The following is a 55,982-nucleotide window of genomic DNA, read 5'->3' as shown; positions in this document are numbered from 1 at the left end:
CGTCAGCCCACCACCCTGCGGATACCTCATACACCCGGCATACCGCGACAATCACACTCCGTCAGCCCCCAACGACATCACGCTTCCAAAGTCAGTAACCTGCTGCTCAGCTACGCGAAGTGGGGCAGCCTGATCGCCTGTGCCGTGGCGGCCGTGGTCTCCGGCGGCCTCATGGGCATAGGTCACCTCAGCAACCGGCCCGACTCGGCCGACAAGGGCAAGAGGGCGCTGATCTGGTCGCTCGGTGGCGTCATCGTCACCGCGTGCGCCATCCCCATGATCAACACCGTCTTCGGCGCTTCGGCGTAAGCGGCAGGGACTCCACCGTGGCTAACCCGTTCCTTGCGCCCAAGCGGCGACGGATCTTCCCGCGTCTGCTGGCGGCCGTCGTGGCGCTCCTGGCCGCCGTAGCGGTAGGCGTCGCGGTCGAGTCCCAGCTCGGCCCCCGCGCCCCGAAGACATACACCCCGCCGGCAGCGATCCCGCTCCCCGGCGCATCGACCTCGCAGAGCCCGACGCCGACTCCGTCGCCCAGCGCATCGGCCGCCCTCACCGGCGCCCTGCAACTGGTGGAGGGGACCGAGTTGGTCAACGGAGTCAGGCTGGGCTACCCGCACTCCACCGTGGGCGCGGTGTCGGCGAGCGTCGAGTACATGCGGCAGATCGGCTCCACCCTCGACCCCGACCGGGCCGCCGCCGTGGGCCGCCTGGTGGCCGACGCATCCTGGTCCGACGCCCCGCAGCAGCTTGCGCAGGGGCCGACCGCCACCCGCAAGCAGCTTGGCCTCCCCACCAGCGGGCAGGTCCCGGCCAGCGCCTCCGTCGTGCTGGCCCCGGTCGAGTACCAGGTCCGATCTACAACCGCGGACGACGCCACGGTGCTGCTCCTGGCGACCTACACCACGAGCTCGCCGGGCCAGGGCATCTCCACGCGCATGGGGGTGTACCCCCTCGACATGCACTGGTCCGCCGGTGACTGGCACGTCCTCGCCCCGAGCGACAACACGAACTACAGCAACCTGACCGCCCAGCCCGACTCCCCGGACGCATCGGCAAAGGGCTGGCAGGAGCTCAAGCACTGATGAACCACCGAACCACCACCGCGGGGGAATGAGAGATGTCCTGCCTCACCGACCCCATCAGCTGCGTCGCCGGCCCGATCGTCGGCGACGGCGTGGACAGCATCGTCTCCAGCGCCTGGGACAGCATCTGCAAGAGCTTCGCGGACGCCGCAACCTCCGTGCTGACCAGCTTCGCCAAGGCGTTCGTGGCGATCCCGAACGTGGACCTCACCTCCACCGGACTGCGCAACGTCTACGCCATCTCGCTGGGCCTGGCCAGCTTCGTCGCGGTCCTCCTGCTGCTCGGCCAGGTGATCCGCACCGCCGTCACGCACGACGGCTCCGCCCTGGCGACCGGCATTGTCGGGGTCGGCAAGGCAGCACTCGCCTTCATGCTCACCCTGTCCATCGCCTCCACCTGCCTGCTAGCCAGCGACGAGCTCACGAAGTGGATCGTGGACAACAGCCTCGGCGGAACAAAGGCATTCAGCGACAAGATCGCAAAGCTCGTCGCCTGGGACCCCCAGACCAGCGGCAGCCTGCTCCTGATCTTCGGCATCCTCGGCATCCTGCTGACCGTCGTGCTCTGGTTCGAGATGCTGCTCCGCAACGCCGCCATCGCCGTGCTGATCGCCACCTCGCCGATCTCGGCCGCAGGCATGATCTCCGAAGGCACCAAGGGGTGGTGGTCCAAGCTGGTCACCTCCACGGTGCAGCTGATCATCCTCAAGCCCATCGTGGCCCTGGTCTTCGCGCTCGGCTTCAACCTCGCAGGCGACTCCCAGGACCTGGAGACCACCCTCGCCGGGATGCTCGTGCTGCTGCTCGCCGCACTCGCCTGGCCCTCCATTGCCCGGTTCTTCTCCTTCGCCAACATCCAGGCTGGCGGGGGGGCGGGCCTCGGTGCCCTGCTCGGCTTCGCGGGAGGCCGCCTCAGCGCACAAGGCGCTGGCGGCCCCTCCGGCGTTTCCCCGGAGGAGTTCGGCTCCTCCGCCGCGGACCGCACCATGAGCAGCTTCGCCAGCAAGGGCGGCGGCCAGGTCGCCGGGGCGGTATCGGGTGGTGGGCAGGCAGCTGGTGCTGCTTCCGGGGCAACCGGTGCTGCTGCCGCAGCCGGCCCCGCCGGACTGATCGCCGCGGCAGGCGTCCGTCTGGCCCAGCAAGCGGTCAACTCGCTTGCAGGCGGCATGGACAAGATGGCCGGTCACGCCGGAATGCAGGCCGCCCCCGGAGCCCAGCCGGCGGGCTACGTCTCCCGGTACGGCAACCAGGCACCCCTGCCCAGTACCAGCGGCGGCGGTGACGGTTCCGCCACACAGGGACCGACCGGCGGAACACCGCCCCAGCCGCCCGCGGAGGCACCTGGCCAGGAGAACCAGCAGGCCCGCACCGAGGGCACCCCGGAACTGCCGGTCACCGGGACGCCGCAACCAGACGCCATGGGGAGCGAGTCGGCGGCACCGTCCGACCCGCCCACCATCGAGATGCCGGTCGTCCCCTCCGACGTGGAATCGACGTCCGGCCCCAGCCCCGCCGAAGTGCAGGAGGCACAGCCTCCTGCACCAGCCGCTAACCCGGGCTCCACCCCGGGAGGGTCGGCACCAGCCGGGGCACCGCCCGCGGCCTCCCCGGTGACACCGCCGCCCGCGCCCGGAGCACCCCCGACTGGCCCCAGTTCCAGCAGCACCGCGCCGCCACCTGGCCCGAGGCCCAGCGGACCTGACACCAACTCACCCAAGGGAGGAGGAACGAAGTGAGCGACACCCAGAGCACATCGACCTCGCGCACGTACTTCGGCTGGCAGCAGGAGAAGGTGGCGTTCATGTTCGGCATGTCCGCCCAGCGGGCGGCCATGCTCGGCGGCGGCGTCCTCCTCGCCATCTGGCCACTCGCAGCATCCCGCCTTCAAGCCGGGCTCGTGACCTGGCCCCTCTCCCTCCTCCTGGTCGCTCTGGCCTACGTCCGGATCGCCGGACGCACCGTAGATGAATGGGCGGTCGCCTACGTGAGTTTCAGCTTGCTCCGCAACCGGCAGCAGAATCGTTTCCTCTCCGGCCCGTTCAACCCCGCCACCAAGGCCGGGGGCGACGCCAGCCCGAGCATGGACCTGCCGGGCATCCTCGCCCCGCTCACCATCCTCGAAGCCGACACCGGCAACGGCCAGACCATGGCCGTGATCCACAACCGGGCCGACCGCACGTTCAGCGCGGTTGCCCGCATCCGCTTCCCCGGCATCGGTCTGGTGGACTCCAGCCGCCGCGACCAGCGCGTGGCTGGCTGGGGGCAGCTGCTCTCCGGCCTGTGCTCCGAGGGCAGTCCGATCATCCGCGTCCAGGCCCTCCAGCGGCTGGTGCCCGAGTCCGGGGCCGCGCTGCACCGTTGGCACGAGGACCACCTCGCCGACTCCGCCCCGGCCGCGGCAGTCGAGATCACCTCGTCACTGCTGGGCACCGCCACCCTGGCCACCTCCCAGCGCGAGGCGTACCTCGTGTTCACGATGGACTCCGCCCGCGCAGCCGGCCCGATCAAGAACGCGGGCGGCGGCACCGTCGGCGCCGCCGCCGTCCTCGTCCGCCACCTGCGGGCGCTGACCACCTCGATCGGCTCCGCCGACCTCCAGGTGGAGGGCTGGCTCGCCCCCCGCGACCTGGCCGAGGTGCTGCGTACCGCCTTCGACCCGCACAGCGCGCGGATGCTCGCCGAACGCCGGGCCAAGGCCAACGCGGCGGCGGTCCGCGGACTTGAGCCGACCGCCGAGCCCGGAGTCTCCGTCGGCGTCGCCGGTCCGGTCGCCGCCGAGAGCGCACGCGCCTACTACTCCCACGACGGCGCGCAGTCGGTGACCTACTGGGTCGCCGAGTGGCCCCGCAACAAGGTCTACAGCACCGCGCTCGCCCCGCTGCTCGGGGAGGGCGAGCACCGCCGCGCGTTCTCGCTCCACGTCGAACCCCTGACGCCCCGCGCCGCCGAGCGCGAGGTCATGCGGGAACGCACGGCCCGGCACGTGGCCGTCAGCATGCGCCACAAGAGCGGCCAGATCGTTCCCGAGCACGAAAAGGCGGCGCTGCACCGCGCCGAGGCACAGGACGCCGAACGGGCCGCTGGCCACGGGCTGGTGCGGTTCAGCGCCTACGTCACCGTCACCGTCACCGACCCGGCCGACCTCGAAGACGCCTGCTCGGCGCTTGAGGCCGACGCCTCCGGCGCCCGCATCGAACTCCAGCGCCTGTGGTTCGCCCAGGACGTCGGCTTCGCCTGCGGTGCCCTGCCGGTCGGCATGGGCCTGCCGAAGAAGCGGTGGTGACCATGAGCATCCTTACCCGCAAGAAGGCCGCAGACCTCCCTGCCTTCGATCTCGGTCAGGTCCTCGGCACCCCCGCAGCGCCAGCTGCCGCATCGGACACTGCGAAGCAGGCCAAGGAACGGCGTCAGCCGGTCGCGCCGCGGCGCGGATGGGCTCGCCCCTACGGAGGCCGTGCCCCGGTCATGCCGGCCGTTCCGGTGTTCCGCGGCAGCACCGGCCAGGTCCAGGGGCTCTACCCCTGGCTGTACGGTGCGTCGATCCCGCCGGTCGGCGTCTACATGGGCGTTGACTGCCTGGCCGGCGGCGCGTTCTCCTGCCATCCGATCGAGTGGCTGCACCGTGGACTGATCACCAACCCCAACATCTTGGTGACCGGAGTCCCCGGCGCGGGCAAATCCGCGACCCTCAAGGCGCTGTCCACGCGCCTGGCCGCGTACGGCGTCCGCACCTTCGTCCTCGGCGACATCAAGAACGAGTACGCCCCGCTGGCACGGGCCTTCGGCGTCTCCCCGGTGGAGCTCGGCCCCGGCCTCCGCGCCCGCTTGAACCCGCTGGACGCCGGCCCCCTCGGCACCAACCTGCCCACGGACAAGGAGGAGCTGCGCGAGCGCCTGGACGAGATCCACCGCCGCCGCATCACCCTGCTCTCCTCGCTGCTAGTCATGCGCCTGGGCCGGGACCTCACCCCCACCGAGGAGGCCGCGCTCAGCCTCGCCATCCAGCACGCCTCCGGCCAAGCGGTCGGAAACAGCGAGCTGGTGGACCCCACCATCCCCGACGTCTGGGCGCTGCTGCGCGACCCGCTGCCGGAAATGGCGGAGGAGTTGCGTGTCCGCGACGCCAACGTGAGCGAACTGCGCGAGATGATCCGGCCAGCAGCAGACGCCCTGGGCAACATGGTCCGCGGCAGCCTCAGCGGCCTGTTCGACCGGCCCACCACCGTCCGCCCCGACTTCAACGCGCCGATCCAGACAGTGGACCTCAGCCGCATCGACGGCCGCGGCGACGAAACCGTGGCCATGACCCTGGCCTGCGTCAGCAGCTGGGGCCAGGCCGCCATTGACGAGCCGGGCGGTCCGGTCCGCCTGGTCGTCCGCGACGAGCTCTGGCGGGCGATGCGCGTCCCGGCGATGATTCGCAAGCTGGACTCGGACCTCCGACTCTCCCGCGCCCAGGGGACGATCCAGGTCCTCAGCACCCACCGCCTCGCCGACTTCGAGGCCGTCGGCGCGCAGGGCAGTGAAGAGGTCAGCATCGCCAAGAACCTCATCGCCAGCTGCGACGTCCGGATCTGCCTGCGCCAGGACACCGCCCCCTTGGCCATGACCCGCGACGCCATCGGACTGACCGACACCGAGTGCGCGCACATCGCCTCCTGGAGCGGCGAGCAGATCGGCCGCGCCATCTGGAAGATCGGCCGGACCTCCAGCCACGTCGTGCAGACGGTGCTCAGCCCGCTGGAGCGTCAGCTGTACTACACCAACGAGCGCATGGCCGTCTGATGGCGGCTTCCACCAGCAACAGCACGGTCGCCCGGCGCCCGATCCTGGACGGCCCGGCGGACTACCTCATCGTGGTCCTGGTCCTCGTGGTGGTCGCCGTGACGATGGGTACGTGGGCCACCGGCCAGCTCGCCGGGCTGCTGACCCGCGCGGCTTGGCCGCCGGTCAGCTTCGGCTCGGCCTTCGCCATCGCGCGGCAGCTGCCGCACCACCTGGCCGACCCCAAGCAGGCGTGGCCGGTCGCAGCACGCGGTGACCTGCCCGGACAGGTCGGCTTCGCCGTCTCCGCGGTCCTGGTGCTGGCGCTGATGGCGACGGCCGCCGCCTGGGTGATCAGGAACAGCCGCCGGAGCAGGTCGGTGCGCGGCTTCGCCTCGCACAACCAGCTGGCCCGAACGCTCTCCGCGAAGGCCGTCGTGCGGCGAGGCCCGACCGTGCGGCCCTCCCTCCGCGGCACAAAGATGAAGGTCACCGACGTCGCGGTGAGCCTGGGGCGGACGTTGGCCGGCCTGGCCTTGTGGGCGATCGTGGAGAGCAGCGTCCTAGTGCTCGCGGCACCGCGCCAGGGCAAGACCAGCCAGATCATCATCCCCTGGCTACACGCCTGGATGGGGCCGGCACTCGTCACCAGCCTCCGCGGCGACGTCCTGGACGCCACCGCTCTGAGCCGCCGGGCTGCCGGTCCGGTAGCGGTCATGGTGCCCACGGGAATGGTGGACTGGCCGGACATCGCCCAGTGGTCTCCGACCTCCGGTTGCGAGGACTTCGGCAAGGCCATGCAGCGGGCCGACCTCATGGTGCAGATCGGGAAGTCCGAGACGTCCGACAGCAGCGGAGCGGGCTTCTTCGGCGCGACCGCGACCAGCCTCCTTGCTGGCTGGCTGCACGCGGCGGCCCTCACTGGCCGCACGATGGACGACGTCCTGACCTGGGGTTTCAACCCCAGCATTGAGGAACCCATCAAGCTGCTGGCCAACTCGGACCGGGCCGAGCACGGGGTTGCCGCCATGATGGACAGCCTCTACCGGAACCCCGGCGACACCAGGGCGAACCTCTTTGCCACGGTGCAGACGGCGCTGACGCCACTGTTCGCACCGATGGCCCGCGCCACCTTCGCCCCGGCCGTTGGCCAGGGACTGGATATCGAGACGTTCCTCAAGGACAACGGCACCCTCTACCTTCTCGTGGGTGAGCAGGAGTCGCGCTCGCTGGCGCCGCTGATCACCGCCTTCATCGACGAGTTCACCGAGACTGCGAAGCGGCTGGCCGACCGCTCACCCGGCGGTCGTCTCGACCCGCCGCTCGGCATGATCCTCGATGAGGTGGCGAACGTGTCGCCGCTTCCGCATCTCCCTGAACTGCTCTCCTTCGCGGGCGGTTCCGGCATCTTCATCACCGCCATCGCCCAGAACATGGCCCAGCTCCGGAAGCGCTGGGGCCAGGAGGGCGCGGACATGATCTGGGGAGCTTCCACCGTGAAGATCGCCCTCGGCGGCCTAGCCGGTAAGGAGTTGGAGGACTTCAGCCAGCTCGCCGGCATCTACCGCGAGGCACTGACGACCTACCAGTCCGGCAGCCACGGAACAACCATGCAGACCACGCTCCAGGACCGGAAGACGGTTACCGCCGACGAGATCCGCACTCTCAACGAGGAGCGGCGCGAAGCACTGATCATCCACGCCACGACCCCGGCGACGAAGGTCGTCATGCAGCGCCACTACGAAGGCAAGGACGCTGCCGACTTCACCAAGTCAGTCGAGTGGGCCAGGGCCTATCGCCAGCAGGCGGCAGCTGAGGAGGCCGCAGCATGACCGATACCGACTACCAGCCCATCGGCCGGATCAAGGGACACCCCCGAGTCCGCCGCCCCAAGCTGCCCCGCACCCGCACCCAGTTGTCGGCCGGTCGAGGCAAGATCGCAGCCGGCGGCCTGGTCGAGTGGCACGACATGAGCCCCAGCGAGCGGGCTGCCAACTGGGCAAAGCTGTGCAACTGGGTGACCTGGCTCTACGACCGCTACGAGCTCTCCGTCGAGTCCCGCCTCCCCGATTGCTGGGCGGAACACCCCGGCATGATCGAGGAGCTGTGGGCGCTCATGGTGTGGCGCTTTGAGATATACGGCTCCGAGCTGCCCGCCGGGCAGGCAGCGAGGTACTGGCACACCGAACTGCGGGTGGTCACGGCCAACGCCGCTAGCTACTACGCATCCAACTGCCGCACCGGCCACCGCAAGGAGTACGCCAAGGCAGCGGACGACCAGGACCTCCAGAAGAGGTGGAACGAAGCCGACCCGACTCTCGGCATCCCGAAGGAGATGCTGCCCACCGAGAACGCCGCACTGGCAGGGGCACCCGGCACGATGGCCGCCGAAGCAATGCGAGCAGCACTCGCCTCCGGGGCGGCCAGCGTGCTCAGCCCCGCCATCCCCGAGTACGTCCGGCACGAAGGGGCCTGGTGGCTGGACGCGGGAGAGGACACCTGGGTTCTGGTGACGGACGCCGCCTTCGCGGAGAAGCTGGACGCTTCCGCAGCGGCAATGGAGGCAGCGACCGCAGCAACGCAACGCCGCAGGGCAGCCAAGGGGCTTTTCGGGGACGCCCGAGCAGACCATGATCGTGACGCAAGGAACTGACGATGACCCACCCCACCCCTTCCCTGAGCGAGCGGGCTGAGCAGGCTCTCGTCGTCGCCCTCCTTCGAGACCCCACATGGTTCGAGGGCTACCGTCGCGTCCTTACTCCGGACCGCTTCACCAACCCCACCTACGCCGCCATCGTCAACGGCCTCGCCGAACAGGTCACGCAGACTGGCGCCGGCCGAGAAGCCGACTTCTCCTCCCGGCTCGCGGAACGGCTCAACCTGCCCGGAGTCGATGCCGCCTACCTGCGGGACCTGGCTGCGACCGGCCCTGACGCAGCCGACCTCGGGGTGTACGCCCGGATGGTGCAGGAGGCATTCGTCCGCCGGCAGCTGGCTGCGCAGGCCGAGCGGATAGCCGCCAGTGCGGGGCCGGTGCGTGGAGTCGATGACCACCTGGACCACCTGGACCGGCTGGCGAAGGCCGTTGCTCGGCTCGCACCCGCCGACGCCGAGGTGCGCGCGTCCGCAGCCGGTGCTGTAGCGGTGGAGGTTGCAGCGGCCCCCATCGTCGGCAGCCGGCAGTGGCGAGAGGACCAGGTCCTGGCGGACCTGCTGCAGAACGGAGAGCAGGTTGTAGAGGTCGAGGTCTGGTTGACGGCCGACACCTTCGAGGACGGTCCGCGGCGCGAAGTTTACGAGGCGATCGTCACCGTCTCCGATCAGGGCGAGCCGGTCACCGAGCTGACGGTCGCCTGGGAGTTGAGCCGGCAGTACAGCGCCGACGGAACCACCTACGACGCCACGATGGAGGGCTACCTCGCAAGCCTCCTGGCCACAGAGGTCGTTGTCGGCACAGCCGTCGAGATCGGCCGTGACCTGCTCGTGGACACGCTTCGAGCTGACCTGGCCGTGGATGCCGCCCGTGTCATCGCCGACGTGAAGCAGGGGGAGCAGGTCGGTCCTGTCACGGGCACGGCAGCCGAAGGCCCCCGGGCGCGTGCTGCTGAGCAGACGCTCCAAGAGCAGCCCATGCCCACGGCTGTGCAGGCGCCACCTGCACAGCCGACGGTCGAAGCCCAGCCCAAGATCCGGCCGTGAAAGGGGGCGCAAGCATGATCGACAGCACACCTTCCGCGACCACCGCCTCAAGGGGAAGGCAGGCATCCAGTATTAAAGAGGTGAAGGCCACGGTAATGGCTGAGGCTCTGCTCTACGGTCGAGCACAGTACCTCAGTGCGACCATCCGAGACTTCGCCCGATATAACGGTGCATGGTGGCTCTTGGATCGAGACGTATGGTTCTTGGCTGACGATGAGGAATTGATTTCAAGTCTTGATGCCGCCGCCGAGCTAATGAGGAACATGGATGCTGGGATTCGACGCTCGCCTATCGCTTAAATAGTGGCGGCAGCGGCGCAGCATGGTATTTCTTGTAGCAAATGAAGAAAAAGAAGCCAAGGCCAGAGATGAGCATGGCGCCAATGATGGGGGCCGCAAAGACTATATCGCCGGTGCTTCCAAATAGCATCATGCTGATTAGCATGACAAAGATACCGCCAAGGCCAAAACCCAAGCTGAGCGGCTGGCCCTTGGGGGGCATGTGGCCCGCGATGACCTTTACATCAGCCAGAGCTCGCTGGGGGTAGGTGATCTTGGGCTCCCCCTCAAGTAGGAAGGTGACGGAGAGATTTGTGTCTCGGGGATGAGGGTGGGCTCAAAGCTCACAGTCGATTCAGACCATTCGGCTTTCAGGGCCGGTTCATCTGCTGCCGAGGAGAGCTGATCGACGATTTTCGCCCCAAGATCGAAAGTGAGATGCTGCACGAAATCATCCTTCCGAATATCGGCCCGGCTGCGAACCTCGATGACCAAGGTGGCGGCGGTTGGGTCGATGACTGGGCAGTCGCCCCAAGAGGTGCGAAGCTTCTCCGTATAGCTTGAAGCTACGACCAAATGTAAGATTTCGTCCAAGCGGTAATAGAGGCGGGCATCTGGCCGTGCGGCCTTGTAGGCAAACCAGGCGCCAATGGGGATTCCTCCCAAGGCAACAATGAAGGCCGCCCAAGTGAGAGTGTCAGCAAGTGACTCCGACATAGCTAGCTGCATGGCCAAAATACAATCCCAGCCGGGAGGGGTCAGCAGCTGTTTGCGAAATTTGAAGCCTAAGGGGTGGCAGCCTGCTGCTTGGACAGGCACGCCAAGGCGTGGACGGCTTCGAGCCAGTGAATCCCTAGACGTCCAAGCTGGAGACGGGGATACCACCTCGCGTGGCACCCGCCTGCCTCCTTCTCGATCGCTCGGAGCCCTGGGAGGGAGCCGATCGGCGGCCGAGGAGTAGCTGAGCCCGTGCGCGTAGTGCGCTGCCGAGTTCGACCCCCGTCCCCTGGCTGACGGCTTCGAGGAGTTCTGTGATCACCACCAGCTCGGCGAAGCGGCCGGCGGGCGTGTCGAGGTGGGCAGCCAGTTCCGTACGCACGCGCTGAGCGGTCCGCGGCGTGAACAGCGCCGCGATGTGGAGACGGGCGGCGTCGTAGCCGGCGGGTGCTCGTCCCCAGCCCTCCCAGTCGAGCAGGAGGAGGGAGGGGCCGCAGAGGTTGGCGAAGTGGAAGTCGCCGTGACAGGTGGTCCACGCGATGGGGGAGTGCGTTTCGACGCGAGCGCCGAGTAGGAGCGGCATCAAGCGGTCGAGCCGATGTTGCCGGACGGCCTCGCGGTCTGTCTCCACTTCACTGAGGGTGTCGAGGCTCCTCCGCAGGTCTGCCCACCAACGTGCGGGAAGGTCGGGGTCCTCGGTGAGGAAGGTGCTGCTGGCTGCCGCTGGGGGAGTGCGGTCGTAGAGCTCGGCGCGGTACTGCCACCGGCCGTCCGACCAGTCGGTGACGGAATGAAGGGTCGGCCGGGGCAGGGTGAGCGGAAGGCTGCGAGCGGCTGTGGCCCCGTCCCACCAGAAGAGGTCGCCGGAGCCGGCCGGGAGGCTCGCCAGGCGGAGCCAGAGCTGCTGTGGTCCGTTGGTGACGGCTTGGCCCAGCGTGCGGCCTCGCCAGCCCCAGGCGACGGGGACACCGCGGTCCGGGGTGAGTCCGAGGAGAACGCGGGCGCGGTGGTGGGCATTGCGCATGCGGACGGCAGTGTCGGTGTCGGGGCGAGTCATCGGACGGGGGTCCGATCGGTGGTGTGGGTGCTGCCGAGGGTGTCGTTCTTGGCGGCCAGGCAGGCAGCGCGGGCGAGGAGGCCCTGCGCGGGGGTGGCCACGCCGAGACGGTTCCAGGAGTGCAGGACGAGGGTGGCCAGGGTCGCGCGCAGGCCGCGGTCGAGGACGCCGCTCTCGTCGGCTTCGGCGAGGCGCTGCCCGATGGTGCGGTAGGCGGCGGCCCAGGGGGCGGTGGAATCGAGTTGCTGGCCAGCAGCGAACAGGCTGCCGGGTGCGTTCGTGGTGTCCAGCTGCGTAAGTCGCTGGAGGCGGGCCGCGGTGCTGGCGAGTTGATGTGGATTGGGCTCTGGCGTCAGGGGGCGTTGCTGCGTGACCCGGTTCCAGACGTCGGCTCGTTCGAGGGGGTCGAGGCGTGCGGAACGCAGCATCGCGCTGCACAGCACAAGGGAGAGCTCGCGTCGTCCGGGCATGTTCGGGGCTGTGCTGTTGCGGACCAGTGTGAGCACAGCGCTGCTGTCGGCGTGGAAGAAGGCGTGGACGTCGTCGAATACGGCCTCGCCGAACGCGACGACTTCGGGCTCGTAGCGCCCGGCGGTCCATCGTTGGAGGGCGGTGGAGGTTACGGCGAAGTCGAGAAGGTGGATGAGCTGACGGTTGGCCTGCTGGCGGGTGGCAGCGGGGCCGGCCTGGACGCGCAGTCGCCAGTAGGGGTACTTGCGAAGGAACCACCAGCTGCTGATCGTTCCATCGGTGCGTAGCTGTTCCAGCGAGGGGGCCAGCTGTTCAGCTATGTACTGTTCGGCGCCCTTCCAGTCTGTGGGTTGCAGGCGGTACTGGAGCCAGGTGCTGTGCTGTTGCTGGGCAAGCGCGGCGACCCCAGCCGCTCGGTAGACCTCGGCGGCATCGTGCAGGTTCGGGCCTCCGCTGGTGGGCATCGGACGGGGTGGGTTGGAGGCGGCGATGTAGGCCAGCACCTCGTTCTCGCTGACCGCCAGGTGACTCATCGAGGACCGTCCTCTGCGGGCGTGTGCTGTGCGAGGAGGAAGGCGTCCCAGCCGGCGGACGGTTCCGAGGCGTACCGGTCAGCGAGTAGGGCGAGTTGGACACCGGCCTCACCGTTGAGGAATCCATCGTGCTCATCCGTAGGAGCAGCCTTAGCCCGGTCAAGCAGTCGCCCGATGCCGTGATCGAAGAATCCGGCCGGGGCGTCGTCGGCCATGCGGTTGGCTAGGAGTAGCGCACCCGTGATTCCGTGGCAAAGTCCGCTCTCGTTCAGCAGGGCGGTGCGTCGCAGGCCCTGCAACATGGCCTCCTCGGCTCGGCGCTGGCGGTCGGCGTCGCCCAGGGCGAGGGCGGCGAGCTGTTGGGCGCGGGCCTGCCCGGGAACGCCGTAGCACCAGCTGGGGCGGGTGGGGACGCTGTGGTCGGCCGCGGTGCCGTCGTCTTGAATCGTGGTGGTCCACTCGGGCCACCAGCAGGCTGCATCAGTTCCCCGGCGGATGGAGTCGAGCCAGGAGGTGATGCGGGAGATGGCGAGGAGGTGGCCGGGGACGACGGTACCGTCCAGGTAGGCCAGCGCCAGTAGGGCCAGAGGGCCGCTGACGCCGTGGGCAGTTCCCGCGTTTCCGTGCCCCTGGGGGAAGTTCGAGGAGATCCGCCCCGAGGGGTCGAGATCGGTCCACCAGCCGGGGCGGCCGTCGGGCAGTTCCTCGGTGAGACGGACGAGATAGGTGAGCACCACCCGCAGGGCAGCAGGCGCGGTGCCTCGTTGCAGGTGGTAGACCCCCAGACCGGTCAGGCCGTAGAAGAAATCGAACTCACTGAGGCGGGGGGCTGCCCCGCGGCCTATGCGTGCGTGGGCCAGGGCTAGGCGGCGGTGGGTCAGGGCTATGACCTCAGCGTCGATCTGTTCAAGGGCACGCTCATAGAGCCCAGTTGCGTTGTTCGCCGTGTGCAGGGCGAGGCCGACAGCGGGGGCACCGAAGTACAGGGAGGCACCGGCGCTCTCGCTGATGACCAGCGCGGTGGTGCACTCGCGCAGCAGCGAGTTCGCGGTGTTCCAGGGAGCCAGGTCGTGGTGGGCGCGTTCGATGGCGAGTAGGGCGCGGCCGATGGTGCCGCTGGCCAGATTTTGCGCGTGCGTGATCGGGGTGGTGGAGAGAGTGGTTGTCATGAGGGGTGGTCCTGCCGTGAGATCCAGGAGAGGGCAGCAGCGCGGCCGTGCAGGAGCGACGCGTGTTCGGCCTGCTCGTCGGGGCCGGTGGTCCGCATGTGGTGCATGTGGAGCAGCGACGGCAGCACGGTGCTCGTCCGCAGCGTGGCGGACTCCACCAGTCGCATGCGGTAGGTGGCCAGCGCGGTAGCGCGCGACGTCCAGGCGTCGAGAAGTTCCTGACCGCCTCCAAGGTGGCGTATGTGATCGGTGCCGCGCTTGGGATCGGCGAGGTGAAGCGCCTGGTCACGGACACTCCGCTCGGAGTGTGGGGCATCGGTTGTCCGTACGTGGTCGCGGAACCAGGCCATCGCCGCAGCGGTATCGCCGAGGAAGTCGATGGCGAGGTTCACCAGACTCGCTCCGACCACCGCCGACGGAGCCAGGCCGTTGGTCTCGGTGACGAGCAGCTGCTGCACAGCGGCTGCGGAGTCGGCGGCGAACACTGCTTCCGCAGCGTCCAGGGTGGTCCCGCTTCCGTAGCGACCGGTCTCGGGGTGGTCGGTGTCCCAGACGGCGCGGCTGAGCAAGCCGCGTTGCTGGAGGTCGTCCGCCCAAGCGCCAACCGCGATGATCAGGTTGGCGAAGCCGTGGGGGGTGCCGGCGGCGATGCGAAGCCGTAGGTGCGGCTGGGGGTCGCGGTAGCGGATGAACCACCAGGCTGGCGTGGAATCGTTGCTGCCCCACAGGCGCGGAAGGTGGGTGGTCAGCAGATCCTCGAAGCGCTCGGGGTGGCTGTAGAGCTTGAGGAACGCCCAGGAGCCAGAGCCCGGCATGCGGCGAGTCGGCCTGTCGGCCCCGATCACGCGTGCTCGGTGGATCAGCGGGGGCTGGGTGGAGCCGAGAGCGAGGGTGATCTCGTGGGCACGGCCGTCCAACCAGCCTGCCGCCTTCGCCGGAGCGGCCTCTCGCACCGGAACGTGACCGCTGCGGTTGAGCTCGGCGCGCAGCAGATCGGCTTCCGCAGGGTCGGAAAGGTCAAGGTGCAGGGTGCGGTCGCCGCTGCCCGCTTCCACCAGCACCGGAGCATGGGCGCGGTGGCGCCAGCCGTTCAGGCTGGCGCGCCACGCCTCCGGACTGGCCGCAGCGGGGGCGAGCTCGCTCGCGGAGATGCGCCAGGTAGCCGGAGACAGGATCGCTCGGCCGTGCCGGACCCGGGGCACAAAGGGGAGTTGGTCGGCCGCGCCCCAGGCGAACGGACCGAACGCGGCAGTCCGGGCACGCGGCAGCTCGGTGAGGAATCGGGCCAGGGGGTGCGTGTGGTCGCGCAGATCCACCGCACTCAGCATCGCCGGTTCGATCACCTGCCCGCTGTTCAGGTGAACCAGGTACAGCCGTTGCGCATCGCCCGCGACTCCGAGTTCCCTCAGCCGCAGTCCACCGGGTGCCGAACTCTCGCCCACAGAAACCACGTCCGTCAGCACCGGTGGGACGCGAGCGACATTGCCGGTGCGAGCCTTCAACGGGGGGCTGGAGACCTGGACCCGCCGCGCCCCCTTCACCAGCGACGGTGCGCTCGCCAGCGCGCTTGCGAACTGCACGTGCTGTGTTGCCGGGAGAAGGTCCAGGAACCGGCCGGCAGTGGCTCCGGCGCAGGGCGCTATGCCGTTCACCACGAGCCGGAAGTCACCGGTGTCGAGCGCTGCGACCGTGGCGGCCTCCAGGCGGAAGCGCATATCCAGGCTGGGCAGATCCGTGTAGCTCGAACCGGGAACGCGCCCGTCCAGAGCCCTTAGCAGAGCGTCCGTCAGTTCGATCTCGCGCTGCTGCTCCAACGCAGCCGACTGGGCCAGCCACAGCAGGAGGCGGTGCCGATCGCTGAGCCCGGCGGCAGCCCGCGGGAGGGCTGAGCCGCGGTAGCCGGCGGGCAGCCCGATCCCGGTGTCGGGAGCTGTCAGTTCCAGCAACGGGACCACGGCACCGGAGCCATACCGCTCCAGGAAACGGAGGTGGTAGTCCACCCAGCTGCGGGAGCCCTGCGGGAAGGGGGTCACCCGGGCCAGCACGTCGGCCGCGGTCTCGGCCGTCCTCACCACCACACCGGGCAGCGCGAGCGTGCAGTCCAAGCGCAGGTCCACGCTGAGCGGAGGGTCGGCAACCGCGCAGTGGCGGATCATCAAGCCAGTTGCTTGGTGACGCAGGTCGGCGCGGCGGTGCGCTGGTGCCCGGTCGTGGCGGAGGAGCAGGGAGTGCAGGAGGTACAAGTCGTGGAAGACGGCACTCTGGTCGGTGTCCTGCGCTCGTACCTTGGACAGCTGTCGGACCAGGGTGAGCAGCGGCTCGGTGTCGGTGGCGGCTGCCCGTAGCCCGGTGTGGAGAAAGCCGGTGGTCACCAGCTGCTGCACGAGGTTGCGCACCGTCTCGACAGGGACGCCTCCGCAGAGCTGTGCCACCCGCGCCACCAAGACGTTGAAGGGTACCGGCGTGGATGCCAGCTCGGTGACGAGTTGCACGGGACGGGCGTGGCGGACACTCACCTCTCCCGGCGCGGTTCCTGCCACCTCGGAGCCGGGTCGGCACGGAAGGATCAGCCGGTCATCGCGCACGAAGAGGGAGGGCTCGGCTACCAGCGACAGGCGATCCAACAGCTCTGTCGAACTCTCCAACGCGGCGACCACCTGGTCCAGCCACGCCGCGTCCACGCGAGCCCTTGGCCGGTGATCGTCCTGCCAGCACAACTCGGTGCCAACGCCAGCGGGGCCGAGCGCCGCCACGCCTGCGAACAGGCCGAAGGGCGTTGCTCGGTGTTCCCGGCGCAGGCCGTACCGGTGGAGCGCGAGCGCAGCTCGACGAACCTGCTTGGGCCGGACTTCACGCCCGCTTCCGATCTCCACCAGACGCCCGTGAAGCTGGGGCGACGCGACAGCGATGGATTCCATCAGAACCGCGTCCCGCTGGACGTCCGTGATCCAGCCTCGCCACCGCGCGGTGTCCAGGGTGTCGCCCTTCTCTGCCGGGCGAGGCGGCAACTCCGTGCTGCTGGGCTTCGCCACAGCCCGGATCAACCCGGCGTTCAGGGTGCGGTACATGCGGTTCTCCCGTCGCTGGTGCTGTCCAGGAGCTCGCCGATCACGGTGCCGCGGTTGGCGAAGCTGACGTCGAGGTCGAAGTCCTCGGTGCTGTTCATCTCGTCCTCCAGTTCTGGGCGTCGCTGGTGCTGTCCAGGAGCTCGCCGATCACGGTGCCGCGGTTGGCGAAGCTGACGTCGAGGTCGAAGTCCTCGGTGCTGTTCATCTCGTCCTCCAACTCATGGAATGGGATCGAACAGGAGCCGGTGCTGCGGCATGTCCGGCGCAGCACCGGCTCGTGGCTGCGTCAGTCGGTGACACAGCCGGCGCAGGCGCTCGCGCCGGTGCTGCCGCAGCCGTCGCTGGTGCTGTTCAGGAGCTCGCCGATCACGGTGCCCCGGTCGGCGAAGCTGACGTCGAGGTCGAAGTCCTCGGTGCTGTTCATCTCGTCCTCCAGACGGATGAGTTGGGATAGATGGGTGGTGCGCCTGGCCCCAGCTCGGCTCAGCTCGCGCTGGTGGTGCTGGGCCAGGAGATCGTGAAGCGCTGGTGGCGGCGGTCGATGACTCGGCCGCGGGCCAGCTGCGCGTCAGGGGTGCCCGCCGGGTAGGCCCGGATCGTCGGCTGGTCGTCGCGGCGGTCGCCCCAGGCCCGCATGTGTCCGGCCAGCAGCTCTGCGGCCTGCTGGGCACTGGGACCGTGTCCGGTCGCCCCCAGCTCGAACGCGATCCGCTCCGGGGTCGTGGGCCGCATGCACAGGTAGGCGAACGAGTCCTTGCCGTAGAGCAGCGTGGAAAGGCCCATCCGAGACCAGCCGGTGGTCAGCCCGCTTTCGCGTGCCTCCTGGTTGGCAGCCAGCAGCGCGAAGTCGTCCACCAGCGTGGCGAGCCACAGGTCCAGGGTGTCGTAGGGGGCACCGGCGGCAAGCTCCACGCCCGTCCACTCCTGCACCGAGGGCTGGTGCAATGCGGCGGTCAGTGCCTCCGCGTCGGCTGTGATTCCGTCGAGGCGGAGGCCGACCCGTCCCTTCTCGTCGTCGTGCAGGACCAGCAGGTCCTGCTGGAGCTCGCCGGCGCCGCGCATCGGAACGAAGCCGCAGACCTCGGGCTCACTGGCCACCAGGTGATCGACCTCCCGCTCGAACACCAGCGAGCGCGTGATGCCCCGCAGGCGGAGCGGCACGACGACACGGCCGCGGTCAGCCAGCTGCTGCACCCAGGCCGGAGCCAGATCAGCGGCTTCGACGGTGACGAGGATGCGGTCGAACGGAGCGCGGTCAGGCACCCCCTCCTCGCCGTCGGCGACGCGTGCCACGACGTGGCCGTAGCCGGCCGTGGCCAGGCAGCCTTCCGCGCGCTGAATGACGTCCGGGTCGATGTCGATCGTGGTGACCTGTCCCGTGGCCCCGACCATCTCGTCCAGGTAGGCGGCGTTGAGGCCGCCGGAACCGATCTCCAGCACCCGGTTGCCGGGTTCGGGAGCGGCCTGCTCCAACTGGAACGCCTGGATGCGGGCGGCGCTGACCGAGCTGATCGAAACCCCCCGGTGGTCGCGCTTGGTCACCACATGTGCCTGCGGCTTGTACGCCTGCTCCCGCTCCTCCTGGGGCACGAACAGGTGCCGCGGCACTCGCCGGACCGCCTCAGCCACGGGCGCGGTGCGAACCGCGCCCAGGTCCCGCAGTTGGCGGACCAGCTCGTCGCGCTCTGCCTGGGCCTCGTCGGTTGTGGTGGACGGAGAGTTCATAGTCGGGGCCTTTCTGTTGGAGGACGGGTCGGGCATGCTCGCCTCTCCCGCGGCCGGGGATTGTGCTCCCGGCGTTTCCCCCCTCGTCGTTGCCTGCGGGGCAGGCGCACTTGCGGAGAGGGAAGATCTTGAGCGCGATCCGGATTCCGGATACCAGCTGAGGCGTTCCTCCAGCCGCGCCGCCTGTTCGAGCGGCAGTCGGACCGTGACCTTGTCCGGCTCATGAACGCAGCCGTCGTCCCAGGACAGTTCCGCACCGGGGCCAACTGCGGCGGCGAGGAGAAGGTGTAGCCGACGGTGCAAGCGGCGGCGGGCTTTGAAGCTGTGCAGGCCGGCCTTCGAAATCGCCTCCGGTCCGCCGAGCAACACCGCGAGCCGGAGGACGTTGCACGAATCCGGGTCCCAGTCGAAGTCTTCGATCTGCACTACGACGAGCCCAGGGCCACCGTCGTCGACCCGGGCATCTACCCCCGCCAGCGTGAGGCGCGTGGAGAGCAGGGCAGCCGCCTTCCGTGCTGCCTCGCGTGGCTGGAGAATGGCCGCGGTGAGTGCGGCGATGGCCTCTGTGCTGCGCGGCGTGATCTTTAGCAGCTCATCGAACAGGTCTTCATGGTCGTGCGGTGTGACCGTGGCATCCACACCCGCATCGTCCAGCCAGGCAGTGACATTCTCGCGCGAGAAATCGGAGGCCAGGTAGAGACCGTGTCCGTCTCGGAGGAGGAGCACGGGCAGGTCGTCGCCGGGGTTCTGGACGGCGATGCCGCTGAGGCGTGCCGCTGCCACCGCGATGACGAGCCGATGAAGCGCCTCTTCCCTCCCCGATGAGGTGGGCGCCGCTGCGGCGGGGTCCGTCCCTTCGATGCTGTTCATGGCTACCCCCTCCCGGTCGGAGCGAGGCATCTGCCGTCGGGGAGCACCATGCCGGTGTCCTCGAAGACCAGGACACCGTTGCACAGCAGCGCCCATCCCTGTCCGGGGTAGCTGGCGACCACGACGGCAGCCTGCCGATCGGCGCTGCCCGCCGGAGGGCAATCAGTCTCGTGCTGGCACATCATCAGACTCCGAAGGCGCGGGGGACGAAGGCGGGAGAACCCGCGGCAGGGTGCTCGGCCGGCCCTTGACAGGGCTGGGGGAGCCCAGAGCAGAAGTTCGGGGCCGACCGAGGTGCGTCTCCCCGCAGCCGGGAGCAGAGCTCACCGGCCGCGGGGAAGATCAGGCGGCGAGCCACCGCCGGGCGGTGCGCTCCAGCGGCGCTGGAAGTGCCTTCCGGAGCACCCTCCCGTGGCTCGTGCGGGCGAGTCGCACGGCGGTGTCGGCGAAGCGCGACGCGCCATGCAACTCGACGGCGGCCCAAAGTGTGCAGCCAGGGCCGCGAGTCTTCGGAACCACACCCCAGCGGCAGCCGATGCTGTCGAGGGCGAGCAGCAGCTCCTCCGCCAGCTCGGCACCGGAGCGCTCCACCATCTCGACGGTGACCGAGTGTCCCGGCTGGAGGGTGACGTTGACTTCAAGCTGCACGGATTGGCTGCACGACATGGCGGCCCTACGCATCGCGGTGGTCGCCACAGCAAGCTGCATCATCTGCTCCGTGGTCAGCTCGGTCCCCCACCGACGCAGCTGCCGCTCTGTCGCCTCGGCGATCTGGCCGCCCGTGCGGGTGACCGGATGGAACCAGGTCTGGGTTCGCGTCTCCATCACCGTTCTCCGTTCCCCTTCTGAGGAGTTGACTGCGTCGAGGCTCATCGCGGTAGGCGCGGTCCTACCGCGCCCAGCGGGTTCAGTCACAGGTCCCTCACCGCCCCGAGGACCCGGGCCACCATCCGCGGGTCCGTGCCGTCCCTGGGCGCTTCGACGGCCAGAGGGACGTCCGCCCAGACCGCCTTGCCGCCGCTGGGGAGTGGGAAGGCACCCCAGTCCCTCGCCAGTCCGCGCACCACGAGCAGCCCGCGGCTGCCCTCGGCACCCGGTGCTGGCGTTCGGCAGATCGGCATGTCGGAGCTCATGTCGAACACCAGGACTCGGACCGCGGAGCTGGCGAGCAGGTCGAGCGCGACGTCGAAGACGTCGAGGCGGCCCTCGCTCCTGGGGGTGTGCTGGAGGACGTTCGTCACCAGCTCCGTTGCGACCAGGCGCACATCGGGCCGTACGGCGCGCGGTGCCCGCCAGAGGTGGAGGGCCTGGTCGGTCAGCGCTCTGACGAGACGAGGGGCCGTCCCGGTGACCACCAGGCGCAAGTGCTGGCGGTCGAGGATGGGCAGCGCAGGCGGCCGCTTCGCCGCAATCGGCATGTCCTCGACAAGCAATGCTGTGGAAGTCCCCACTGCGCTCCTCCTCTCGGGGTGGCTGAGCCCGCTGCCGGGCAGGTCGGCGGCTCTGTCTCATTAAGCGCCTGGCGCGGCCGAAAGTGACGGGTGTCCAAGCGGACGAGTTTTTCTGTCCGCTACCGCAGCCCATTGCAGGCTCAGACTGGGGTCGCCACCAGGCACGATGCGAACGGATGGCTTCCCGAAGCGGACAGCGGGGACGTTCAAGCGGACAGGTGCGGTGGCGGCAGGTCCTCGGCGGGCGAGAGCGTGGAGGCATCGCCCGGAACCGACCACCTGTCCACCTCGCCCGGCAGGGCGAGGTGGTAGGTCAGGGCGTCCGGGCCGTGGTCGCCGGGAAGCGCGACGACGACGGCGGAGCGGTCCGTGCTGCTGTCGTGCACAAGATCGCCGAGACGCGGGGTCCACGGCCTGGGCGACTGGGGTAACCCGCTCGCCGCCGTGTCCGTCTCATCACTTTCAGTCATGTCCCCGACGGTAGGGGAGCTGGCGCAGGCGAATATGAATCTGGCGAATACGTCTGTTAGTCGTCCAGGTGGAAGCGGTCCGACATGCGGCGCAACTTCTCCCGCGTCCCTGCACGCTCGGCGTAGACGATGGACCGCAAGGTTGAGCGACCGATCGGATGGTTGCGGACCAGCTGCGGCGCCAGACGCTCCGCCTGTTCCAAGGAGGCGAGCGCCTGGTCCCGGTTGCCGTCCCAGAGGTGGGCGCGGGCAATATCCATGTGGTGGTGCCCCTGGCGGGAGTTCGGCAGGGCGGCCACGACGGTCGGATTCGTTCGGGCGTTCAGGCGCAGGGCGCGGGACTGGTCGTGCATCTCCAGCGCGACCGACACCGCGTGGATCTGTACGTTGCCGGCGCTGAAGGTCAGTGAGTGCCGGTCGAACACCTGCGGCCCCGACGACTCCTCTTCGTCCACCCGGTCAGCGGCGACCTTGGCGGACGCAATGCGGCTGTTCGCCTCGGTGGTGTCTCCTGCGCGGGCGGCTGCGACGGCTGCCCGGAGCTGGAGCGAGCCCCATGCCCGCAGCGTCAGTGGCTCACCGCGGTTCCACGCTGGTTCGAGCTCCAGCAGTGCCTTGTCGGTGAGGTCCAGGGAGTCGGCCCAGTCGGCGGTTGCCCACATATCCCAGACCCGCATCCAGTCGGCCACGGCAACGAGGACGGGGTCAGCGGAGTGCTGAGCAGCCCAGGCAGCACGCTCGCAAGCCATGGCCACCAGCTCGGGGTGGCCGAGCACGTGGCCGGCAGTGTGCCCAAATTTGCACATGACGCCGTAGAGGGCGAACGCCTCTTCCCGCTCGTGACCCGAGGAGACCTCCGCCAAGGCGCGGGCTTCCCGCAGCATGTCCGGGAGTACCTGGACGATCGCCTCGTTGGCAGAGCTGTCCCGCAGGCGGTGCAGACGGACCGTCTCCCTCCACAGCGCGGCTGACGGCCGCGGCGTCCCGTCGAAGACCGGCGTCAGGTCGTACCGACGCAGCTCGCGCAGGATTGCCGAGACGTGGACCTGCCATTGGTTGCGCGCCGGCGAGGCCGAGTAAGGGCGTCCGATCAGGTCATTCGGGTGGACGTGCAGCTCGGCAGCGAGCTGGTTGAGCAGACCCACTCGGTCCAGTTCGATCTTCCCGCTCTCCACCCGCGACACCCAGCCCTGGGTCCGACCGAGGGCTGCGGCGAGATCGGCTTGCGGCATCCCCAAGCGGAGCCGGGCTCGGCGTACACGCCGCCCGATCTCCTCGGCCTCCTCGATCACCGGCTTACTCCTGACTCAAGGCTCCAGCACCAGCGATTCCAAGGTACTGACGCTCCGGGGGTCCGTGCACTGCAATCCCGACCGATGCCTCTGCCGATCAGGCAGCTGGGCGGAATCTGGCCACCGAAGGGCAGGTGACGCGGTGTAATAGATCAGAGATCTGCTGCGCCTCTGCTCGGCGCCGCGCCTTGTGGGAGGAGGGGGACGTGCCGCAGCCAAGGAGACCCCTGCAACCGACGCGTTCGGCTGCCGACTGGTTCGGTGCGGAGATCAGGTACTGGCGCGAGCTGCGCGGCCTGACGCCGAAGCAACTGGGGGATGCAGTCGGCCTCAGTGCAGACGCTGTCGAGAAGATCGAGAAGGGTGACCGACTGCTCTCAGTCGAGCACGCCGGAAAGATGGACCAGGAGCTGCGCACCGGCGGCGTTCTGGCCCGATTCCGGCCCTTTGCCAAGGCCGAAGCGGACAGACGGCGCGGGCAAGCGGACAACCACGGCAAGACGAACTCTCCGGCGGCGGCGACCGGCATCCTGGCCACGAGCCGATCACCCAAGGAGCCGTCTGTGAAACGCCGTATGTTGCTGGCCCCCGACTCCTTAGGTCTGGCCAGCGCCCTGGCCTCTCTCGGCCAGGAGGGCGGCCTCGGTCCGCGCATCGGCCCAGCCGACGTCGTCACCGTGGAGGAGACCTCCCGGCAGCTCCGGGAGTGGGGCAACGTCCACGGAAGCTCGGGAGCGATCTTCCAGACCGCTGCCCTCGGGGTGCTCCGGCAAAGCGTAGAGAGAGCGGGTGACTGCCCTCCGCGCCTGCGCCCTCAACTACTGGCTGCTACTGGGCGGTTGGCGCTGACCCTTGGCAGTAATAGATTCGACGCGTTCGACCACGATGCTGCTAAGGCACTTTTCGGTGTGGCCACCACCTGCGCGGAAGAGGCGGACGACTGGGTTCTGCGGGCCAGCGTGCTTAACTGGCGTTCGCGCCAAGCCATCTGGCTTGACCGCCCGGACGCCGCGCTGACCCTCGCCGAAGTGGGTCTGGTGCGTGCTGATCGCATCCCCCCTCGGGCACAGGCGGCGTTGCAGAACTGTCGGGCTCGCGCCTACGCCCTGCTCGGCCAGCAGCGGCTGTCGCTCGCAGCGGTCGATGCCTCCGACGCACTGTTCACCAGCCCATGGGGCGACGACGAGCCGGCGTGGCTGGCGTACTACGACGAGCCGCAGCACCAGGGCGACACCGGCCACGCCCTGCGGGATCTCGCCATCGCCGGGCTTCTGCCGCCCGACCAGGCCGCAGAGCGCCTTCGCACCGCTGTGGCTGGCCATCCCGACGCCTTCCGCCGTAGCCGCGCCATGTCCGTCAGCAGACTCGCTACGCTCCTGTTGGTGACCGGCGACCCGCAGGAGGCGATGATCGTGGCCCACCAGGCACTGGACGACGTAGGCCAGGTCCACAGCCGGCGCGCAGCCTCCGACCTCGGTGAGTTCGCCCGCATCGCCACCCGGCTCCGAGCGCCCGGCACCACCGCCATCCGGGAACGGATCGCGGCGGCGGTCGGCCGGTGACGGCTCCGGCAGTCATGGCCGTAGAGGCAAGCAGGGAACACCTGCGGGCAGCCTGCGACGTAGCGGGTATACCCGGTCAGGCCGACAGCGCAGAGCTGATCCGGCTCGGTGAAAATGCGATGTGGCGGGTGCCGAACCTTGGCCTCGTCGCTCGGATCGCCCGTGACGGGCAGCAGCAGGCTGCCGCCCGTGAGGTGCGCGTCGCATCGTGGTTGGCGGAGAACGGCATCCCCGCGGTGCAGCCGATCAGGGAGCTGCCGCAGGCCCGGGACGTCGGCGGCCGTGCGGTCACCTGGTGGCACGACCTCGGTCCCCACCGCGCCGGGACGGTCGTGGAGCTGGCCGGCCTCCTGCGGCGGCTCCACTCCCTTCCGGTCCCCGCGGGGTTGGACCTCGGCGTCGTCGATCCCTTCGTCCGCCTGGACGACCGGATCGGCCAGACCGATCTTGACCCCATGCAGCGAGCCTGGCTCCACGACCACCTGGCACACCTCCGAGCAACCTGGGCCGCCCTTCCGGCAACCGCTCCTCACGTCGTAGTCCATGGGGACGCGTGGGCCGGCAACGTCGCCGTCACCCCGGACGGCACCGCCCACCTTCTGGACTTCGAGCGCACCGCCGTCGGCCCCCGCGAATGGGACCTGGCCAGCACGGCAGTCGCCTGCAAGACCTCCGGCACCGTCAGCACCGATGACTACCAGAGCTACTGCCGGGCCTACGGCTGCGACGTCACGGACTGGCCGGGGTACCCCACGCTGCGCGGCGCCCGCGAGCTACGCCTCGCCTGCTTCGCCGCCCAGATCGCGGTGCAACACCCTGCTGCCCACGAACACGCCGTGCACCGCGTTGAGTGCCTGCAAGGGCTCCACGGTCCGCGGCCCTGGTCTTGGAGCCCAGTGCCGTAGACCTTTCGGGCTGGCCGAGTTGTGATTGCCGAAGCTGCTACTCCCGGTCCCCTGTCGCTGAATTGTGCGGGAACGGCGGCGGGCATCAAGGGCGCTCCTTCGTCGCGTCGCTGCGCGACCAGCCTGCGGCTGGCCCTTGACCCCCGCCGCCTTGCCCCTGGAACTGCTCTCGGGGGGCCGGGGGCATCCCCGGTCTGCGAAGGGTGGTGGCTGGCCGCCGTCGCCGCCGACCCGTAAGTGATCATGAAAAAGGCCAGCTCAGGGCACCTTTGCAGTTGACCGCAGACCCTAGTTACTGTAGTATTGTTCTTGTTGGAGGGGATGGCACCCCCGCCAGCAGGACGAGACCACGGTGATCACGCTGGAGGAATGCGTTGACTGCAACTATCGCTGAAATCAACCCCGTTGAGACCGATGAGGGCCAGGAGCCCAGCCCGGTGAGCAAGCGCCTCATCCTGGATGTGGACCCGAACGAGCTGATCAGGACCAGCAATGTTCGCCCCGCCGATCTGGACGCCGAACTCGTGGAGTCGATCCGTGAGAACGGCCTGGTTCAGCCGGTCGTGGCGACGCCCTATGAGGACGGGCTCGCCGTCATCCTCGGAAACCGTCGCACCGTTGCGGCGATTGAGGCCAAGCGCACCGTTGATGTGATCGTTCGCTACGACCTCGGCGCGGACGCGCTCCGCATCGTGGCGCAGCTGATCGAGAACATCCACCGCAAGGACATGACGGAAAGTCAGATCGCTGCCGCATATGCACAGCTGGCGATGGATCTCGGTATGAGCGAAAGCGAGATCGCCAAGAAGGTGGGCAAGAAGCGCGAGGCCGTTCGCGCCTCCCTCAAGCTTCACCAGATGCCGCAGACCACCAAGGACGCGGTGGACTCGGGTCAGATGGACTTGGAAACCGCGCTGGCTTTGGGCAGCTTCGAGAGCGACCCCAAGGCGTACAAGCGGCTCAGTGAGGCAGCCGCGCAGGGCAAGAACAAGCTCGATTACCGGCTCAAGGAGGAGGAGAAGAAGCGCGAGCGGGACATTCAGCTTGCCGAGATGAAGGCGAAGCTGCTCAAGGACGGCGTCCAGGTGGTGCCTAAGCCCATCGGGCTGAGCTACAGCAGCGGCAAGGAGGTCCACCTCCACCAGATCGAAGGCCCGGACGGTGAGAAGTTCACTCCGGAGACCCACGCGGAGTGCCCCGGTCACGCTGCCTGCATCGAGAACTACGCCTACAGCGACCCCAAGCCGCTGTTCATCTGCCGTGACCCGAAGCGGTACGGCCACACCGTCACCTCCTACTACACCTACAAGACGCCGGAGGAGGAGGCCGCCGAAGCGGCCCGGAGCGAGGAGGCCAAGCGCCAGCAGGAGGAGCGGCGGCAGGCGCTGGCCATCGCCCGGGAACTCCGTATGGAGGGCATCCAGAAGCTCTGCCAGTCGAAGAAGATGCCGAAGGGCTTGCTGCTGGCCTCGCTCGAAGTCCTCTTCGTCCTCGGTTTCGAGAGGACCGACCGGACCCGCAGCAAGGCGCTGGACTTCCTGGGGGTGGCGAAGCCGGGGGAGGACCAGGGCGAAGACTTCAAGATCAAGGTTGGCCGGATGGCCGAGGCGCGGCAGCCGCTCGCAGCGGTGGCGATGGCAGCCGCAGTGATGGAAGAAAAGATCGACATGGTCGGCCAGGCGTGGGGCAGTGCGCACCGCCCGAACGTGATCTGGTGGTTCGAGGTGCTGGAGAGCGCCGGATACACCCTGTGCGACCCCGAAGCTGAACTACTGGAAACCCTCCGGGAGCAGGAGGAGAAGGCCAAGGCGGAGGAGGCCGAAGCCGATGCGGAGGATGAGGAGGACTGGGACGACGAGGGCGACGACGGCCAGGACGCCGAGGCCAGTGCCGAGCCCGAATCTACGGGCGGTGAGGACGAGGAAGCCGCCGACGAGACGCAGGACGACGAGTCCGGCGAGGTGGTGAGCCTGGAGGAGCTTTACCCGGAGATTGACGAGCCGATCGCCGCATAAGGGCAGCGGGCCGGGGCGCACTCAGCGCCCCGGCCCCTCCCCGCCGATCACCGGTACGTGCTGGAGGGCTCCAACCAGAGCCCTCCAGCACGTGGCCACCGCCACCACGCTCGGAGCCGAAGTGTTCAACCTCCACCCCATTCAGCCTCAGCACCCGGAACTTCCCGCGCCAAGGGTGCGCGCCGATCTCGCCGTTCAACTCCAGGGAAGCCACACCGTCGAGGCGGTGTGCATGGCCCGCAGCGTCCTGCTCGCCATGCCAGCGGCCCGCATCCGGATCACCTGTCCCCAGCCCGCTTACGCCGCCTACACCGCGTGGTCCGATGCGCTCTCCCTCGCCGCGCGGGTGTTCCAGGGCGACAGCTCTGGCGGCAGCAGCCGCGTCCCCGCCGCCGGAGGTGTGACCGCTGGACACCTGCACTTCGCGGCGGAGGTCACCACCTCGGTTGACTGCCTCACCTCCGAGGCCAGCCCCAACCGCGCACCGCAGATCCGGGTACAGCTGGGCGGACTGCTGATCATTGCGGCAGATCACGCCGCCGTCATCAGCCAGGCATCCGCCTGGACCACGGCCTACGGGCACGCCGCCCGAATCTGGCCCGAGCTTCCCCCGCTCGCCTCCATCACCGCTGGGCACGCGGAAGCGCCGTCGCTGCGCATCGCGGCCTGAACGTCAGCCAGGAGGCACTTTGTTCACCGTCCTGACCACCCCTGCCGGGCGTAAGCTCCACGTCTCCGTCTCCCTGGACTGGACCCTTGGAGCCGCCCTCTACCGGATCGCAGAGGTAGACGGGACGATCACCCTCGGGTGGACGTCCGACCACTACCGCTGCGACTGCTGCACCGAGCCATCCATTCAGCTGACCTACGGGAAACCCGCCGAAAGCCCCTTTACCAAGCGCTTCGAGGACCCGCCGACGGTGTTCGGCGTCACCCTCGCCGCGTGGACGGTCTACCGTGCCTCTGCCATGCGGCCGGACCGCGCCAGCGGCTGGCTCGGCGTCCGCCGAGAAGGCACCGGCGGCTACGACCCGGAGGCCCCGGACGGTACCCGCCGCCGGACGGCAGAGATCGTCTACACCATCACGCAGCACTGGCTCGCCCAGCCATGGGCGCAGCAGCTCCACCGAGCGCATGAACAGCGTCACGCTCCTGCCAGGCTCCGGCTGCACGCCGCCGCCATCAGGGAGCTGGAGGAGAAAATCTGCCACCTCACAGCCGAGCTCGCCGAGGAGCTGACAGCGGCGGAGGAGCAAGAGCGGATCATCAGCGCTGGACCGGTCGCCCCGAAGTGGCAGCGACCGGACGGTCTGCCCGCGACGAGCGGGCAACTGGCGGCGTAGGCCCGGCGGCAGTCGGCGCGCGGCGCGATGGCGGGGGCATCGAGCCCCCGCCATCGCGGCGCATCCGGTCGAAGGCAGCGAAGGCCCGGCCGGCGGCTCTCCCGCCGACGATGAACGGGAGCCCAGAGGACCAGGAAGGACCGATGCCCACCCTCTACGAGATCAGCGACGGCGACACCGGCCAGCTCCGAGCCGTCACCCGGACCGGCGTGCCCGAGGCCCTGGACGCCGCCTGCCTCCAGCTCTCCGCCGAGCTGGAGGCAGGCGGCGAAGGCAGCAGCATGATCCGCTACCGCCTCGCGGTGCACCAGGTCACCCCGGACGGCACCCGGACGTGGCGCGGCCAGCGCCTGTACTACCCCGGCGGCCCCCGCCCCCCGCAACAGCAGGAGACGTAGGCGCGGACACCCCGTGACGATCGTCGGGGCACCCACCTAGCATGAGAACGGCTCTGCACCACGGGCCGAGCACGAAGGGCACCACCATGGACAACCACCACAACGACCAGGCCCAGCGCCGGGCCGCGGTCGAGTCGGTCCGCGGCTCACTCGCAGCCGAAGGGCTGGAGACCAGCACCGCCTACGACGACGACGCCGAGCGCTACGTCAGCGGCAGCCTCACCGCCGACGAGCTCGTGGCCCGTGCTGAGCAGCGCTACCGCCGACAGGCCGAGCCGGGCGCCGAATGACGACGACCGACCCCTACCTCGACCCGGAGTCCGGCATCCTGCGGAACTCCCTCGGGATCACCGATGGCAAGGAACTGGCGGCGGCAGAGGCGGACATCACCAGCGCCAGGCTCACCAGGCTGCTGGAACGGCCGATCGCCGGTACCTGGGACCTCGCCCACCTCCAGGCCCTCCACCGCGAGGTATTCGGCAGCATCTACCCCTGGGCCGGCCAGCTGCGCACCGTGGAGATCGGCAAGGACACGGGTTTCTGCCCCGTGCAGAACATCGAGGGCTTCGCTGCGGACATCTTCCGCAAGCTGGCCCGCGCAGACCACCTGCGCGGACTGGACCAGGGGACGTTCAGCGCGAAGGCGGCCGACCTCTACGGCGACGTCAACGCCCTGCACCCGTTCCGTGAGGGCAACGGCCGGACCCAGAGGGCGTTCCTCGGACAGCTCGCCACTGCCGCCGGATACACGATCTCCTGGTCCCGCATGGACCCGGAACGCAACCGGCTCGCCTCCATCGCCTCCTACCTGGGGCAGGAGGGTCCGCTCCGGGCGATGTTCGCCGACCTCGTCACCCCGGCGACCAGCCGGGCCAAGGAGCAGCCGATAGCCGGCCCCGCGGTGGCGGCCGTACAGCAGCTGGTGGAGCGCCCGCCGGCGCTGAACCCCGGAGCGCCGAAGCCGCCGACGTACCGGCTGTAGAAGAACGGATCGAGGTAGCCCCGCGCCCTGGGCTACCCTGAACGACCTACGGTTCTCCCTCGCGGAGCACCGTGGTCTCTGGCCGGTGGACACGTGCCAACGCCTCCTCGGAGGTACCCCTCGCGGGTGTGTCCACCGGCCTTTCGCATGTCGTCGCGCCTTCGGCGCGGCTGTGTTTTCGGGGCGGTGGGGTCCGGCTGCGCCGGGCTGTCTTTTTGGGTGCCTTCGGCCCCTGTCGCGGATGGTCGGGGTGATGCGGCGGGCGTCAAGGGCGCTCCTTCGTCGCGTCGCTGCGCGACCAGCCTGCGGCCGGCCCTGGACTCCCGCCGCCTCACCCCTGGCAGCGCTTTCGGGGGGCCGGGCATCCCCCGGGGACAGGCTTGCGCGGGGCCGGGCGCCGCCGCCGACCGACCCACAGACGATCTTGAAACACCCAGCCCGCCAGTCCTCAAAGGCTTGACGCAAAACCCCTATAGATATAGTATTGAGCTATCAGGTCGAGGGAGGGCAACCCGAGACCGACCCACGAAGGCATCAAGCGAAGGGTCTCAGTTCAGTGACCGAAGTGCGCATCGATAAGGGCCGCGTCGAACTCCCCTCGGGAGAATGGGGAGTTGTCCCCGAGCAGAACCGCAGGGAGCGCGGCCACACCTTCTATCCACCGTTCGAGGACCTGGCGAAGATCCCGGCCCTGTATGCCACCGATGGCCAGGCGGTAGAAGAGAAGACCATATATCTGCACTACTTCACCGGCGGATCTGACTGGTATATAGCGGAGTTGGACCCGAAAACGGGAATGGCGTTCGGCTGGGCGCGCGTCAACTACCCCTCCGGCGAATGGGGTTACGTGAACCTCATCGAGCTCGAAGAACTCTGCATCGCCCCCCGCGCCGTGAGCCAAGGCGGGCGACTGGTCGGCATCTACCCTCAGATCCTCGTGGAGCGCGATCTCCACTTCACCCCGACGCTCGCGCGGGACTGCCTGCCCGACGACTACTGACCCACGAACCTCCCTGGTCAGTCCATACAGTCGATCGGAGAATCCCGTGCAGTCCATCCTGATCACGCCCAACGCCGAAAGCGCCGAGCTCGTTCGCCCAAGTCTGGAGGACTACGCCAGGCGGACCGACAGCATCAGCTTCCAGATGCTGGACGACCCCGACGCCCTGGCCAGCGTCTTGAAGTCCATGATTACCGACCTGTGCCACCTGGCCGACGCCGCCGAAATCCCGGGCGATCGAGAAGAATTGGTCATGCGCGCTTACCGGGAATACCGCACCGAGCGCGCTTATGAAGCACTCGACACCGACGAGTAAAAACGGCGCGTGGGGGCGGACGCCCCGCCCCCACGAACCCCAGGCCGAGGGAGGGCAACCCACGGCCGAGCCCACGAAGCACCAACCGAAAGGCACGCCATGCAGCCCCCGAACGCCATCGTCGCCCCCGACCGCCGGGAGACTCGCCCGGCTGAGTCCTGGGAGATGAACGAAGCGCACGAAGAGAACGACCGGCGCGACGTGGCGCAGCTCCTCGCCGCCGCAGGCTTCCGCCGAGCGGCCCTGGGCCGGTTCTCTTTCACCACCGCGAGCGGCTTCTACGTCCGGACCAACCGCGCCCGTACCGAACGCTGCGGCTCCCACCAGGTCAACATCCTGTTCAAGGTCCGCGACTACAACCCGGACCAGGCAGCCCTGCACGCCAATTTCTGCCGCCGATGGTCCGCCGCAATCGCGGACCACGGAGGTTGGGACGTCAGCTATGACGCCGAGTACCCCGAAGGCGGAATCACCGTCACCCGCCGGTAATCCCCCCCGCCGCCCCCGGTTTCCACCGCCGGGGGCGCGCGGCGGCGGGCGCGGGGGCGACGGCATCGAGCCGCCGCCCCCGCGGCTGCCGCGCGACCCGCCCCGCCTCAGCCAGGTAAGCCGCTCGCCCGATGGAGACCCCGCTCTGAAACCCCTCACACTCCGTTCCCTGTACGCCGCCAGCAGAGACGCCGATGGGCAGCTGTCGCTGTACGACGTCGGCCCCGTGACGCTATGCCTGGACGAGCTGACCAGTGCCGAGCTGACCCGCGAGTGGGGGTGGTTGATAGACGCGTCCCTTCCCGCTGACCGGCACCCTCTGTGGCGCCTGACTGCTCGTGGCTTCCGCGTCCACCACCCGACGGCCGGCCTCCTGGGGACGATGGTCCAAACCGCCGTCACCGCCATCCATGTGGAGTGGTACCACCCCGAGATGGATGACCACCTCTACGTCGGGCAGGCGCAGCGACTGCGCCACGGCGCGGCCTACATCACCGACGCCCGCAGACACCACGGGTATCCCGTGCCAGCTGACCCCCCGCCGGCCGCCACCCCCGCATTCGAGCCGCCTGTCCGACCGGGGCCGGGCGAGGTGGCCCGCTACTGCGGCTCCCTGGCCGAACTGCGCGGCCAGCTGGTGCGCGTGGAGCACTGCTACTGCGACGAGGACTTCTGCGCTGGATACCGTGCGGAGCCCCTGGAGCGCGGCAGGGATGGGGCCGTTCATGTGCGCCGGACATCGTTCGAGGCGGTGGCCGAGGGCGCTCAAGAGAGCGTCGATCCGCACCGAAAGAGCTTGACTTAGAACCCCTAAGGCTATATAGTTGTACTTGTTGGAAGGGGAGGGCAACCCCGACCGGCACCCACGAAGAACCTCCAGTGCGAAGGACCGAAGTGACTGTAACTCTCGCTGCGCGCACCCCCTCCCGCAACGCCTCCCTCGGGGAGCTCGCCGCACTCCTCCAGGACGAGCACCACCGCAAGCTGGACGTGGTGGCCCCCGCCTCCACCATCCGCGCCGAAGACGGGCGGCTGATCATCCAGGGCACCGCCCACGAGCTGAGCCCCACCGGCGTCACCACCCGCGCCGGAGCCTTCCGGCCCACCGGCGTCTGCGAAGCCGGCATCGCCGAGAAGCTGGGCATCCCCGTGGGCTACCTGCGCAAGGTCCGCACCGAGGCCCCGGAGCTGTGGGACGCCAACGTCAACGGATGGCTTGACCGTACCGACCGCTCCTTCATGGTGCGCACCCTGCTCCCGGGCGACCAGGGCGAGGGCGTCGCCCGAGCGATGCTCTCCACCGGCTACCGGATCATCGACAACCTGGACATCCTGACCGCCGCGCTGGACGGTGTGCGCAGCGCCGGAGTTGACGTCCGGATCGACAGCTGCGACCTCTCCGACAAGCGGATGTACGTCCGCATCATCGCCGACCAGGTCCGCGCCTACGCGCCCAAGCTGCTGCGCAACTACCGCTCGCCGTTCACCGGCGACAGGGGAGCGGACAACCCCGTCGTCTTCGCAGGCTTCGAGATCAGCAACTCCGAGACAGGGTGCGGCGCGTTCACCATTACCCCCCGCTTGGTGTTCAAGGTCTGCAACAACGGGATGACCATTACCCGGGATGCGGAGCGCAACGTCCACCTGGGCGGACGCCATGACGACGGTGTCGTGAAGTGGAGCAACGAGACGGTTGAGCGCGTGTTGCAGGTGGTCACGTCGAAGACCGCGGACGCGGTGCGGACGTTCCTGCGCGAGTCCTACGTTCAGGAGCAACTGCACCGCATCGAGTCCACGGCGGGAACGCCGATCACCAACCCCGAAGAGACGATCACCACCGTCAGCAAGGCGCTGCGCTTCAACGAGGACACCCGCGCCGCCCTGTTCAACCACTTCATCGCCGGTGGCGACGTCACGGCCGGGGGAGTGCTGCACGCGGTCACCTCCGTCGCGCAGACCCTGCCCGACGCCGACGAGGCCCACGACCTTGAGGCCCAGGGACTGCGCGCCATGGAGCTGGCGGCAGCTGCCTGACCTTCCGGCGGCGGCACCTCGCGGTGTCGCCGCCGAGCGGCCGGCCCGAGGGTCATTGCCGGGCCGCGCGCCGGTCGGGCGGGGATCGACCCCGCCCGACCGGCCAACCCCGCGGGCCGTCCGGAGGGCAACCGGGCGCACCCGCGCGACACCCACGAAGACCACCCTGCGGAGCGTCACGTGACCACCATGATCAACCTTCTGCACAGTCCCCTGGCGATGCCAGCCGATCAGCCCCTGACCGTCGTCTACTACGAGGACCTTGAGCTCTCCACCGGCGTCGCCTACCGCGCCCACGTCCACTGCAGCGGCCAACAGCTCGGCATCATCGAGAGCTGCGGCACCGGTGAGTCGCAGTTCCTCCCGGCCGACCTTGAGAGCTACGACTTCAACGACTTCCGCACCTTCGTGGCCAGCTGCCTCTTCAAGGGCGAGCCGGCCACCGACCAGCAGGTGCACGAAGCGCTGATCGAGGAGTACGAGGTCTCTCTCGCCATCGCGGCGGCGGCCGAGCGGGGCAGGCTGCTCGCCCGCGAGGTCACCGACGGATTCAGCACGACCCTGACCACCGTGCCCCGGGCACTCCACCCGCACGGCCACGACGAGGCGGCAGCCCAGCTCGCCCGCCTGTCCCACCGTTCATGGGAGATGTGGACGGGATACCGCTGGCAAAGGCTCCCGCAGACGCAGCCCGCCTGACCGGCCGCGGCGCGGGTGAGGCCGCATCGAGCGGCCCCACCCGCGACCCGCCACCGCCGCGCCGCCATCCGAGCAGCGGCGAGCACAGCAACACCGCACCGACGCCGGAGGGCAACCGGCCGAGGCGCGCACCCCACGACGGCACCGCCGAGGAGCAACCGCACCATGTCCAGCCACAGCTGGGAACACTCCCGCACCCCCGACCACCAGAACCCGCTGCCGGTCCGCATCCCCTACCAGCACCTGTCCGCGATTGCGGTCATCGACTGGCACGACTACAACGGCGAGCCCCTGGCCCGCTTCTACGCCCGCCACGGCCACCCGCACGTCGTCATCCCCACCGTCGCCGAATACCTGATGACCTGCCGCCAGCAGGAGTCAGACCCGGAGCCCGCCGAGTTCGAGACCTTCGCCCAGATCCTCGCGCTTCGCATGGACGAGACCGGGACCAGCCGCCGAGACCTCCCCAGCAGCACCCGCTACTACTACCGGCTCGTTGCTCACTGCGACTTCGCCACGCAGCCGGCCGACCCCCTCCACTGGCACGATCCGCAGCGCGGTCTCCAGGTGATCGCGCAGCGCCGCACCGACGGGGACCACCGCAGCGGCTCCGGCGACCGTACCCCTTGGCTGACCGTGCGGACCCTGACCACCCTCAGCGCGGTGCTGGCCGACGCCGCAGACCAGCTACGCCGCCTCGCCGCCGTCCAGCCCAGCAGCAGCGGAGAGGCCAGCCGCACTCTGCTCAAGCACGCCGACCTGATCGTCCAAGCCGCCTGCTTCACCGAGCTGGCCCGCACGCTCGGTCCGCGCCGGTGACGAACACCAGCGCCGTCAGCGAGGCCCCGCACACTGGCGGTGCACCTCGGAACGAGGAGGCCACGGCGACCATCGTGGCCAGCGTCCTCGGTCTCTGCGCGTTCTCGGTCTCCTTCACCCACGTGCAGACCGTCGCGGTGCAGTCCGGCCAAGGCGGGTGGGTCGCCGACGCCATCGCCGCCAGCGTCGAGCTGATGGCCACCGCCGCCATCACCGAGATCCGCCGTCGCCGCCGGCGCGGCCAGCCGACCGGCTGGCCGCGCGGCGTCCTCGTCCTTGGCGTCGCCATGAGCCTGGCCAGCAACTTGGCCACGGCCCAGCCCACCGTCTGGGGATGCGTGATGGCCGCCTGGCCGCAGGTGGCGTTCCTCGCTGTTGCCGCCCTGATCGAGACCCGTACGGAGCCCGTACGGACCGGCCCCGTACGGACCGAGCCCGTACGGACCGAGCCCGTACGGACCGAGCCCGTACGGACCGAGCCCGTACGGACCGAGCCCGTACGGACCGAGCCCGTACGCACCGAGCCCGTACGCACCGAGCCCGTACGCACCGGCCCCGTACGGACCGAGCCCGTACAGCGGCGCGGTGCCCCCGGTTCCTCTGCTGCGCCGCGACAGCCGCGTGGGGCGCGCGAAGGCGTACGGGAGGCGGACGACGGCCGCAGTGAACGGGGTGACGACCGCAGGGCAGGCACCGCGGGGCGCCCCACCCGCGCCGAGGTCGTGCAGATGCTGCAAGCCGAGATCACCGCCGATGAGGACTGGACGCCGGACTACGCGGAGCTGACCCGCACCACCGGCTACGCCCGTTCGTGGTGCGAGAAGCGAGTCGGCGAGGCACGGCGGGCCGTCGAGGACGCTCGCACCCAGCCGTTCGCAGAGGCGATCCGGACCGAGCCACCCACGGGCACCCAGCCCCCCGGCGACGAGCACCAGGACGTCGGAGCGCTCGCATCGGTCACCACCATCCCCAGCACACCCAAACCGGCGCGAAGCACCAAACAGCCATCCTCGCCCGGCAGCACACGACAGAAGGCACGAGCATGATCACTTCATCGACCATCGCCCGCAGGAGAAGGCTGCGCGGTTATGACCACCTGGTGTTCAGCCTCTCCGGAGGCAAGGACGGACTCGCCGCACTGGACAGAGGCGTCGCCCTCGCCGACGACGCAGGGGTGTTGGACCGCGCCGTCGCCCTTCACTGCGATCTCGGTTCTGCAGAGTGGGAGGGCGCCGCGGACCTTGCCCGTGCTCAGGCCGAGCACTACGGCGTCGCCTTCGAGGTCCGCCGCCGCGAGCAGGGGACGCTGCTGGACATGGTGCGCCACCGCGGCATGTGGATGAGCCCCCGGGCCAGGTACTGCACCAGCGCGATGAAGCGGGACGTGGCCCGGAAGTTCTACACCGAGCTCGCCCGCAGCACCCCCACGCCTGGCCGACCGGCCCGGTTGCTGACCGCGCTCGGCATCCGCGCGGAGGAGAGCCGCGCCCGCGCACAGCGGCCGGCGCTGGCGGTGGACCGCACGGTGAGCACCAGCCGGAAGGAGGTGACCGTCTGGCACCCGGTGCTGCGCTATAGCACCGACCAGGTCTGGCAGGCCATCCGGCGCAGCGGCGCACCCTCGCACTCCGCCTACGCCCACGTCAGCCGCCTCTCCTGCCGGCTGTGCCCTCTCGCCTCACGCCGAGACCTGCTGGTCTCCGCCCGGCTGAACCCCGAACTGGCCGCCGAGTACGCCCAGGTCGAGGACGAGATCGGCCACCGCTTCCGCAACGACTGGTCCATGGCCCAGATCGTCGAGGAGGCGCAGGAGCTGCCGCCGGAGGCGCTGACCCGGGAGCACCCGCTCGCCGCCTGCGGCTCCGGCGGGACCTTCCGGTTCAAGGTCGGGTGCGCGGCGTGAGCAGGATGCCGGTCGCCCTCAGCTTCGGCATGGGCATCGACAGCGCCGCCATCCTGGCGCGCTGGCTGGTCGAGCCGGCCAGCCGCACCTTCCCGCTGGAGCAGCTGACCGTGGTCACCGCCATGACCGGGGACGAGCCGGACGTCACCCGAAAGCTCATGGAGCGGCACCTCCTGCCGCTGATGCGCGAGCACCAGGTCCGCTACGTTCAGCTGGCCCGCGCGTCCCAGGCAGGCGGGTATGTCGTCCTGGACGACTCCCGTGCACCGCAGCGAATGATCATGCGCGGGCCGTGGCGACTGTCCGACGAGCTGATGGCGAGCGGCACCGTCCCCCAGGTCGCCGCGAAGCGGCGCCTGTGCAGCTGGCGGGCGAAGGGCGACGTGCTCGACCGCTGGTACGCCACAGAGTTCCGCGGCCAGCCGTTCCGGCACGTCCTTGGCTTCGCCGCCGAGGAGACCCGGCGCGCGCTCCGGGACCAGGACTACGCCACCGCGAACCGGCGGCCCGAGTACCCGCTGATCACCGACTGGTCATGGGACCGCGAGGACTGCGACGCCTACCTCCACGCGCTGTTCGGCCAGAGCTGGTCTCGCTCGGCCTGCGGCTACTGCCCCTTCTCAGCGAGCCGGCGCGGCTTGCCCGAGCTGGTGCAGCGCTGGCGGGCCGAACCGGACGTCGGTGCCCTCGCCCTGGCGCTGGAGCACACCGCCCTCGCCCTCAACCCGCGCTCGCGCCTCTTCGGCAAGCTCTCCGCACGCCAGGTGGTGCAGGACCACGGCCTCGCCGACGTCCAGCGCCGGTTCGAGGAACGCCTCGACCACCCCGGCCAGCAGTGGACGCTCTACGACGTGCGCCGGATCATCCACCCGCGCCGCGACGACCCGACCCGCAAAGGTGCGGCCTGGCGCTCGGTCGGCATCCACCACACCGGGAGCCGCCGGGAAGCGGACGAGGCGATGACCTGGCTGGCCCGCAAGGCGGGCGTGCCGGTGACAACTGACCAGTACGGCATCCGGCGGGCCGAAGTCGTCGCCCGCAGAGCAGCTTTCCCCGCCGTCGAGCACAGCCTCGCGGTGGCCCCGGCCGGGGCGGTGCCGAAGCAGCGCGCGGGGTTCGAGGTCTGGTGGGACAGGCTGCTCTCGGAGCAGCAGCAGGCGCCCCCCAGCGGCTCCGCGCTGACCATCGCCGCATAGCGGCTTCACGACGATGACGGCGACCGGCGGCACGTCCCCCGAGGGGGTCGTGCCGGCCTCAAGGACCGGCTGGGCAAGCCGCCGGTCGCCTCCCACGAGGACACCAGCAGGTGCGATCTCGCAGCAGCTAAATTAGCCCATGACGCAGGTGCCCCGCGGCGGGAACCTGACCAGCTGCATCAGCCCGAAGACGACGATCTCCGGGATGCGGGTCATCCGCCGCAGGTTGCGCTTCGCCACCAGCCCCGAGGAGACCGATCACCATGTCCGCCGAGACCCCGCCAGCGCCCACCACTGCGCGCCTGGACGGGCTCCCCGACGAGATCACCGCACAGGAGATCGCTGGAGCCCGCGGCGTGTCCGTCGCCACCGTGCGGAACTGGATGATGAAGCTCCCCGGTTGGCCCGACTCCGTCGGAAAGCGCGGCAAGGCGCTTCTGTACCCCAACACCGCCGTCGCCCAGGTGCTGGCCGACAACGAAGCCGGCCGCATCGACACCAGCGGGCTCGGCGACGACCCCGCCGAACTGGTCACGCTGCCCACCATCGCCGAGCGCACGGGACTGCCCCAAGGGACCGTCAGCGCCTACCCCGCTCTCTACGGCCCCGCCAGCAACGACCCCTTCCCCGCAGGCGACTCCCTGGGCCGCCGCCGGGTGGGCGACGTGGCAGCCTGGCTCTCCCGTCGCACGACCCTCGGCGGCATCCGCCCCGTGGCCGCCGCCACCGGCAAGAGCGCCACCCCGGCCGCCTCCAAGACCAAGATCACCGAAGGCGATATCGACATCAACGGCATCCAGGAGGAGACCGGGCTCGGGCGCGAGGCCGCCAAGTCCCTTCTGCGCCGACCCGAGCTCGCCGCCATGTCCACCGGCAAGGTCGGGCGCAACCGGATCTGGCCCCGCGCGGCACTGCTCGCAGAGCTCAAGAAGCTGGGCTACAACGTCCGCAGCGAGAAGCCCGCCAGGCTCACCGCTGCGGAACGCGCCTGGCTCAGCGAGCCGCGCAGCGCCAGCGAACTCGCCGAGCACTACAGCGTCACCATCGGGGCCATCACCCACCGGCTGCAACGCGCACGCGAAGCCGGCGCCCAGGTGCCGGAGTCTGTGGACCCCACCGCGACCGTCAAGAAGTACGACCCCGCCGAGTTCGACGGTTTCTGGAAGCGCTGAGCCCACCCGCGCCGAGCGCAGATGTGCCGATGCCCGGCACCAGGTCCCGCAGCGGCCGGGGATGGCACGGGCGGCGCCCGCAGCGCCCGCGGTGACATGAACCCCGCCGCTGACCCGCCACGGACAGCCGTCGCCACAGGTCAGACCCGACATCGCCCACCATGCCAGCGAACCCAGCGGGTGCCCTGATCAAGTTCCTCAACAGCCCCGACCTCATGGACGAGGCCGCACAACTCCTGTTGGCCTGGACCCGCGGAGCGATGTCGGCCTACAGCTGGTACCGGGAACCGGGGTCACCAGGTCGAAAGTGAAGACCATGCTCAATCGGTCTGCGGCGCACCCGCCCCCGTGACCTCCGACGGCGGCAGGGACTTCAGCACCGTCGGAACGCCTTGCGCTCCGGCCCTGGACAGCAACGTGGCCAGTGCATCAGCTTGGACGAAGCGCGTGAGAACGCCGGCTGTCTCTCCGCCCGTCTTGATGTGACCCGCGTTCACACCCGCCAAGAGAACGTCATCGACGTCGCCGGTTGCCACGACGTCCCAGGTCCTTTCCTTCGGTACGAGGACGAGCACCGGGGAACCAGACATGCCGTTCCAGCTGAACGAGTGGCAAAGCACCTCACCGGGAAACTTGCTCCCTCCCACCTCGGCCGCGTATCGGGGGTCCGTAGCAATTACGCCTCGGACAAGGATGGGGCGGTCAGCCACCTCTTGCCCGACTTCTGGGTAGCCCGGCGTCACGACAGTGCTGTTGACCCCCACCCGACCGAAAGTGACGTCAGCGGTAGTCGCCAGCATGGTCACAGGGAGGCTGTTGAACACTCCCGTGCCCGCGAGGCTCTGGCCTGCACGAAATGGCACATCGAGCGGTAGTACTGCCAGGTCCGTCTGCCGATCAGTGGGGAATACCGGCTGCGGGTTGTTGACGGTGAGCTCCTGGGTCTTCGTCCCTAGGAGGTCCATCACGGAGGTCTGATACTCGCCCTTCACCGTTACCGAGGCGAGTTCCCAGCTTCCGGGATCTACGAAGCCACGGTCGAGCACGTGGCGATTCGTGACGAGGTACCGGTTCGTTACAGCGTCGGTAACGATGAAGCCGGAGCCACCCCCGATCCGACCGGTTGTAGCGCCATAGAAGGAATCAGTGATGAGGCGGACAGCTGAGTAGAGGGTCCGCGCATCGATCTTGGCCATGCCGCATCCTCCCATTCCGGCAGCTGGTTGGGCTCATGCAGGCGATGACTCGTCACGGCGTACGTGCTTCCATCGCCGCAGCGGTTACGGCGGGTCCGTCGCGGCCCCGGCCGCAACGGCTGCCCCATCGACGACCGCGACCACGGCAGGCCCGGTGCCAGTGGCGGCCTCCAAAGGCTCGGACGCCTCGTTCGCCACCCGCGCGGTCACCGGATTTCTCTCCGACTCCGCCTCCGCAGTCGCCAGCGCGCCGCGCACGTCCGACAACGTCAGCCCCGTCAGCGCCGCGATCTGATCACGCGGTTCACCCAGGCCGACCAGCATCCGCAGCGCGCGCCGCGCCGCCGCCTCCGGCTGCGCCGCGGCGGCCTCCGCGTCCGCGAGGATCTGCGCCGCCTTGGCCTGCGCCCGCGCCCGCAGCTCCTCCGCTCGCGTCGTCCCCTCGAACCAGTCGGCGAGCGCCGACTCCACCATCTGCTCGTGCGCCAGACGCAGGGCATCCCGCCTGCCCTTGGCTTCCTGTGCTGCCTTTAGCGCCGCCGACCGCGACGCGGAAATTCGTCCACTCATGCGCAGCACCATAACCGCAGAAGCCCAGGTAGAAAAGCCTCTCTGTCGCCTCCGGAGAAACAACGAGAAATGACGAGAAGTAATGAGAAGCGAGCTGCGAAAAAATCTTCGCAGTCGCTCAAGCAGGCCGTCTGAGCTGCGCATAGTCCAGCCGGATCAAGCCATCCAGACACCTCTTGCAGATATTCTGAGCATGGCCCGCTGCGCGGATATAAGCTGCTCCCATGACACGATCGGGAGCAGTGGAAAAGGCGGCGCGAATAGCGTCGTCCCCTCGCTGTATCCCGGCTGAATTGAACCGGCGGTGGTCGCGTTGATGACCATCCACAAGCTCACGTCGGGCACCGGCTACACCTACCTGACGCGGCAGGTCGCGGGCGGCGACGTGCAGCGCCAGCGGGGCCAGTCGGCTGCCGACTACTACACGGCCAAGGGCAACCCCCCCGGGGTCTGGGTGGGCTCCGGCGCCCCGCTGCTGGACCTGGCCGGGCAGACCGTCACTGAGGAGCAGATGAAGCACCTCTACGGTCTGGGTCAGCACCCGGACGCGTCGCGGATCATTGCCGCGTACCTGGAGGCGAACGTCACTGCCGACATGGGCAAGGAGCAGCGGGAGAAGGTCGTCGCCGCCGCGGTGAAGTCTGCGACTCTGGGCCGGCCGTTCCCCGAGTACAAGGCTCTGGCGTCGTTCGAGTCCCGCGTCGCCGACCGGCTGGAGGTGCTGGAGAAGCAGGCGAACCGCACGCCGACCGCCGCGGAGGTGGGCAAGGTGAAGCGGGAGGAGTCCGCGCGTCAGCGCGCGGCCGTGGCCGGCTTCGACGTGGTGTTCGCGCCGGTGAAGTCCGCCGCCCTGGTGTGGGCGTTGGACGAGCGCGAGGAGGTCCGCGGAGCCGTGCGCCAGGCGCACGAAGCCGCCCGGGATGCTGCGCTGGAGCTGCTGGAGGAGCACGCCGCGTTCACCCGCACCGGCTCCACCGGGCAGGCCCAGATCGAGACGAAGGGCTTGATCGCCGCCCAGTTCGACCACTTCGACTCCCGTGCGGGCGACCCCAACCTGCACACCCACGTCGCCGTCTCCAGCAAGGTCATGGGCGTGGACGGGAAGTGGCGGGCGCTGGACGCCCGCGCCCTGTACGCCACCACGGTTGCCGCCAGCGAGTTCTACAACACCCGCTTCGAGACCGAGCTCACCGCCCGCCTCGGCGTCACCTTCGAGGCCCGCGAGACCCGCGGCAAGAAGCAGCCGGTGCGCGAGATCGCCGGTGTCCCCACCGCGTTCATCACCCACTTCTCCGCGCGCCGCACCGAGATCGAAGCGCGCTACGAGCAGCTGCTGCGCACCTACCGCGCCGACCACGGCCGCGACCCGTCGAAGGCGGTCGCGCACAAGCTGGCGCGGCAGGCCAACCTGGACACCCGAGAGGGCAAGAAGGCCGCCCGGTCCCTGGAGGAGATGCGCGCCGACTGGACCCGCAGCCTCACCGAGGCGCACGGAGCCGACGCCGTTCAGCAGGTCATGGCCGCCGTCCCCACCCCCGCCCAGCCCACCGAGCCCGCCGCCGCCGTGGAGCACGACTTCGCTGATCTCGCGGACCAGGTGATCGCCGCAGTAGGGGAGGAGCGGGCGGTGTGGACGATGTGGAACGTCCGTGCCCAGGCCGAGCGCCTGGTGCGCGACCTGGCCCCCGCCGACCGTCAGCAGCACGACGCCTGGACCACGGCGGTCGTGGCCGCCGCGCTGGCCCCCCAGCGCAGCGTGCAGGTCACCGCACCCGCTCTGATCACCGAGCCGACCGAGCTCCAGCGCTCGGACGGCACCTCGGTCTTCGAGCAGCACGCGGGGCTGCGCTACACCTCGCAGGCCGTGCTGGACGCCGAACGACGCGTCGTCACCGCCGCTCTGACTCCCACCGCGGTCGGTCTGTCCGGACCCTTCGTCACCGCCGCGATCGACGGCTTCGAGAGCCGCGGAAAGACCCTGGACGAGGGGCAGCGCGCGCTGGTCACCGGCTTCGCCACCGACCCCCGCATGGTCGTCCTGGGCCTTGGCCCGGCGGGCTCCGGCAAGACCACCGCGATGCAGGCGTACGTCCATGTCGCCGCCCAGGCCGGCCAGCGCGTCATCCCCCTGGGCACCTCCGCGGCATCCGCCGCCGTGCTGGCCAAGGACCTCGGCCGACCGGCCGAGAACCTGCACAAGTTCCTGTGGGAGTACACCGACGGCCCCGCCGCGACCGCACTCCAGAACGGCGGCCCGGTGCCCCGCAGCCGCGCCTCCTACGTGCTGCGCCCGGGGGACGTGGTGCTGGTGGACGAGTCCGGGATGGCCGGGACCGCCAACGTCGATGCCCTGGTGAAGTACGCCGCCGCCCGCGGCGCGGTCGTGCGCCTGCTCGGCGACTACCGCCAGCTCTCCTCGGTGGAAGCGGGCGGCATCCTGCGCCAGATCCACCACGAAGCCGGCGCCTACGAACTCACCGAACTGCACCGCTTCAACAACAAGGACGAGGCCGCCGCCACCCTCAAGCTGCGCGTCGGCAACGGGTCCGGTCTCGACTTCTACGAGCGGAACGAGCGCATCGTCGGCGGGTCGCGGCAGGCCATGGTCGATGCCGCCTACCAGGGCTGGCGCACCGACATGCTGGCCGGGAAGACCACCCTGATCAGCACCGCCACCAACACCGACGTCACCGCCCTGTCCGCCCGCGCCCGCGAGGACCGTGTGACCGCTGGCCAGGTCGAGGCCGACGGCGTACTGCTGGCCGACGGCAACCGCGCCGGCCGCGGCGACTGGATTGTCACCCGCGACAACAACCGCAAGCTCACGACCACCAGCGGCCGGGACTTCGTGAAGAACGGCGACGCCTGGGAGGTCGTCAAGCGCCACAAGGACGGCTCGCTCCGCGTCCGGCACCTAGACCACCGGGGCCGCCTGACCCTGCCCGCCGACTACGTCGCCGCCAACGTCCAGCTGCTCTACGCCTCCACCGTGATGCGCTCCCAGGGCGGCACCGTGGACACCGCCCACCCGCTGGTCACCGAGGACATGACCCGCGAACAGCTGTACGTCCAGCTCTCCCGCGCCCGCGAGAAGACCACCCTCTACACCGTCACCCACGAACTGCTGGCGTTCGACACCGACGAGCAGATGGACGCCACCCGCCACGACCCCGACACCTTCGCCGCCCGCGAGGTGCTGGAACGCGTCCTGGCCCGCGAAGGCGCCCAGCACTCGGCCACCGACACCATCGCCGAAGCCCAGGAAGAGGCGGTCTCGCTGGCCACCCTGGTTCCGCGCTACGACCACGCCACCGACACCCTCACCCGCCAGCACTACACCCAGCTCACCACCACGGTCCTCGGCCCGGACCTCGGCCAGAACATCACCGAGGACCCCGCCTTCTCCGCCGTTGCCCGCGCCCTGCGCACCGCCCAGGGCCAGGGCTGGCAGCCGGAGCAACTGCTCGCCGCCGCCGCCCGCCAGGGCGACCTGACCGCCGCAGACTCACCCGCCCAGCTCCTGGCCTGGCGCATCAACCAGCACACCGAAGACCACCAGGCCCCCGCTCACCTGGAACAGCCCACCGCGGCCGACGCCACCCGCTACGCCGCACTCCTGGGCCTGACCAGCACCGCCTTCACTCCCGAGACCGCCACCCGCACACCGCAGCTGCTGCGCACCGTCGCCGCCTCCGGCACCACCCCCGCCGGCAATCCCTACGTCTCCGCCGCCGACCTGGACCGCTACGCCGCCGCCGTCGCCGAGCGCTCGAACACCACCGCGGCGGCCGTCGCCCAGCACCGCGACTGGCCGCAGCTGGCCGCCGTCCTGGTCGCCGCCCACCAGGCCGGCCACGACACCAACCTGCTCCTCGACACCGCCCACGCCCGCACCACCCGCAGCGACAACCCGGTGCACCACCTCACCACCGAGACCACCGAACTCGCCGTCCAGCGCGGCATTCCCGCCGACGAGCACCGCGTCCCGGCAGCCCTGCGCCACCAGGCCGCCGCCCAGCACGCCCTGGGCGACCACCTCGCCGACCAGGCCCGCGCCGAAGCCGCCTGGCCCGCACTGGCCGCTGCACTGCGCCGCGCCGAGACCGCCGGTCACCAGCCCGGCCACCTGCTCCACCAGGCTGTCGAATCCCGCCCGATCGACGGCGCGGACAGCGTCAACCTGCTCCTGGCCTGGCGCATCAACCGCTACCTCGCCACCGCCCCCACCACCGACCAGCGCACCACCGACCGCCAGGCCGAGCAGTGGCGCACCCTGGCCTGGACCCTCAAGGCCGCCGAGAACAGCGGCACCGACCTCAACCACGCCCTCGCCAGCGCCTCCGGCGGCCAGCTGGAGCAGCTGCTCCAGCACGGCCGCGTCCTCCAGGACGCCGGTGCCACGTCGCGCCGGGACCTGCCCGGATGGGTGGCCGCGCCCCAGCACCACCCGGCCATGGACCAGGCCCACCGCACCTATCTGGACGACCGCGCTCAGCTGATCGCCGACCGCATGACCGCCCTGGCCGAGCGCGTCACCACCAGCCGCCCCGACTGGAGCCAGAGCCTGGGCCATGCCCCCGCGGACCCGGCCGCCCGCACCGTCTGGACCCAGCACCTGGCCACCATCGCCGCCTACCGCGACCAGTACCAGGTCACCGACGACAACCCCGCCCAGCCCGCCGGCCCCTACATCGAACAGGGCCGCCACGGGCACACCGCCTACTGGGCAGCAGCCGCCTCCGCTCTCGCCGCCCGCCAGCTCAGCCGCACCGGCACCGTGCCCACCAGCACCACGCCGACACCCGACACCACCGCCCGCGGTCGGCTCGCCGCCGACGTCTTCCAGACCCTCACCCCCGAGCAGCAGCAGACCGTCATCAACGACATCGCCACCCGCACCGGCGCCACCTGGCTCCAGCACACCCCCGTCGCCGACAGCGCCGCCCTGCGCTTCGTCACCGTCGTGGACCCCCTGACCACCGTGATGACCGAACACGGCCACCTCACCCCCGAAAGCCGCCCGGCCCCGGCCGACACCACCGCACCGAGCACCGCCGAACCCAGTGCGGCAGCCGAGCCCAGCCTCGCTGACCGCCGCCGCGCAGGCCGCGCAGCCGAACGCGCCGCCCACCGCGACCAGGTCCAAGCCCGCAACGGCCGAACCGTCCGAAGCAACACCCCGACCCCCCGCCCCGCCCAGCCGCAACAGTCGGCCCCGCGCACCGACAGGCGACCCGAGCAGCCCCCGATCCAGCAGCCGCCGCGCCAGCGCCCGGACCAGCAGGGACCGCGCATCCGGTAGCACCGAAGCAGCAGCACACCCCCGGTGGTCTGTGCTAGAACAACAGCCACATCCAGGCCGAAGGCCCGGATGAGCACCGGGGTTCCGGCGGACCCCGGGCCGGTGGCCACCGTCGCTGGGCGGCCAACGCTAACGGGGCACAGCTGGCAGTCGGCGGCTTGAGCGGCCCCCCGACGCCGGCTGTGCCCCGTGTCTGGGCTCTCGATGATGCGGAGCCGGGTATCGCGATCCGTTCCCCACATTGCCCGCTGCGGAGTCCTCAACTCCGCTGCGAGGTCGTTGTCAGGAGTCGTTAGGCAGCACTCTCCCTGCCGGGCAGTTCAGTCAATGAGCGGTACTCAATTCCGCTCACCATCCAGAGACGAAGTGCGCGGTGCGTGATCAGCCGCCCCTCTCCCCGGCCATCCTCGCCAAGGGCGTCGACCTGCAACACCATGCGTTCCCCAGTCTCGCCAACCTGCCAGAGATCTAGGAGAACGGTCCGCCGACACGCCCGCATCGTCCGGCGGGGGTTGCGCCAGTGAAACTGGACGACACCGCCGTTGAAGGACGCCAACTGAAGCCGACCGGACTGGTAGAACTCACGGCCATCCCAGATCCACATCATGTGCCCGTGCTCGCGCTCACGGCCGTCGATTTGGGTGGGCGACATGCTTGCATGCTGGACCTCGACCACACAGCCAGTGACGGTGACGATGTCAGCCCGGTGCTCGCCTCGGCGCTGCTCGCGCTGGCGCGGCCCGACCATGCCGAGCCAGTAGTTGTGCCAGAGCATGGAATCACTCAGCTCTGCGGACATGCCGCCTCCTCCTTGAACATCGAGGCCAGGTCGCCCAGGCCCAGGTCTTCTGCGCCAATGCCCATTTCTGCAAGCTTCGCCATGGCCTCGGTGTCGCTCGCGGCCTGCTTGAACACAGTCACGGCCTTTTCGAGTGTCTTCAGCTGCGCTACCAAATCGGGAAGCTGATCGCGCATCAGTCCACGGAACTCTCGGCTCTCGCGTTCGACTTCGCGCAGACGCTTGTCCTCCGTCTTGATTGCTGCGATGCGTCGCGCGACCTCCACGCGTCGAGCCTGGATCAGATCCAGGGGAAGGAGCGCCAACTGCTCCGGCCCAAACCACAGACCGGGACCTGGCGTGGACGGTGGACCCTGTGGCGGAGCGAGAGGGCCGGGCTGCGGGGGGATGATGGTTCCTGGCGGCGCGGTCCCAGTAGGGCCTGCCCCCGGCTCCTGGGTGCCTGTAGGACCTGCCTTGCAGCCTGTTCCGCCATCTACGTCAGCGGTGGCGAACTTCATGCACAGCTCGGCTTCCAGCGTCTTGACTGCTGGCCCCATGATCGACTCAATGTACTCAGCCGCCGCCAACTCGCCGTCCACAAAGGCATCCAGGATGCGGCGCAGCAGCTGGGAGTTGCGAGCCTCCCGTTGCGGCTCGTCCAGTAGATCTGCGTAACACTCTGTGAGCCACTGCCGGGTGTGAGCGGAAGAAGTGGCGAAGCGCGATGGATTGCTCATGCCATGGCCTTTCCACGTGCGCGATACTGGGTGATTTGTTCGACCCATGCGGATGCCTCGGCGTGTGCGCTGATGAGTTCTTCGATCGTCTCCTCATCCGCAACGTTCACGATTTGGGCTGGTCCCATGGATACCAACTTGCGGAGCCACTGCACTCGTTGTCGGACCTGCAAGCGAATCCTGTCATCATGAGGTAGCTCCAGGCGTGACTTTCGGTCCCCGTCCTCTTCGCCGCCGCGGCGAAGTTCAGCCATGCAGTCTCGGAGCCTGCTCTCGGTGGTCGGATCGGCGTCGAATGCTTCTGCAAGGAACTGTGAGTCGAGCACCATGGACAGGACTTCGGCGCGGACATCAGCGCGTTGCAGTTGTTCTGCGATCTTCGCCGGTGATGTGGTGGCGACTGTGTTGGGTACGGGCCGTGCACCGATTGAAGCGCGATACTCGGCCGCAGTGATCCTCTTGCGGTCTGGTTCTGTGATCAGACTGAAAAGGATCTCGAAGCGCTGCTCAGCCCCGATCTCGGCTTTGCCGTCCTCCGTCATGGAGTGGCCGAGGGCAGCCTCGCGCAGAACTGTGTACGAGACCGCTACCCCCGAGTCGGCGACCCGTCGGCGGATTTCCTGGGTGCAGAGTTCGGCGACCGCACGGTACTCCCTGGCTGTACCGCTTGCGAGTCCGATGGCCGAGGCGAACTTAAGGATCTTGTTCCCGCGTCCGGTCTCATCCTTGCCCTCCGCTGGGGGGCAAATTTCCAGGAGGAGATCGCCAACTTCGAGACGGGTGTGCAACCCCTCGCTGGTGAGCATGTCGTCGCGCGATAGCAGTCGCCGGCCGCGCTCCACTTGCTCGCCGGAGAAGTCTTCCCCCGGCTCATGCCAAATGCTTTCCATGGCGCAAAACGTATGGAGTGCCACTGACAGTGGCCCGGCATCTGTTCACCCATTTGGCCGTACGGGCTGCCATCATCACCCAATTGGGGGAGGGTGTCTCGCGCCGATGTGCTGCCATGTGAAGCGCGTTCCGGCTTGGTCGCTGTCCCCTTGCCCGAGTAACTGTCAATATTGGCAAGCCAGTTCTTTCAGCTTGGTCTCGCATTCGGCTTGGTCGCACTACGCGTCGGTGTCGTCCTCGAAGTGACGCCGAACCGCAGTTCGGATCTCGTCGGCCGACTGGGAGGATGGCCTGAGAGCTTCCACGCCGGCACGTCCGGGGTGTAGTTCATCCCATCGAGTCCGAAGTCCCTGCGATCCCCTCACCACTCGCATGCCGATCCCCGTCGCCACCGTGTTCCATACGGGCCGGTGATCGCCTATCAGCAGGCGCTCGGCCCCATCTAGGAACATCTCTTCCACGGGGAGGTAGCGCGTCTGAAAGTCGGGAAGGTTCAGGTTGTTGCACTGATCGATCGACTGGCCATAGGTACGCAACCTCCTGCGCATCCCACCTTGTCCGTCCACCTGGCCGCCCTGCCGTCGCCAGGGTGCTCGAACGGTTCCCACATAGAGCGGTGTCAGGCAGGCGGGGAAAGAAACCGGCTGGTAGAGGTCAAAGGGGCCTGTGTAGTAGAGGGCAAAGATTCCACAGCCACTGTTCGACTGGAGCTCACGAGCTAGCGGTACCGGTGGAGCGGACTCCAGCGCCCACTGCACACTTCGCTCCAGGTTCTCTGGGCGTAGCGGGTTAAACGGTGCGTCAAGTTCGCTTGAGCCTGTCGCGTCTGGCTCCCGAGTGAACTGCCGACTACCGTCGTCTGCCCGCGGTCCCGGTGCAGTCAACCTCTCGCGGTCTCGGCCTTGTTCGAGGAGCGGGAGGCATGCACGGCTGTCCACCCCGGTGACCCTGCAAATGGCGATAACGGTCTCGACCGATGGCACAGGTCGGCCCCGGCGTGCGTTCATCGCCTGGCTTGCAGTGGTCCTGCTCAGTCCGCACTCCCTGGCCAGCCGCTCCACGCTCCAACGCTTGGCGGCCCTTGCCTGCGTCAGCTCGGCCGCGAGTTCCGCCAAGAAGTCGCGTTCTGCCATGCCAGCCCCCGTGTACGTGCGTCTGTTCAAGAGTGTTCAGCATCGTATGAGCTGAACATCCTAACGCCCCGAATGGATGACATTGGACTTCCAAGGCTCTAGATGGAGGTTCTCGATATGTCAGGCACGCCGTACTTGGTCCCGCTCCTGGTGGTAGTGATCACCGCACTGGTGTCCATCATCTGCGGGATCACGGCCGGGCTCCTTAAGCGTCTTGATGGAGGGAGCGTGCCGGCGTCACTGATGATGGCGGGCGGAGCTGTAGGAGCCTGCGTGACGGTCGGCCTCATGGCGATGGGCCTTATGTGGGGGCGTTGAAGAACCGTCCGTCTCCACAGAGGTGCAGGCGGCAGGCTGAACAGGAGCCTGCCGCAGTGGCCGCGTCACCGCAGCAGCCGCAACCGGGCGCCGACCGGGGCTATGCGCCGCCGCCGGAGCGCTTGGCCATCGCGGCGTCGAAGCAGCTGCTGTATCGCTTCGACGCCTCCGCGGCCACCGGTTCGAATTCGGCCCGCAGAGCAGTGGACTCCTCGGCCCAGTCGTCCCAGGCGAGCGCTGGGGCTGCCAGGTCCATCAGGCCCAGGAATGCGGTGCCGACCTGGGTGATCCAATACGCCCGCTGCATGTGGAGGTTGGCGAAGTCGTAGCCGATCTGGCCAGTCTCCCAGTGGGTGTAGAGCAGGATCGGCTGCATGAGGCTCGGATGGCCGCCGGCGTTCGAGAACATGGCGAACGCCGGATATCCGCCCGCGTCGGTGAGGTGCTTGTCGAACAGGAGCTGACGGTTCGGCTTCTCCACCTGCGGATAGCCCCGCTGCGTCCACAAGGTGTCCAGCGACTTCTGAAGCGTCGACTTGAGCTTCCGCCAGCGCACCGCGTGTTTCCGCAGCTCCGGGTTACCAGACGTCTTCGCCGCCTTGTACCAGTGATCCTCGCCCCTGCCAAAGAGGTCGATGGTGTCCAGCGTCAGAGCGAGTGCCCGCGCCTCCAATGTTCCCTCGGTGCCGTTGACCAGCCACGCGACAAGGGCTTGCGTCTCGTACAGACAGCGCAACTGTGCGAACGCCGACGTCGACGCCCACGCGCCGAGCAGTGCAGTAGCCGCACCTGCGGCCTCGGCCGCGACAGTCAGCAGTGTCAGCACCTGTTGGTCGGCCTTCGTCGGAATGGGGAAGGGGAACGCGGGGTCGCCAGTCACTCCCTCCTGGAAGACTGCCTGAATCCTGCGCTGCGCCACGTTCTGAGAGAAGTTCGACACCAGGCCGAAGGCCGCCTGGTGGAGTTCCCTGTCGGCTAGATCAGCCGGCGCTCGCCCTTCAACTTGGCTGCGTTCATCCGGTAGTTGGAACGTCTTTCCCCACACGGGGATGAAGTGGCTGAGCATGCTCCGGCCCTGATCCGAGTGCAGCATGTCCCAGATCTCCTCGACTGAGACCGGGGACATGCCCTGGGACGACGCGAAGGAGTTGTACGCCTCGGTCAGCGTCTCCATCTGTGCCCGACCTTCATCGGTATCGAACATCGCCAGCAACTCGTCCGACGTGGGTTGTTCATCAGCCATGGCCGCAGCGTCGCACAATGGCCACCGGGTGGGTTACTGAGTATCCGAGAGATCGGCTCCAGTGCTATACGGGATCGCGTTGACCAGACCGCAGGCTGCTGCCGCCTCGTTGCCGGACACCGGCCCCGCGACTACGAGCGCAGCAACCTTGGTCACGGCTGACCAGTGCGGAGACAGTAGGCCCTCGGCTACTTCCCCGTGCCGCCAGTAGTCGTGGGGGGTCAGCGCTGTGCCGTCTCCCAGCATCATGACTAGCTGCTGCGCTCGTCCCCAGTCATTCATCCCGCCGCGCTCGGCAAAGAACATCCGCTCGGGTGTCAGCAGCTCCGTCACTCGCAGGGACCACTGGTGGGCTCTCACGCCGGCCGCGAGCACCGTCAGCGCAGTCTTCCTGGTGGCGCCCGCGAACGACACCCCGACGTTTGCGCCCTCCACCCGCGTCACCTCCCCACAGTCACGGACAAGCGTCATCGTCTCCAGCTCAATCGACGGGATGTGCACGCCGAGGAGGAAGGCTGCCACGGCGTGGCCGGCCTCGTGGATCGCCACAGCGGCTTCGAGATTCCCCGAGTCCAGCGCTTCGCCGTGCTCTTGGCAGCAGATGTCCCGCTGCGGTGGTGGGTTGAGGTACGGACCTTCGCCACGCCAAAAGTACGGTGGATGCGGAGCAGTAGTGGCGGTGGGCGCGACAGTCCAGACGTCATCCATCCGAGTCTGCCTGCCGAAGCATGTCGATGACCTCCTGCGGGGTGGCACCGCTGGCGACGGCAGCTTCGGCGTTGGAGACCATCGCTTCGATGCGGGCCTCCGTGCTGGCAACCAGCTTCTCGGCCTCCGCATGGAAGCCGGCCAGCATCTCCTTGGCACGGTCCTGGATGACGGAGCGGGCGTGCTGTGCCGCGATCTGGTCTGCGTCGCGCGCAGGGAGTTGTTCCAGCGCTGAGGCGTAGTACAAGCGGTCGTCGGTCGTCGGGAGTGGTTCGTCTCCACGAACCCACTGCTGGAGAACCTGGTTGCTTGCTACCTGGCAGCCCGGGGCGATCTTGATTGATGCGCCGCTGCCCTGGGGCAACCCAAGGAGGTGGGCGGGCGCTACGTCCAAGACGAGCGCGAGAGCCAGCAGCTCATCCACCGAGACGTCTCGGCGGCGGCGTCCGTCCCTGTCGGGTCGCCCCGACTCGATGTTCGCCAGCACTGAATTGGTGAGGTGGGGGACACCGCGTAGCGCACAGGCGTCAGCCAGGTCCTTCACGCTCCAGCCCCGTCGGCCGCGCGCTTCCTTGAGGCGGGCTGCGACTACGTCGCTGGCGGCGAGAGGCGTCGAGACGGGCTGGGGTGTCACACCATCCTCCAATGTGTCGTATCGACATCATACGTGGATCTGCCCTCCTGTCGATATGACGGCAGTAGTAGGGCGCAGACTGCCAAGTGCCCCGCGCTGTGTTGCGGAAAAACTAGGGCATATGGCGCATTCTATGACGGCTGACTATGTCGATATGACAAATATCTATGTCTTCTTGACATGAAGAGTTGGGTTGATCGAAGCTCCTCTCAAGTCGAAACGACAGCAGAGAATGTCGATACGACATAGACCCGTGAGAAGAGTGCATCGTGACTGAGTTGGATCACCTTTGGACCCACGAGGAGACGGCAGCGTTCCTCAAGGTCCAGCCGAAGACGCTGTACCAGATGAACTGGAAGGGCACGGGGCCGCAGAGCGTCCGCGTGGGCAAGTACCGCAGGTACTGGGCTCGGGATGTGAAGTCCTGGCTGCGGCAGCAGGGTGCGAGCGGCAGGGGGCAAGCATGAACTCCCGCAAGGCGAGCAGCGCACCTCGGCGCCCCTGGTGGTCCCTAGCGGAAGCTGCTGACGCGCTTGGCGTGAAACCGGCCGACTTGCTCGACCTCGGAGTCTGCGGCTGGGGGCCGAGGTACGTCCAGGAGCAATGGGGGCGTAAGTACCGGCCTGCCGATGTGCGGGCTTGGGCTGCGAAGGGGAGCTGCACGGCCGGCGAGGCGCGCGGGTGAAGCGACGGCCAGCCACTGGTGCAACCGCTTGCTTCGGCCCGCCGCGAGCGCCGCCGGAGCTGGCGGCGAAGGCGACAGCGCAGGCGGAATCCCCCCAATCCAGGAGCCAGGACAATGAACAATCAGACCTACGACAGGTATGCCCAGAAGCCTTCGGAAAAGTGGATCGGCCACCTCTGGATGGCGACGTGGAAAGATAAGGATGGTTTCTATGCGCGGGGGCAAATACGCGATGTAGCGCCAGGGAAGTTGCTGGTGCGCTGGCTTGGCCGCCGACGCAGGGCGGACGAGTGGGTGGGCCTCGACAGCGGAACCTTCAAGCGCTCGGCTGTCCGCGACTTCCTCGATTCCCCTCCGAGGGAAGGAGGCCGAATTGGTTGATGACTCGGCCCCCCTCCCGCCGGAATGGGAGCAAGCGATTGACGAGTGGGTGGAGCTTCACCTTGAGACCTCTCCGCACTGGGGAATTGAGCGCTGGGAGGAGATTGGTGAGATCCTTGGCGTGAAGCTTCGCCCGATGTGACCCTAGTCGTTCCAGATGGGCTTCAGTCGCTTGACATCAGGAGTCCGGTTTCCCTTGACGCCAGGGGAAAGTTGAACCGCGATGAACATCTTGAATAGGATCGACCGCTTTTGGGAGAGATCGTACTCGCCACTCTTCCACTTCTTTAGGATATCGCCTGGGGCTTCAGTGCCCTGGGCGTTTTCCTTTTCCCAGCTCAATCTTTCCTGCTGTAGCTCTTTGATGTCTTGTTCTAGTCCTGGGGCGTTCCGGTAAAAGATCCCGTCCCCGATCACGTCATCCTGCCACTGCTGCTCAAGGGTTCGCAGCTTCTCGATCTTCGTCCGAAGCTGTCCCTCGCGGGGCCAGGTGAACGCGCGGGGCTCGTAGGTCACCTGCGCGCGAGCCAGTTTTGCGAAGAGCAACTTTTGCAGCTGGCGGTCGATGACAGGGCCGGACATTGCATTCCGCCTGCATCCCTGGCAGGTGTAGTTGTAGGGGCTCAGTTTGGATTTCGTGGCAGCGCCAGTGATGGAGTGATTGCAAACCCGGGTGCGTATATTCCCTGATTCATCCTCCTCCTCTACGAGGTTGACGCACCGAAGCAGTACGCTGCCGAGGTACTTCACTTCCTTCTTTACGCCTGTGATGCGCGGCGTGCCTGATCCCCGAGCGAGCCATGTGCTGCCGTCGCTGAAGGTAGCGCATACCGCACGCCATTTCTCTGGAGTGGTGACGGTCTGCCATTTCCCAACTAGCGGCTCGCCGAACTCATCGAGGACCAGAACTCCTCGGTTTGCCCGGAATCCACACACGCGCGGAGCAGTCATCATCTGGGTGAGCGTCTGCCCGACGATCTTGCCGCCCCTGGTGCCGACAAGATTTTGCCTCTTCGCTTCAAGGCACAGGGTTGAGACCGCTTTTCCCTTAATCCGTTCGTCGATGGCCCAGCTCAGAAAGTCGGACTCGGCAGGGCGAAGTGTTTCGCGGTCTTCTTCCCAGCCGAAGGGGCGCGGTCCGCTATGCGGCAACCCATCCAGGATTCGGTCCTGATGCCAGTCCCGGATGCGGCGCTTCTTCTTCATCGACTCGACCTTATTGACGAGTCCCATGACGCCAGACTTGATGATCTCGCCCTCCTCCGTCAGGTCGCTTGAGCCTGATGGAGTCCAGAACAGCCGGCCGTTGATCGCTGTGAGGGCTTCTACGAAGTCCTCCCAGTCTCGATCGGTTCTCTGGATGCGGTCCTGGTCTACGCAGATCACACCGTCGATCCGGTGTCCCTCCGGGGTCACGCCCCTTCGGAGGTCGCGCAGCATGGCCTGGAAGTCAGGTCGCACGACGTCACGCTTCGACGCTGAGAGGTCGTTGTCGGTGTACCGGTAGACGATCACCGTGTTGAAGCGGGCGGCGTTCGTGTCGTTGCGACGGTGCTGGTTCGCCACGCCCTTGCCGGCGGTCCAAGCGGACCGGGCCGCCTTCTTCTTGCTGTGAGCTCGCCAGTCGTCCGAGATTCGGGAGTAGGCGATCAGCAGCGTGGCTTCCGGGCGTTGCTTCTCCAGCTCGTCCGGGCTGGCCAGGCCAGCGGGCATGCCCCTCAGGACAAGGTCGTTCGGGCCTGCTGCTGCGTCTTCTTCTATGTGGCCTTGCGGGGACATCGAGGTGGTTCCTTTCCGGTGCACCTCTCATGCCTTCCTGCCAACGCGGGTCACGTCTGCTGGCGTGGTGTATTGACGGCCAGTCGGTGATCTGGTTGTGAGGTTAGGCGGTGAGGGCGGTCGGGTCGGTGGTGTCGGTGGGTTG

53 protein-coding genes are annotated in these 55,982 nt (G+C 68.6%); 30 read left to right on the top strand and 23 right to left on the bottom strand.

Annotated elements, in window-relative coordinates; all coding sequences use genetic code 11:
• From IF29_RS48290 to IF29_RS0138745, 8 genes are all read left to right on the top strand, one after another.
• Positions 1-309, top strand: a 309-nt coding sequence (locus tag IF29_RS48290; RefSeq protein ID WP_232242818.1) for a hypothetical protein, incomplete at its 5' end; no start/stop codon positions are given.
• 17 nt (positions 310-326) lie between these two features.
• Entirely contained in the window at positions 327-1,082 is a 756-nt protein-coding gene (locus IF29_RS0138775) for a DUF8175 domain-containg protein (RefSeq protein ID WP_030266310.1), read from the top strand.
• Between the two features lie 35 nt (positions 1,083-1,117).
• Positions 1,118-2,818: a conjugal transfer protein TrbL family protein gene (locus tag IF29_RS0138770; RefSeq protein ID WP_030266306.1), complete on the top strand. Its 1,701-nt coding sequence runs from the start codon at positions 1,118-1,120 to the stop codon at positions 2,816-2,818.
• The gene (locus IF29_RS0138765) at positions 2,815-4,365 is read left to right on the top strand and encodes an SCO6880 family protein (protein WP_030266303.1); all 1,551 of its coding nucleotides are present in this window, start codon (positions 2,815-2,817) and stop codon (positions 4,363-4,365) included. Before IF29_RS0138770 ends, IF29_RS0138765 begins: the two co-directional genes overlap by 4 nt.
• Before the next feature lie 2 nt (positions 4,366-4,367).
• Positions 4,368-5,867 (top strand): VirB4 family type IV secretion system protein, encoded by a 1,500-nt coding sequence (locus IF29_RS0138760; RefSeq protein ID WP_030266300.1) that lies wholly within the window; start codon positions 4,368-4,370, stop codon positions 5,865-5,867.
• Positions 5,867-7,678 carry a type IV secretory system conjugative DNA transfer family protein gene (locus IF29_RS0138755; RefSeq protein WP_030266297.1) on the top strand — a complete coding sequence of 604 codons (1,812 nt, stop codon included), beginning with the start codon at positions 5,867-5,869 and terminating at the stop codon, positions 7,676-7,678. Before IF29_RS0138760 ends, IF29_RS0138755 begins: the two co-directional genes overlap by 1 nt.
• Complete coding sequence (locus IF29_RS0138750) at positions 7,675-8,499, top strand: hypothetical protein (RefSeq protein ID WP_030266295.1); 825 nt, start codon at positions 7,675-7,677, stop codon at positions 8,497-8,499. The genes IF29_RS0138755 and IF29_RS0138750 overlap by 4 nt, the downstream gene beginning before the upstream one ends.
• Before the next feature lie 2 nt (positions 8,500-8,501).
• A complete protein-coding gene (locus IF29_RS0138745) occupies positions 8,502-9,545 on the top strand; it encodes a DnaB-like helicase N-terminal domain-containing protein (RefSeq protein ID WP_030266292.1) in 1,044 nt (347 codons plus the stop codon).
• A gap of 288 nt (positions 9,546-9,833) precedes the next feature.
• Here the strand turns inward: IF29_RS0138745 and IF29_RS0138740 are convergent, their stop codons facing one another.
• From IF29_RS0138740 to IF29_RS0138670, 13 genes are all read right to left on the bottom strand, one after another.
• Entirely contained in the window at positions 9,834-10,046 is a 213-nt protein-coding gene (locus IF29_RS0138740) for a hypothetical protein (protein ID WP_030266289.1), read from the bottom strand.
• A 17-nt stretch (positions 10,047-10,063) separates the two neighbouring features.
• On the bottom strand, positions 10,064-10,540 hold the full coding sequence (locus IF29_RS46600; protein WP_157624156.1) for a hypothetical protein: 477 nt from the start codon (positions 10,538-10,540) through the stop codon (positions 10,064-10,066).
• A 136-nt stretch (positions 10,541-10,676) separates the two neighbouring features.
• Positions 10,677-11,597 (bottom strand): hypothetical protein, encoded by a 921-nt coding sequence (locus tag IF29_RS0138735; protein WP_030266287.1) that lies wholly within the window; start codon positions 11,595-11,597, stop codon positions 10,677-10,679.
• A complete protein-coding gene (locus IF29_RS0138730; protein WP_051726603.1) occupies positions 11,594-12,601 on the bottom strand; it encodes a thiopeptide-type bacteriocin biosynthesis protein in 1,008 nt (335 codons plus the stop codon). Before IF29_RS0138730 ends, IF29_RS0138735 begins: the two co-directional genes overlap by 4 nt.
• A complete protein-coding gene (locus IF29_RS42865; protein ID WP_051726602.1) occupies positions 12,598-13,770 on the bottom strand; it encodes a lanthionine synthetase C family protein in 1,173 nt (390 codons plus the stop codon). The genes IF29_RS0138730 and IF29_RS42865 overlap by 4 nt, the downstream gene beginning before the upstream one ends.
• A complete protein-coding gene (locus IF29_RS0138720) occupies positions 13,767-16,838 on the bottom strand; it encodes a lantibiotic dehydratase (RefSeq protein WP_051726601.1) in 3,072 nt (1,023 codons plus the stop codon). Before IF29_RS0138720 ends, IF29_RS42865 begins: the two co-directional genes overlap by 4 nt.
• A 286-nt stretch (positions 16,839-17,124) precedes the next feature.
• Complete coding sequence (locus IF29_RS45595; protein ID WP_084715493.1) at positions 17,125-17,262, bottom strand: FxLD family lanthipeptide; 138 nt, start codon at positions 17,260-17,262, stop codon at positions 17,125-17,127.
• 59 nt (positions 17,263-17,321) lie between these two features.
• Entirely contained in the window at positions 17,322-19,433 is a 2,112-nt protein-coding gene (gene fxlM, locus IF29_RS47195) for a methyltransferase, FxLD system (protein ID WP_198037675.1), read from the bottom strand.
• A gap of 2 nt (positions 19,434-19,435) precedes the next feature.
• Positions 19,436-19,615, bottom strand: coding sequence for a DUF5999 family protein (locus tag IF29_RS48285; protein WP_030266269.1), 180 nt, complete (start codon positions 19,613-19,615; stop codon positions 19,436-19,438).
• A 160-nt stretch (positions 19,616-19,775) separates the two neighbouring features.
• Entirely contained in the window at positions 19,776-20,258 is a 483-nt protein-coding gene (locus tag IF29_RS0138685) for a hypothetical protein (RefSeq protein ID WP_030266265.1), read from the bottom strand.
• Between the two features lie 86 nt (positions 20,259-20,344).
• The gene (locus IF29_RS42860) at positions 20,345-20,884 is read right to left on the bottom strand and encodes an ATP-binding protein (RefSeq protein ID WP_037598322.1); all 540 of its coding nucleotides are present in this window, start codon (positions 20,882-20,884) and stop codon (positions 20,345-20,347) included.
• 206 nt (positions 20,885-21,090) lie between these two features.
• Positions 21,091-21,354, bottom strand: a complete 264-nt coding sequence (locus tag IF29_RS0138675) for a hypothetical protein (protein ID WP_157624154.1) — start codon at positions 21,352-21,354, stop codon at positions 21,091-21,093.
• Between the two features lie 56 nt (positions 21,355-21,410).
• Entirely contained in the window at positions 21,411-22,646 is a 1,236-nt protein-coding gene (locus IF29_RS0138670) for a helix-turn-helix domain-containing protein (RefSeq protein WP_030266257.1), read from the bottom strand.
• Between the two features lie 206 nt (positions 22,647-22,852).
• On the opposite strand from IF29_RS0138670, the gene IF29_RS0138665 reads away from it, so the two are divergent.
• The 19 genes from IF29_RS0138665 to IF29_RS0138570 all read left to right on the top strand — a co-directional run bounded on the left by IF29_RS0138665 (position 22,853) and on the right by IF29_RS0138570 (position 39,479).
• Positions 22,853-24,208 (top strand): helix-turn-helix domain-containing protein, encoded by a 1,356-nt coding sequence (locus IF29_RS0138665; protein ID WP_051726600.1) that lies wholly within the window; start codon positions 22,853-22,855, stop codon positions 24,206-24,208.
• 119 nt (positions 24,209-24,327) lie between these two features.
• Positions 24,328-25,113: a phosphotransferase family protein gene (locus tag IF29_RS0138660; protein WP_198037674.1), complete on the top strand. Its 786-nt coding sequence runs from the start codon at positions 24,328-24,330 to the stop codon at positions 25,111-25,113.
• A gap of 437 nt (positions 25,114-25,550) precedes the next feature.
• On the top strand, positions 25,551-27,128 hold the full coding sequence (locus IF29_RS0138655) for a ParB/RepB/Spo0J family partition protein (RefSeq protein ID WP_030266248.1): 1,578 nt from the start codon (positions 25,551-25,553) through the stop codon (positions 27,126-27,128).
• 91 nt (positions 27,129-27,219) lie between these two features.
• Positions 27,220-27,798, top strand: a complete 579-nt coding sequence (locus tag IF29_RS0138650; RefSeq protein WP_157624153.1) for a hypothetical protein — start codon at positions 27,220-27,222, stop codon at positions 27,796-27,798.
• Between the two features lie 19 nt (positions 27,799-27,817).
• Complete coding sequence (locus tag IF29_RS0138645) at positions 27,818-28,471, top strand: hypothetical protein (RefSeq protein ID WP_030266242.1); 654 nt, start codon at positions 27,818-27,820, stop codon at positions 28,469-28,471.
• A gap of 143 nt (positions 28,472-28,614) precedes the next feature.
• Positions 28,615-28,869, top strand: a complete 255-nt coding sequence (locus IF29_RS0138640; protein WP_030266238.1) for a hypothetical protein — start codon at positions 28,615-28,617, stop codon at positions 28,867-28,869.
• 41 nt (positions 28,870-28,910) lie between these two features.
• Positions 28,911-29,159: an antitoxin VbhA family protein gene (locus tag IF29_RS0138635; protein ID WP_198037673.1), complete on the top strand. Its 249-nt coding sequence runs from the start codon at positions 28,911-28,913 to the stop codon at positions 29,157-29,159.
• Positions 29,156-29,851 (top strand): Fic/DOC family protein, encoded by a 696-nt coding sequence (locus IF29_RS0138630; protein ID WP_063757717.1) that lies wholly within the window; start codon positions 29,156-29,158, stop codon positions 29,849-29,851. The genes IF29_RS0138635 and IF29_RS0138630 overlap by 4 nt, the downstream gene beginning before the upstream one ends.
• Before the next feature lie 556 nt (positions 29,852-30,407).
• Entirely contained in the window at positions 30,408-30,851 is a 444-nt protein-coding gene (locus IF29_RS44190; protein WP_051726598.1) for a hypothetical protein, read from the top strand.
• 46 nt (positions 30,852-30,897) lie between these two features.
• Entirely contained in the window at positions 30,898-31,167 is a 270-nt protein-coding gene (locus tag IF29_RS0138620) for a hypothetical protein (RefSeq protein ID WP_030266228.1), read from the top strand.
• A gap of 165 nt (positions 31,168-31,332) precedes the next feature.
• Positions 31,333-31,656 carry a hypothetical protein gene (locus IF29_RS0138615; RefSeq protein WP_157624152.1) on the top strand — a complete coding sequence of 108 codons (324 nt, stop codon included), beginning with the start codon at positions 31,333-31,335 and terminating at the stop codon, positions 31,654-31,656.
• 382 nt (positions 31,657-32,038) lie between these two features.
• Positions 32,039-32,461 (top strand): hypothetical protein, encoded by a 423-nt coding sequence (locus IF29_RS0138610; RefSeq protein WP_157624151.1) that lies wholly within the window; start codon positions 32,039-32,041, stop codon positions 32,459-32,461.
• Positions 32,462-32,550: 89 nt separating this feature from the next.
• On the top strand, positions 32,551-33,690 hold the full coding sequence (locus tag IF29_RS0138605; RefSeq protein WP_030266217.1) for a hypothetical protein: 1,140 nt from the start codon (positions 32,551-32,553) through the stop codon (positions 33,688-33,690).
• 219 nt (positions 33,691-33,909) lie between these two features.
• The gene (locus IF29_RS0138600; RefSeq protein WP_157624150.1) at positions 33,910-34,389 is read left to right on the top strand and encodes a hypothetical protein; all 480 of its coding nucleotides are present in this window, start codon (positions 33,910-33,912) and stop codon (positions 34,387-34,389) included.
• 165 nt (positions 34,390-34,554) lie between these two features.
• Positions 34,555-35,208 (top strand): hypothetical protein, encoded by a 654-nt coding sequence (locus IF29_RS47190; protein ID WP_030266212.1) that lies wholly within the window; start codon positions 34,555-34,557, stop codon positions 35,206-35,208.
• A complete protein-coding gene (locus tag IF29_RS47185) occupies positions 35,205-36,254 on the top strand; it encodes a DUF2637 domain-containing protein (RefSeq protein WP_051726597.1) in 1,050 nt (349 codons plus the stop codon). Before IF29_RS47190 ends, IF29_RS47185 begins: the two co-directional genes overlap by 4 nt.
• Entirely contained in the window at positions 36,251-37,111 is an 861-nt protein-coding gene (locus tag IF29_RS0138585) for a phosphoadenosine phosphosulfate reductase domain-containing protein (RefSeq protein ID WP_084715490.1), read from the top strand. The genes IF29_RS47185 and IF29_RS0138585 overlap by 4 nt, the downstream gene beginning before the upstream one ends.
• Entirely contained in the window at positions 37,108-38,307 is a 1,200-nt protein-coding gene (locus IF29_RS0138580) for a hypothetical protein (protein ID WP_157624149.1), read from the top strand. The genes IF29_RS0138585 and IF29_RS0138580 overlap by 4 nt, the downstream gene beginning before the upstream one ends.
• Positions 38,308-38,570: 263 nt before the next feature.
• Positions 38,571-39,479, top strand: a complete 909-nt coding sequence (locus IF29_RS0138570; protein WP_030266192.1) for a hypothetical protein — start codon at positions 38,571-38,573, stop codon at positions 39,477-39,479.
• A 320-nt stretch (positions 39,480-39,799) separates the two neighbouring features.
• Here the strand turns inward: IF29_RS0138570 and IF29_RS0138565 are convergent, their stop codons facing one another.
• Complete coding sequence (locus IF29_RS0138565) at positions 39,800-40,675, bottom strand: trypsin-like peptidase domain-containing protein (protein ID WP_030266189.1); 876 nt, start codon at positions 40,673-40,675, stop codon at positions 39,800-39,802.
• Positions 40,676-40,759: 84 nt separating this feature from the next.
• Positions 40,760-41,245 (bottom strand): hypothetical protein, encoded by a 486-nt coding sequence (locus IF29_RS0138560; RefSeq protein ID WP_157624148.1) that lies wholly within the window; start codon positions 41,243-41,245, stop codon positions 40,760-40,762.
• Positions 41,246-41,561: 316 nt separating this feature from the next.
• Here IF29_RS0138560 and mobF point away from each other — a divergent pair, with 316 nt between their 5' ends.
• A complete protein-coding gene (gene mobF, locus IF29_RS48705) occupies positions 41,562-46,547 on the top strand; it encodes a MobF family relaxase (protein WP_030266183.1) in 4,986 nt (1,661 codons plus the stop codon).
• Between the two features lie 292 nt (positions 46,548-46,839).
• Here the strand turns inward: mobF and IF29_RS0138550 are convergent, their stop codons facing one another.
• The 7 genes from IF29_RS0138550 to IF29_RS0138515 form a co-directional block, all read right to left on the bottom strand.
• Positions 46,840-47,346: a hypothetical protein gene (locus tag IF29_RS0138550; protein ID WP_030266180.1), complete on the bottom strand. Its 507-nt coding sequence runs from the start codon at positions 47,344-47,346 to the stop codon at positions 46,840-46,842.
• On the bottom strand, positions 47,331-48,065 hold the full coding sequence (locus IF29_RS46590; protein WP_157624147.1) for a hypothetical protein: 735 nt from the start codon (positions 48,063-48,065) through the stop codon (positions 47,331-47,333). Before IF29_RS46590 ends, IF29_RS0138550 begins: the two co-directional genes overlap by 16 nt.
• Entirely contained in the window at positions 48,062-48,955 is an 894-nt protein-coding gene (locus IF29_RS0138540; protein ID WP_157624146.1) for a hypothetical protein, read from the bottom strand. Before IF29_RS0138540 ends, IF29_RS46590 begins: the two co-directional genes overlap by 4 nt.
• A gap of 219 nt (positions 48,956-49,174) precedes the next feature.
• On the bottom strand, positions 49,175-50,089 hold the full coding sequence (locus IF29_RS49135) for an Eco29kI family restriction endonuclease (RefSeq protein ID WP_084715488.1): 915 nt from the start codon (positions 50,087-50,089) through the stop codon (positions 49,175-49,177).
• Positions 50,090-50,507: 418 nt separating this feature from the next.
• Positions 50,508-51,650 (bottom strand): hypothetical protein, encoded by a 1,143-nt coding sequence (locus IF29_RS0138525; protein WP_030266166.1) that lies wholly within the window; start codon positions 51,648-51,650, stop codon positions 50,508-50,510.
• 33 nt (positions 51,651-51,683) lie between these two features.
• Positions 51,684-52,358 (bottom strand): hypothetical protein, encoded by a 675-nt coding sequence (locus tag IF29_RS0138520; RefSeq protein WP_232242814.1) that lies wholly within the window; start codon positions 52,356-52,358, stop codon positions 51,684-51,686.
• Positions 52,351-52,782 (bottom strand): hypothetical protein, encoded by a 432-nt coding sequence (locus tag IF29_RS0138515; RefSeq protein ID WP_157624145.1) that lies wholly within the window; start codon positions 52,780-52,782, stop codon positions 52,351-52,353. The genes IF29_RS0138520 and IF29_RS0138515 overlap by 8 nt, the downstream gene beginning before the upstream one ends.
• Positions 52,783-53,261: 479 nt before the next feature.
• Between IF29_RS0138515 and IF29_RS0138510 the strand changes: the two genes are divergently transcribed.
• Positions 53,262-53,459, top strand: coding sequence for a helix-turn-helix transcriptional regulator (locus tag IF29_RS0138510; RefSeq protein WP_157624144.1), 198 nt, complete (start codon positions 53,262-53,264; stop codon positions 53,457-53,459).
• A 332-nt stretch (positions 53,460-53,791) separates the two neighbouring features.
• On the top strand, positions 53,792-54,058 hold the full coding sequence (locus IF29_RS46585; RefSeq protein WP_157624143.1) for a hypothetical protein: 267 nt from the start codon (positions 53,792-53,794) through the stop codon (positions 54,056-54,058).
• 144 nt (positions 54,059-54,202) lie between these two features.
• On the opposite strand, the gene IF29_RS0138500 is transcribed toward IF29_RS46585, so the two are convergent.
• Entirely contained in the window at positions 54,203-55,771 is a 1,569-nt protein-coding gene (locus IF29_RS0138500) for a recombinase family protein (RefSeq protein WP_030266152.1), read from the bottom strand.
• Positions 55,772-55,982: the final 211 nt, after the last annotated feature.

This window comes from Streptacidiphilus jeojiense, from assembly GCF_000719095.1.
Lineage (GTDB): Bacteria > Actinomycetota > Actinomycetes > Streptomycetales > Streptomycetaceae > Streptacidiphilus > Streptacidiphilus jeojiensis.
This window is presented reverse-complemented; position numbering and strand designations above follow the sequence as displayed.

Excerpts from the sequence above, each read along its gene's own strand:
- IF29_RS0138770 (WP_030266306.1), top strand. The coding sequence starts at position 1,118 with ATGTCCTGCCTCACCGACCCCATCAGCTGCGTCGCCGGCCCGATCGTC.
- IF29_RS0138760 (WP_030266300.1), top strand. The coding sequence starts at position 4,368 with ATGAGCATCCTTACCCGCAAGAAGGCCGCAGACCTCCCTGCCTTCGAT.
- IF29_RS0138755 (WP_030266297.1), top strand. The coding sequence starts at position 5,867 with ATGGCGGCTTCCACCAGCAACAGCACGGTCGCCCGGCGCCCGATCCTG.
- IF29_RS0138750 (WP_030266295.1), top strand. The coding sequence starts at position 7,675 with ATGACCGATACCGACTACCAGCCCATCGGCCGGATCAAGGGACACCCC.
- IF29_RS0138745 (WP_030266292.1), top strand. The coding sequence starts at position 8,502 with ATGACCCACCCCACCCCTTCCCTGAGCGAGCGGGCTGAGCAGGCTCTC.
- IF29_RS0138740 (WP_030266289.1), bottom strand. The coding sequence starts at position 10,046 with ATGCCCCCCAAGGGCCAGCCGCTCAGCTTGGGTTTTGGCCTTGGCGGT.
- IF29_RS46600 (WP_157624156.1), bottom strand. The coding sequence starts at position 10,540 with ATGTCGGAGTCACTTGCTGACACTCTCACTTGGGCGGCCTTCATTGTT.
- IF29_RS0138735 (WP_030266287.1), bottom strand. The coding sequence starts at position 11,597 with ATGACTCGCCCCGACACCGACACTGCCGTCCGCATGCGCAATGCCCAC.
- IF29_RS0138730 (WP_051726603.1), bottom strand. The coding sequence starts at position 12,601 with ATGAGTCACCTGGCGGTCAGCGAGAACGAGGTGCTGGCCTACATCGCC.
- IF29_RS42865 (WP_051726602.1), bottom strand. The coding sequence starts at position 13,770 with ATGACAACCACTCTCTCCACCACCCCGATCACGCACGCGCAAAATCTG.
- IF29_RS0138720 (WP_051726601.1), bottom strand. The coding sequence starts at position 16,838 with ATGTACCGCACCCTGAACGCCGGGTTGATCCGGGCTGTGGCGAAGCCC.
- IF29_RS45595 (WP_084715493.1), bottom strand. The coding sequence starts at position 17,262 with ATGAACAGCACCGAGGACTTCGACCTCGACGTCAGCTTCGCCGACCGG.
- fxlM (WP_198037675.1), bottom strand. The coding sequence starts at position 19,433 with ATGAACAGCATCGAAGGGACGGACCCCGCCGCAGCGGCGCCCACCTCA.
- IF29_RS48285 (WP_030266269.1), bottom strand. The coding sequence starts at position 19,615 with ATGTGCCAGCACGAGACTGATTGCCCTCCGGCGGGCAGCGCCGATCGG.
- IF29_RS0138685 (WP_030266265.1), bottom strand. The coding sequence starts at position 20,258 with ATGGAGACGCGAACCCAGACCTGGTTCCATCCGGTCACCCGCACGGGC.
- IF29_RS0138675 (WP_157624154.1), bottom strand. The coding sequence starts at position 21,354 with ATGACTGAAAGTGATGAGACGGACACGGCGGCGAGCGGGTTACCCCAG.
- IF29_RS0138660 (WP_198037674.1), top strand. The coding sequence starts at position 24,328 with ATGTGGCGGGTGCCGAACCTTGGCCTCGTCGCTCGGATCGCCCGTGAC.
- IF29_RS0138640 (WP_030266238.1), top strand. The coding sequence starts at position 28,615 with ATGCCCACCCTCTACGAGATCAGCGACGGCGACACCGGCCAGCTCCGA.
- IF29_RS0138635 (WP_198037673.1), top strand. The coding sequence starts at position 28,911 with ATGAGAACGGCTCTGCACCACGGGCCGAGCACGAAGGGCACCACCATG.
- IF29_RS0138630 (WP_063757717.1), top strand. The coding sequence starts at position 29,156 with ATGACGACGACCGACCCCTACCTCGACCCGGAGTCCGGCATCCTGCGG.
- IF29_RS0138615 (WP_157624152.1), top strand. The coding sequence starts at position 31,333 with ATGAACGAAGCGCACGAAGAGAACGACCGGCGCGACGTGGCGCAGCTC.
- IF29_RS0138610 (WP_157624151.1), top strand. The coding sequence starts at position 32,039 with ATGGTCCAAACCGCCGTCACCGCCATCCATGTGGAGTGGTACCACCCC.
- IF29_RS0138600 (WP_157624150.1), top strand. The coding sequence starts at position 33,910 with ATGCCAGCCGATCAGCCCCTGACCGTCGTCTACTACGAGGACCTTGAG.
- IF29_RS47190 (WP_030266212.1), top strand. The coding sequence starts at position 34,555 with ATGTCCAGCCACAGCTGGGAACACTCCCGCACCCCCGACCACCAGAAC.
- IF29_RS0138585 (WP_084715490.1), top strand. The coding sequence starts at position 36,251 with ATGATCACTTCATCGACCATCGCCCGCAGGAGAAGGCTGCGCGGTTAT.
- IF29_RS0138570 (WP_030266192.1), top strand. The coding sequence starts at position 38,571 with ATGTCCGCCGAGACCCCGCCAGCGCCCACCACTGCGCGCCTGGACGGG.
- IF29_RS0138565 (WP_030266189.1), bottom strand. The coding sequence starts at position 40,675 with ATGGCCAAGATCGATGCGCGGACCCTCTACTCAGCTGTCCGCCTCATC.
- IF29_RS0138560 (WP_157624148.1), bottom strand. The coding sequence starts at position 41,245 with ATGAGTGGACGAATTTCCGCGTCGCGGTCGGCGGCGCTAAAGGCAGCA.
- mobF (WP_030266183.1), top strand. The coding sequence starts at position 41,562 with ATGACCATCCACAAGCTCACGTCGGGCACCGGCTACACCTACCTGACG.
- IF29_RS0138550 (WP_030266180.1), bottom strand. The coding sequence starts at position 47,346 with ATGTCCGCAGAGCTGAGTGATTCCATGCTCTGGCACAACTACTGGCTC.
- IF29_RS46590 (WP_157624147.1), bottom strand. The coding sequence starts at position 48,065 with ATGAGCAATCCATCGCGCTTCGCCACTTCTTCCGCTCACACCCGGCAG.
- IF29_RS0138540 (WP_157624146.1), bottom strand. The coding sequence starts at position 48,955 with ATGGAAAGCATTTGGCATGAGCCGGGGGAAGACTTCTCCGGCGAGCAA.
- IF29_RS49135 (WP_084715488.1), bottom strand. The coding sequence starts at position 50,089 with ATGGCAGAACGCGACTTCTTGGCGGAACTCGCGGCCGAGCTGACGCAG.
- IF29_RS0138525 (WP_030266166.1), bottom strand. The coding sequence starts at position 51,650 with ATGGCTGATGAACAACCCACGTCGGACGAGTTGCTGGCGATGTTCGAT.
- IF29_RS0138520 (WP_232242814.1), bottom strand. The coding sequence starts at position 52,358 with ATGGATGACGTCTGGACTGTCGCGCCCACCGCCACTACTGCTCCGCAT.
- IF29_RS46585 (WP_157624143.1), top strand. The coding sequence starts at position 53,792 with ATGAACAATCAGACCTACGACAGGTATGCCCAGAAGCCTTCGGAAAAG.
- IF29_RS0138500 (WP_030266152.1), bottom strand. The coding sequence starts at position 55,771 with ATGCCCGCTGGCCTGGCCAGCCCGGACGAGCTGGAGAAGCAACGCCCG.